This is a genomic window from Streptomyces asoensis (assembly GCF_016860545.1).
Lineage (GTDB): Bacteria > Actinomycetota > Actinomycetes > Streptomycetales > Streptomycetaceae > Streptomyces > Streptomyces asoensis.
This window is the reverse complement of sequence record NZ_BNEB01000005.1, coordinates 1,555,440-1,613,110: the sequence shown is the minus strand read 5'-3', so window position 1 is coordinate 1,613,110 and position 57,671 is coordinate 1,555,440. Positions and strand designations below refer to the sequence as shown.

Genomic DNA, 57,671 nt, shown 5'->3' with positions numbered 1-57,671 from the left:
GTCCGTCGGCGTCAGCCGGGCGGCGAGCCAGCGGTCCAGTTCGGTCTCTGAGGCGAGGGCCTCGTCGTTGGACAGGAGGGCGTGGGCCGCTTCGAGGTCGAGTGTCGCGAGCAGTGGCACGAGGATGTCCAGGAGGGCGTCCAGGGGCTGTCGCAGGGTTGCGGTGATCTCGCGCACCCGGGCCCGGTCCTCGCCCAGGACGTCGGCGATCGCGTCGGCGTCCGGGCTCTGCCCCGGGCCCCAGCCGGCCGTGTTCAGGTCGAGGAGGGCCATGCGGAGGGTGTCGGCGAGTTCGGGGTGGTGGAGGAGTTCCATGATCCCCGCGGCGGACCGCTGGAGCAGGTCCTCCTCGCCCTGGCTGGGCCCCTCAAGCAGGAGAGTCGGGGTGTCCTGGTGTGGGACGGCCAGCCACCGTCTGCCGCCGTGGCCGGGCCGCTCGGCGATCTCGTCCACGACGGAGGTCAGGACGCCGGCGTGGACGATCTGGATGCGCTTGGCGATCGTGCAACCGCGGCGCACGGACTCCGCGGTAGGGCGGCGGAAGCGGCTGGCGCGCAGGTCGATCACGGCCGCGACGAGGGTGAGGAGCCAGTCGCGCTCGGTCGTGATCAGCGGGTCGCCCGCGGTCCCGGCGTGGAACGCCTCTCCGTCCACCCGGACTTCGACTCGTGCTCGGGAGATCCTCCGGACGCGCGAGCCGAAGCACCGTTGGAGGAGCGCGGCCACCGCGCCCCCGTGCATGTTGCGCATGCGGAGCAACGGGGCACCGCGCTGTTCGAGGAGCTGGACGAGCTGGCGTGCGTCGGTGTCCTCCACGTACAGGTGATCCACGGTGTTCGGGGAGTCCGTGTCGTCGGCGAGTGTGACAGCTTCGAGCCGACCGCCCCGGCTGACGACGACCGCCGCCTCCGAGCCCTGGGGGTAGGGGTCCTGGCGCGTCTGGGCGCACTCCGCCCAGGCGTCCTCGTAGGCCCGGCGGAACGCGGCCGTCATCGTCTCGGGGACGGCGCCGTCGCGGAAGAGCTCGGTGAGCTCGCGGACCCGACGCGCGGCGGTCTCCGGGGAGTCCCACAGCTCAAGTCCCCAGCCTCTTGCGCGACGGACCGCACGGTCGTTCGCCTGGAACGCACGGCGCAGCGCCGAGGGCAGCAGGGGGACGAACGACGGGGCGGCCTCGTCCCCGTGCGTCCAGGCGGCCTCAGGCCGTACGAAGCGCCAGTCGGCGCGCTCGCGCGGGGACGCGACGGGCATCCACTCGGCCTCGGTGAGGAAGGCGGTCACCGGCGTGGGAAGGTTGAAGGAGTCCCACCGGTCGTTGTAGCGCCGCACGGTGACGTGGAGGGCATCGGCGGCCCACTCGGAGCAACCGGCGGCCACGAGCCGGGCATACACCCGCTTCGCGGCGTCGGACAGGTGGTGGTGGTCGTCCTGGCCGGGCAGCCGATACAGAGGAGTCTGGCCCACGTACTCGGTGTACGGCCGCCGATCCGTGGGGGGTTCCCTCTCCACATGGCGCAGCCAGACTTCCGCGGTGGCCTGCGGCAGGGACATCGTCGGGGGCCTGCCGTCCGTGAAGTGACGGCCGTCCGCCCGCAGGGTGGAGCGGGGCACAGGCTCGGGGCAGAGCCCCGCGCCGACCCCCAGACGCCCGAGGAAGGCACGCCACTCCGCCCGGTCCGCGCCCCGGAATGCCTGGTGCTCCGGGGGTGCGGTCAAGCGGCCCCGGAGCACCGCGAGTTCCTCCGAGACATCCTGCGCGCGGTCGATGAGCTCTCCGAGCAGCTTCGCTCGTTCTCCGCCCCACTCGGCACAGAGCAGGGCCTTCGAGGCGGGTATCCACACACCGTCGGCGCCGGGCACGAGCAGCCCCATGGCCTGGATGTCCCGCCAGGGTGCTGTGTCGCTCCTGGAGAGCCGGAAGGCCCAGGCGAGGACCTCCGCCGCGAGCTCCGGCGTGGGCTTGTCCTGAAGGGAGCGGGCGACCAGTGCCAGCAGTTCGTCGGCGCGGTACTCGTTGACCAGACCGCCGTCTTCGAGCATCCGGCGGCCCCGCTGCTTGATCGTGATGCTGCCGAGCCGGTTCTTCCACGGGATGTTCCGCGACACGAAGTAGACCCGGTGGCGCAGCGACCGTGGAAGGCGGGGGCCTTGCTCCGTGGATCCTGCCTGTTCCTCGCCGTCCGCTCTGGGCGAGAAGAAGGCCGTGGCACGCCTGACCCTGCCGTCGGCCGCGTTGCACAGCCGGAGCTTTCCGTCGTCGTCCATGAGGATGCGGCGGCCCTGGAGTGCGCGGGGCCGCTCGACGCAGCCGGCGAGCTCGTCGTAGAAGCGGGCCCACAACTCCGGCCGAAAGGGCGCGTCGGCGAGGCTGCGCGCCAGGCTCTCGGCCCACTTCGCCAGTAGTTCATCCGACGGCCGGGGTGAGCGGCCGACGAGCGTGGCGACGGCCTTCTCGAGCCGGGCCGCACGCTGCCCGGTGACGGACGGGTGTACGAGTACGGCGTCCGCGTCCCGGCTCAGCCGGTCGGTCGTGAACAGGGTCCGGTCCTTGTCGTCCCAGAGCCGGGCCTCCGTGAGGGAGGCCCACGGCCGCGCGCCCGGGGCCAGGGGGATGATCGGGGCGGTGCCGACGTCGTGTCCGAGGCGTTTGAAGGCCCGGGACAGCCGGTCGGACATAGATGCGTCCCAGCTCAGCAGGTCCGCACAGAGGGTCGGTGGGAGCTCCAGGGTCCCGGCGGAGCAGGCGAGGAGCGTCTCGGCCCCGAGGAGAGCCAGCTCGTCCAGGAGGAAGTCGTTGAGTGGGACCGTCTTCTCGAGGTCCACGCGGGCCAGCTTCGCGAAGAAGGGCGCGTTCACATGGGCCGGAAGGGGGGCAACGGCCTGCTCGCCCATCGGCAGGTGAGTGTAGAGGCGTCCTTTGGTCAACCCTTCCTCGACAGGAATCGCGAGCGTGACCCGGGCGTCTCCCTGCCAGTCGCGCCATCCCTCGCTGATGTGGTCGCCGAGCACGCTGCGTTCGACCGCGTCGCCGAAAGCCTCAGCCGCCACCTGCCGGTCGAGCAGGACGAAGGCGCCGCCGTCGCCGACGGTCACCGTACTGACCGTGAGCCGGTCGAGTTCGGCGTCCGCCCGCTCGGTCCGGGCCAGGGTGCGCCGGTCGACCATGCCGTCTTGCCGCTCCTCGACAGTGAGCGAGCCGATCCGGCGCAGGAAGAGCAGCACCGGCGGGCCGGCAGACAGCATGGTCAGCTGTTCGGCCGCCTCGGCCCGGGCCTCCTCGCTCTTCAGCGGCAGGCGCAGCACGGTCACGTATCCGTCTGCTGCGAAGGCGTTCACGGTGTCGGGAACGCTGTCCAGGGGCACGGGCAGGCAGAGGTGGAAGACGTCGGCGGCCACCTCCGCCGCGAGAGTGGCGTCGCCGTCCAGGAGGTCCTTGAGCGAGGTCTCGTCGGCGAAGGTGAAGCGGTAGCCGTCGAAGACCCGGCCGCCTTCCTCGGAGACGGAGTAGACCTGAGGCGCTCCGGTCAGCTGGAGAACGCTCTTGAAGCCGATCCCCTTGTTACCGATGCCCTCCTCCGGCCGCTTGTCCGACTGGGCGATGTCGGTGATCGCGTCGAAGTTGCTGCGGCTGACGGGCCGCCCGGTGTTCGCCACGTACACCGCGCCGTGCGGCCCCTCGTCGTGGTCGAGCCTGATCAGGACCCGGCCTCCCAAGTCACCCGTGTCATGAGCGTCGTGGGCGTTCTGCAGGAGCTCCACCAGGGCGCGGTGCTCGTAGTCGCGGATGGCCTGTTCGATGAGGTTCTTGAGGCTGCGGAACAGGTTCCAGCGGTCTTTGGCCCCCTGGTACGAAGTAATGCGGTCGAGTGTCTTCGCACGAACTTCGGCGCGGAGGTCCGGCATGGTCGTGTTTCCCTTCAGACGCGTGCGAGCGCCGTGAGCAGTACGGCGGTGGCGACGGCCGCCATCAAGACGGCGGAGCCACCTGGTGCCGGGGTGCGGAGCCAGGTGTCTGCCGGGTGTCCTCGGTACGGGGCCAGCGCGGGTCCAGGCCAGTTCGGCGGCGGGCGGCTGCTGGGGCAGGTCGACCAGTCAGGGACGGCAGGGGCGTGGCGGACGAGGGCCGAGCAGTGGATGCGCTCGCGAGGGACCGCAGGAGGGCCACGAGCAGGATGGCCGGTACGACGAGCACTCGCATCGAGCGGGGACGACGGGGCGGTTACGGGGGCGCGAGGGCTCGTGTTCCTCTCTGCAGGACTGCGCCGTAAGGCCCGGACCGCTCCGGCCAAGACGTTCCTTCGTACGCGCGCGTGCTCATGGCCCGACCGTAGCCCGCAGGTCGGACAGTGCGGCCGGGCGGGGGCCGATGCACCCAAAAGTGCGAGCAAGGTGGCTCGGGGATCTCAGATCCGTGGCCCATTGGCCACGAGGTGGCCAAGGTCACGTCCGCGGGAGTGGTGTATCGACGGCCACTCGGTGATCTCGTTTTGAGGCTATGCGGTGAGTTCGGTGGGCAGGGTGGTCTCGTCGGTTTCTGACTCGATCGGGTGGAGGAGGGCCTTGGCGAGGAGTTCGCGGCTCATGTAGCGGCGGGCCTCGGTCCATTCGTCGTTCTGCTCAGCCAGGACGGCTCCGACGAGGCGGATCAGTGCGGTGCGGTCGGGGAAGATCCCGACCACGTCGGTGCGACGGCGGATCTCCTTGTTCAGCCGTTCCTGCGGATTGTTCGACCAGATCTGCCGCCAGATCTCCCGCGGGAACGCGGTGAAGGCCAGCACGTCGTGTTGGGCGGTGTCCAAGTGGGCTGCGGCCTTGGGGAACTTGGCCTCCAGCGCGTCCAGGACGTGCCGCATCTGGGCTCGGACAGCCGTCGTGTCGGGCTGTTCGAAGACGGTCCGCAGCAGTGGCCACCCAGGGCTGGGCGGACTTCGGGACCTGGCTCAGCAAATTTCGGGCGTAGTGAGTTCGGCATCGCTGCCACGATGAACCGGGCAGGACCGCGCCGATCGCGGCGACGAGACCGGTGTGGGCGTCGGAGATGACCAGCTGGACGCCGGACAGGCCGCGGGCGGTCAGTGAGCGCAGGAAGGCGAGCCAGCCGGCGCCGTCCTCGCAGGTGGCGACGTCGATGCCGAGGATCTCGCGGTGGCCGTCAGCGTTGACGCCGACCGCGACCAGGGCGTGGACGTTGATGATGCGGCCGCCCTCACGGACCTTCTGCGTGAGCGCGTCGGCCCAGACGAACGCATACGGCCCGGCGTCCAGCGGCCGGTTGCGGAACGCGGCGACCTGCTCGTCCAGGTGCTTGGCCATCGCGCTGACCTGGGACTTCGACAGCTGAGTGACCCCGAGGGACTCGGCGAGTTTCTCGACCCGGCGCGTGGAGACACCGAGCAGGTAGGCGGTGGCGACCACCGAGATCAGGGCCTGCTCGGCCCGGCGGCGCCGTTCGAGGAGCCAGTGCGGGAAGTAGCTGCCCTGGCGCAGTTTGGGGACGGCGAGTTCGACGGTCCCTGCGCGGGTGTCCCACTCGCGTGGGCGGTAGCCGTTTCGGTGGTTGACGCGAGCGTCGCTGACCTGCCCGTATTCGGCGTTGCAGAGGGCGTCGGCCTCCGCGGACATGAGTGCGTCGGCGAACGTCTTGACCATCGCCCGCAACAGATCGGGACTCGCCGCGGCAAGGTTGTCTTCCGCGAGGGCGTGCAGGGGCAGACTGTCCTGTGCGGTCATCGTGCTGATCTCCTTCGAGCTTCGACACCTCGAAGATCAGCCGGTGGCCGTTCATCTATGCGGGCCTCATCCCAACGCCGGAGCAAACCCCCGGATCAGGTCGAACCCGTACACCACTTGCCTGGACGCAACCGCTGTTCGTCGGTGAATCCCGGAAGGTTTTCAGGTGCGTCATGCCGACCTTGGGGACGGCACTACACGCTTTGCTGCAAATCAGACCGTCTGGAAGCCGTGCCGAGGGTGGGAAGCTGGGCGGCGCAGGGATTGGGAGGGTGCGCGAGCCGGGAGGACGCACTGTCCCCACGGTCAGGCGTGCACATCGAAGAACCCGTACGTGGACCCATGAGGGTCTCGGCGGTGCCGGGCGTGCCGCGCCGCGAGGGTCACGAGCCGCCGGGTTCACCTGGCCGTGTGAGATTTCGTGAGACGTGAGAGGGTCTGGGGCGTGAGTGAGACACCCCCGAACACCCTGCAATACCGCTTTGACGGGCCAGAAGACGCTCCGGTCCTGATCTTGGGTCCCTCACTGGGTACCACATGGCACATGTGGGACCGTCAGGTCCCCGAGCTCGCCCAGCAGTGGCGGGTGTTCCGGTTCGACCTGCCCGGTCACGGCGGAGCCCCGGCGTACCCGGCGGGTTCGGTCTCCGACCTCGCCGGGCGGCTGCTCGCCACCCTCGACGCGCTGGGCGTGCAGCGCTTCGGCTACGCGGGCTGCGCGTTCGGCGGCGCCGTCGGCGTCGAACTGGCGCTGCGGCACCCCGAACGGGTCGCCTCGCTCGCCCTGATCGCGGCCTCGCCGCGGTTCGGCACCGCCGACGAGTTCCGCCAGCGCGGGGTGATCGTCCGCACGAACGGCCTCGACCCGATCGCCCGCAGCTCACCCGACCGCTGGTTCACGAGCGGCTTCGCCGCCGCACAGCCCGCGATCACCGAGTGGGCCGTGCAGATGGTGCGCACCACCGACCCCGGCTGCTACATAGCCGCCTGCGAGGCGCTCGCCGCGTTCGACGTGCGGGCCGAGATCGGTGCGATCGGCGTGCCCACGCTGGTCCTCGTCGGCTCGGACGACCAGGTCACCGGCCCCGCCGAGGCGCGCACCCTGGTGGCCGGCATCCCGGACGCCCGGCTGGCCGTCGTACCGGGCGCCTCGCACCTGGTGCCGGTGGAGCAGCCCGCCGCCGTCACCGACCTGCTGGTGCGCCACTTCTCGACCGCGTGGCAGCCCTCCTACGACTCCGGCACGGGACACACGATCGTGCCGGGCATTCCGGTCCGGGCGGTCCCGGCCGTGTCCCAGCAGCCTCCGCAGCCCGTGGCCATCGCGGAGATCGCGCCCGCGCCCGTCCCCGAACCGGTGCAGGTCATGGGCCGCCCCGATCTGTACGACGCCGGTCTGAAGGTGCGCCGGGAGGTCCTCGGGGACGCCCATGTCGACCGGGAGCTCTCGCAGGCCGACGACTTCTCCGGCGACTTCCAGGAACTCGTCACCCGCTACGCCTGGGGGGAGGTCTGGGACCGGCCCGGCCTCGACCGGCGTGCCCGTTCCTGCGTCGCGCTCACCGCGCTGGCCGCCGGCGGCCACTTCGACGAGCTCGGCTCCCACGTCCGCGCGGCGCTGCGCAACGGCCTGACCCCCGACGAGATCAGGGAGGTGCTCCTCCAGATCGCCGTCCACTGCGGGGTTCCCACGGCGAGCAGCGCCTTCAAGGTGGCGCAGCAGGTGATCCGCGAGGAAACGACCCCCACGGAGTGAGCCGCGCGGGGCGGGCCCGGTGGGCGCCCACCGGGTGAGCCCCGCGCCGGCGGCGGAGGCAGGATGGACTCCATGACGGCTCTGACACTCACCAAGAAGTCGCACGCGTGTGTACGCCTGGAGAAGGACGGGCGCACGCTCGTCCTCGACCCCGGCATGTTCAGCGAGGCGGACGCGGCCTTGGGCGCGGACGCGATCCTGGTCACGCACGAGCATCCCGACCACTTCGGCGAGAACCGGCTGCGGGCGGCCCTGGAGGCCGCCCCGGGCACGGAGATCTGGACCCTGCGCTCCGTCGCGGAGAAGCTCTCCGCCGCCTTCCCGGGCCGGGTGCACACCGTCGGCCACGGCGACGCGTTCACCGCCGCCGGCTTCGACGTCCAGGTGCACGGCGAGCTCCACGCGGTCATCCACCCCGACCTGCCGCGCGTCACCAACGTCGGCTTCCTCGTCGACGGGGGCCGGGTCTTCCACCCGGGCGACGCGCTCACCGTCCCCGGCCGGCCGGTGGAGACCCTGCTGGCCCCGGTCCAGGCCCCCTGGAACAAGATCGCCGAGGTCATCGACTACGTCCGCGAGGTCCGGCCGCAGCGCGTCTACGACATCCACGACGCCCTCCTCACCGACCTCGCCCGCCCGATCTACGACACCCACCTGGGCAATCTCGGCGGCGCCGAGCACGGCCGGCTGGCGCCGGGGGCGTCCGCGACGCTCTGAGGGACGGCGTTGTCGGACCCGCCGGGTAGGTTGTGGAGCATGCGCATCGCGACCTGGAACGTGAACTCGATCACCGCCCGCCTGCCGAGGCTCCTGGCCTGGCTGGAGAGCAGCGGCACCGACGTGCTCTGCCTCCAGGAGGCCAAGGTCGCCGAGGCGCAGTTCCCGCTGGAGCAGCTGCGCGAACTGGGTTACGAGGCGGCGGTCCACGCCACGGGCCGGTGGAACGGGGTGGCGGTCATCTCCCGCGTCGGCCTGGAGGACGTCGTCAAGGGCCTGCCCGGCGATCCCGGCTACGAGGGCGTGCAGGAACCCCGCGCCGTCTCGGCGACCTGCGGCCCGGTCCGCGTCTGGTCGGTGTACGTGCCGAACGGCCGGGAGGTCGACCACCCGCACTACGCCTACAAGCTCCAGTGGTTCGAGGCGCTCAAGGCGGCCGTCGCGGGGGACGCGGCGGGCGGCCGCCCGTTCGCGGTGATGGGCGACTACAACGTGGCGCCGACCGACGACGACGTCCACGACCCGGCCGCCTTCGTGGGCTCCACCCATGTCACTCCCGCCGAGCGCGCCGCCCTGGCGTCCCTGCGCGAGGCCGGCCTGTCGGACGTCGTCCCGCGCCCCCTGAAGTACGACCACCCCTTCACGTACTGGGACTACCGCCAGCTCTGCTTCCCCAAGAACCGCGGTATGCGCATCGACCTGGTGTACGGCAACGAGCCGTTCGCCAAGGCGGTCGAGGACGCCTACGTCGACCGCGAGGAACGCAAGGGCAAGGGCGCCTCGGACCACGCTCCGGTCGTGGTGGACCTCGACGTCCGGGCGTGACCCGGGCCCGGACGGGTGCCAGCGCGCCTGTGGTGCGCACGCCGGTGTGAATGTCACGCTGGGCTTATGAACATCCCTTTCCTGGGCAACAGGAGCAAGAAGTACCGCGCGGCGGTGCTGGCCGAGGATGACCCCGAGGGGATCGCCGAACTCCTCTCCGAATGCGAGCTGTTGCGTTCCCAGGTCGCCCGGGAGCGCATCCGACTCGACGACACGGCGGCCTCGTTGGAGGCGCTGGACCAGCTTCCTCCCCGCTGGCGCGAGGACGAGGAGACCCTGCCCTGGTTCGGTCACGACGCCGGGCTGTATCTGGGGACGGTCGTCGTGCGCACCGTTCCCGGCGCGGTGTGGGTGATCGGGGCGGACGGCGAGCCGGTCGTCCGGCTGGTGTCCGGCCGCGAGGTCGACGTGGTGACCGCCGGGCGGGACTGGGCCGCCACCGGCACGCCCGAACTCTCCCAGCTGTACGCCGAGGTGGCCGAGAACTGAGCGGGGCAGCGTAAATACGGCTAATGCCGGGCGGATGCGTGTCGTGCCCCGGCGCCGGTTCCCGGTCGGTAGTTTGCGGCGACCACGACACCACGACACCACGACACAGCTGAGAGCGAGTGGGGCTGCGCATGGCCGTCGATCCGTTGATCGAGCTGCGTGACGTCAACAAGTACTTCGGGGAGCTGCACGTCCTCCAGGACGTCGACCTCACCGTCGGCCGGGGGGAGGTGGTCGTGGTGATCGGCCCCTCGGGGTCGGGGAAGTCGACGCTGTGCCGGGTGATCAACCGGCTGGAGCCGATCCGCTCCGGGACGATCACGCTCGACGGGCAGCCCCTGCCGGAGGAGGGGAAGGCGCTGGCCGCCCTGCGTTCCGAGGTCGGCATGGTCTTCCAGTCCTTCAACCTCTTCGCCCACAGGACGGTTCTCCAGAACGTCTCGCTCGGCCAGGTGAAGGTCCGCGGACGCAAGAAGCAGGAGGCCGACCGGCGTTCGCGTGAACTGCTCGACCGGGTGGGACTCGCCGACCAGGCCGACAAGTTCCCCGCGCAGCTCTCCGGCGGACAGCAGCAGCGGGTGGCCATCGCCCGCGCCCTCGCCATGGACCCGAAGGCGCTCCTGTTCGACGAGCCGACCTCGGCCCTGGACCCCGAGATGATCAACGAGGTCCTCGAGGTGATGCAGCAGCTCGCCCAGGAGGGCATGACCATGGTCGTGGTCACCCACGAGATGGGCTTCGCGCGTTCGGCCGCCGACCGGGTGGTCTTCATGGCCGACGGCCGCATCGTCGAGGACCGCACGCCCGAGGAGTTCTTCACCGCCCCGCGCAGCGACCGCGCCAAGGACTTCCTCTCCAAGATCCTCGAGCACTGAGCGCCGGCGCCGGCCGCGGAACCCACCCGCCCCGGCGCCGGCCGGAGATCACTGTTCGCGCAGCGGGACCGACACGTACGACGGGTCGTCCGCCGGCGAGGAGAAGGTCAGCCGCGCGCCGGAGGGGTTGTGCTCGATGTAGAGCGGGTCGACCGTGTCGACGACCAGGGCGAGCCGGTGTCCCGCCGGGACGTCGTAAGCCGTGGAGAACAGGTCCAGGTCGAGACCGAACGGCGTGCCGGGGGTGCGCCCGTGGAAGGTGTACGGGGCGTGGGTGACCAGCCGGCCGAGGCCGAGCGGCCCCACGTCGTAGAGGTGGGCGACGAGGGTGCCGCTCTCCGCGGTGGGGGTCAGGGTGGTGTGCAGGCGCGTGGTGCCGCGCACCCGCTGAGCGGTGGCGTACTTCCCGGACTGCCACACGGCGGCCCAGCGGCGGGGGAGCAGCGGGACGGCCGCCACCGGGGGCAGCTGTGCCACCTGGTCGAGGATGCTGGACAGGAAGACGATCCCGCCGTCCGCGCCCGAGTCCACGCCGGTGTGGATCGTGGGGGATCCGGTGAGCGCGACCTTCGTCCGGTTCGCGGAGACCGACTTCCAGTCCGAATAGCCCTCGTAGCCGCCGGTGGTGCGGGACTTCAGCCGGACGGGCTGCTCCCGGTCGACGCCGTTGTCCTCGCCCTTGAGGTAGTGGTCGAACCAGCGCCCGGTGTCGTCCCACACGTCGTTGGGGACGCCGAACAGGCCGCCGAGCTCGGCGGTCGCGTGGTCACCGGGGCGGAACTCGAGGCGCTTGGGCCCGGTCAGCTTGTCGTAGAAGGCGGCGGACTGGTTGGGCGGGAAGATCGTGTCGCCCCAGGCGCCGGCGAGCATGACCGCCGCCCCGTTCTTGTTCAGCTGGTCCGCGTAGGTGACGGGGGAACGTTTCTTCCCCCAGGCGGTCATGTCCCCCTCCTTCGACAGGTCGGAGGCGTAGAAGGCGGAGAAGATCCGCCGGGACTCTTCGCTCCGGTGCCCCGTCACGGTGCCCACGGTGTCCAGGACGGCGGCCGCCTGTGCGTGCTGGGTGCGGCCGGAGTAGATCGAGTCGATCAGGTCCCCCCAGCCGCTGAGCGAGGCGACGGCCCGCACGCGGGGGTCGTGGGCGGCGGCCAGCAGGCTGATGCCGGCGCCGTAGGAGACGCCCGCCATGCCGATGTGCTCGGGGTCGCTGGGGGTGTGGGCCAGGGCCCAGTCGACGACCTTGGCCGCGTCGGCGACGTCGTGCGGTCCGGCCACGTCGATGTCGCCGCCGGACTGCCAGAAGCCCCGCACGTTGTAACCGACCACGACGTAACCGGAGTCGGCGAGCCGCTGCGCCTGGACGAGGTACTCGACCTGGGGGAAGCCCCAGCTCGTCGGCAGCACGATCAGCGGGTGGCGGCGCGTGCCGTCGGCCGGCGTGACGACGTTCGCCTTGAGGACCGTCCCGCCGTCCCCGGCGATGTCGACGTACCGGACGCCGCCGGCGGCGCGTGCGGTGGGGGCGAGGCCGAGCACTCCGCCGGCTATCAGGGTCGCGCAGGCGGCGCCCAGGGCGGTCGTCCGAAGGGCCATGCGGTGCGGTCGTCCCACGGGTCACTCCTCGAGCCAGCCTGCGCCATCGCAAAGTGACCCGACGGTAACCTGTCGGCCCCGCACGCGGTAACCTCCGGTAAGTTACGTGGCGGTAACAATTGGCTCGGGCGGCAGCGGAGCCTGCGCGGACCGGGTCACGTCCTCGACCAGTTCGACCACATCGGGGCCGTACGCCTGGGAGTTGACGACCTTCAGCAGCAGGACGAAGGAGCCGTTGCCGTGTTTGCGGGCCAGCCGTTCGTGGTTGCGCACGAGATAGCGCGTCGCGGCCTGGTTGTTGATCGCGCGCTGGCCGCAGAACAGGAACACCGGCCTGCCGCCCTGACGCCGGCCGGCGGTGAGCCGGGCCAGCAGGACGTACTCGGTGACGCCCGGGTCCATCCGGTAGTGCTCGTCGCCTATCCGGAACGCCAGCCGGTCCGGGCCGGGTTCCCGGTCGGTGTTGATGCGCACCCCCGGCAGCATCGCCTGGATGTGGGCCGCCATCCGCCGGTTGGACCCCGGGCCGCCGACGCAGAACTCCGTGCGCTCCCCGAAGCCCTGACGGGCCGAGTCCTGGGTGACCACCTCGGCGCCCGCCCCGCAGTCCTTGATGAGCGCCGCGAGTTCCAGGAGCGCGAACACGTCGTGACGGTGCACGGCGAGGTCCGGACTGCCGGCGTCCCGGTTGACGACGAGGAGGGACTCGGAGTTCTCCGGCAGCCCGAAGAACGCCTGCTTGCGCCGGAGTCTGCGCTTCCACAGGTAGGTGCGGGCCAGCCAGCCGAGCGCGGCACTGATGCCGGCGGCGACCACGCCCAGGACGATGTTGCGCACGTCGTCGTTCATGGGCGCGCATGCTAGCGGGCGACGAAGGCGGGGGCGTACCCGTGTTCGATGTGTGGCGGTCGTATGACAGTGCCCGGAAGGTGGCTGTCGGGGCCCCTCGATTCTGGTTACGCTGCGCGGACGTTCCCGGACTGGAGGTACGGATGGGTCGCCCTGTCGCGCGGAAACTGTCGGTCCTGGCGGTCTCGGCCGCCGTGGTCACGGTGGGGGCCGCGGCGCCGCCCTCCGCCGGGAGAGCCCCCGTCACGAAGGTGCCCGTCGCCGTCGGATACGGCGGAGCCGTCGCCAGCGTCGACGCGGACGCCTCGGCCGCCGGCATCGAGGTGCTGCGCGAGGGCGGCAACGCGGTCGACGCGGCCGTCGCCACCGCCGCCGCCCTCGGCGTCACCGAGCCCTACTCCTCCGGCATCGGCGGAGGCGGCTACTTCGTCTACTACGACGCCAAGTCCCGTACGGTGCACACCATCGACGGCCGCGAGACGGCCCCGCTCACCGCGGACTCCGGCCTCTTCCTGGAGAACGGCAAGCCGCTCGCCTTCAACGACGCCGTGAGCAGCGGCCTGGCCGTCGGCACCCCGGGGACGCCCGCCACCTGGGCCACCGCGCTGCACGAGTGGGGGAGCGAGAAGCTCGGCACGGTCCTGGCGCCCGCCCAGCGCATCGCGCGCGACGGCTTCACCGTCGACGACACCTTCCGCACCCAGACCGCCGCCAACGAGACCCGCTTCCGGGCCTTCCCCGACACGGCGAAGCTGTTCCTCCCCGGCGGACGACTCCCCGTCGTGGGTTCGACGTTCAAGAACCCCGACCTCGCCCGCACCTACCGGGAACTGGCGCGCAAGGGCGTCGGCGCGATCTACCGGGGCGACCTCGGCAAGGACATCGTCGCCACCGTCAACAAGCCGCCCGTGGACCCGGCCTCCGGTTGGAACGCCCGGCCGGGCGCGTTGTCCGCCAAGGACCTCGCGGCCTACCGCGCCAAGCTCCAGGCACCCACCCGCACCTCCTATCGCGGCCTCGGCGTCTACTCCATCGCCCCCTCGTCCTCCGGCGGCACCACGGTCGGCGAGGCGCTCAACATCCTGGAGCGGACCGACCTGTCCAAGGCGAGCGAGGTCCAGTACCTGCACCACTACCTCGAAGCGAGCCGGATCGCCTTCGCCGACCGCGGACGCTGGGTGGGCGACCCCGCCTTCGAGGACGTCCCCACCCGGCAGCTGCTGTCGCAGAAGTACGCCGACTCGCGCGCCTGCCTCATCAAGGACGACGCGGTGCTCACCAGTCCGGTGGCCCCCGGGGACCCCCGCCACCCGGCCGCCTGCGGCACGGGCGGCACCGCGGCGCCGACGACGTACGAGGGCGAGAACACCACGCACCTCACCGTCGCCGACAAGTGGGGCAACGTCGTCGCCTACACGCTCACCATCGAGCAGACCGGCGGCAGCGGCATCACCGTGCCCGGCCGCGGCTTCCTGCTCAACAACGAGCTGACGGACTTCTCGTTCGCCCCCGCCAACCCGGCCGTCCACGACCCGAACCTGCCGGGACCGGGCAAGCGGCCGCGGTCGTCCATCTCGCCGACGATCGTGCTCGACGGCCACGGCAAGCCGGTGGTGGCGCTGGGTTCACCCGGCGGCGCGACCATCATCACCACCGTGCTCCAGACCCTGACCGGGTTCCTCGACCGCGGGCTGCCGCTCGTCGACGCGATCGCCGCACCCCGCGCCAGCCAGCGCAACGCGGCGCAGAGCGAGCTGGAACCCGCGCTGTTCGACGACACGAGCCCGACCGGCCTGCGGGCGCGGCTGGAGGCCATCGGGCACTCCTTCAAGCTCAACCCGGAGATCGGCGCGGCGACGGGCGTGCAGCGGCTGCCGGACGGCAAGTGGCTGGCCGCCGCCGAGACCGTACGGCGCGGCGGCGGCTCGGCGCAGGTGGTGCGTCCGGCGCCCTGACGCCCCGGCGGCGCGGGAACGCGTTCAGAGGATGGGAGCGGGTGGTTCGCCGGTACGCGTACGGAACGCGAGCCGCCCCTCCTCGACCTCCACCGTGACCAGGTCGCCCTCCTTCACCTGCCCGTCCAGGAGCAGCCGGGACAGCCGGTTGTCCACCTCGCGCTGGATCGTGCGCCGCAGCGGACGGGCGCCGTACTCGGGCTGGTAGCCGCGCTCGGCGAGCCAGCCCGTGGCCGCGTCGGTGAACTCCACCGCGATGCCCTGCGCGTGCACCAGCCGGCGCGTCCGCTCCAGCAACAGCGCCGTGATCTCCCGCAGTTGCTGCCCCGTGAGCTGCCGGAACACCACGATCTCGTCGATCCGGTTGAGGAACTCCGGCCGGAAGTGCTCGCGCAGCGGCCGCAGGATCTGCTCGCGCCGCGCCTCCTCGTCGGCGTCCGCGCCCGCCGAGCCGAAGCCGATGCCGGCGCCGCGCCGGGTGATCGCCTCCGAACCGAGGTTGCTGGTCATCACGATGACCGTGTTGGTGAAGTCGACGGTGCGCCCCTGGGAGTCGGTGAGCCGCCCGTCGTCGAGGACCTGGAGCAGGATGTTGAAGACGTCCGGGTGCGCCTTCTCCACCTCGTCGAGCAGGAGCAGCGAGTACGGGTGCCGCCGGACGGTCTCCGTCAGCTGCCCGGCCTCCTCGTGGCCGACGTAGCCGGGCGGGGCGCCGACCAGCCGGCTGACGGTGTGCCGCTCCTGGTACTCGCTCATGTCGAGCCGCACCATGCGCTCCTCGCTGCCGAACAGCGACTCGGCCAGCGCACGGGCCAGTTCGGTCTTCCCGACGCCGGTCGGGCCGAGGAACAGGAAACTGCCGATCGGCCGGTCCGCGCTGGCGAGCCCTGCCCGGGAGCGCAGCACCGCGTCGGCGACGACCCGTACGGCCTCCTCCTGGCCGACCACCCGCTCGTGCAGGTGCTCCTCCAGGGCGAGCAGACGGTCCTTCTCCTCCTGGGTGAGGCTCGCGACCGGGATGCCGGTCTGCCGGGACACGACCTCCGCGACCGCCTCCGCGGTGACCTCCAGGTGCCGGCCCTCGTCGGAGGTGTTCTCACCGCTGGCGTCCGCGATGCGCTGCCTCAGCTCGGCGATGCGGTCCCGCAGCCGGGTGGCCTGCTCGTAACTCTCGTCCGCCACCGCCTGGTCCTTGTCGCGTGCCAGCTCCTCGGCCTCGCGCTCCATGGCCCGCACGTCCGTGCCCTTCGTGCGGGCGCCGAGCCGCACGCGCGCGCCCGCCTGGTCGATCAGGTCGATCGCCTTGTCGGGCAGCCGGCGGTCGGTCAGATAGCGGTCGGACAGCTCCACGGCCGCGACCAGCGCCTCGTCGGTGTAACGGACCTGGTGGTGGGCCTCGTAGCGGTCGCGCAGCCCGCGCAGGATCTCCAGCGCGTCCGCGACGGACGGCTCCGGGACGAGGATCGGCTGGAACCGGCGGGCCAGCGCCGCGTCCTTCTCGATCCGCCGGTACTCCTCCAGCGTCGTCGCGCCCACCACGTGCAGTTCGCCGCGGGCCAGGGCCGGCTTGAGGATGTTGCCGGCGTCCATCGAACCGCCCTCGCCCCCGCCGCCCGCGCCGACGACGGTGTGCAGCTCGTCGATGAAGACGATCAACTGGTCGGAGTGCGCGCGGATCTCGTCGATGATGGCCGTCAGCCGCTCCTCGAAGTCGCCGCGGTAGCGGGTGCCCGCGACCACGCCCGTCAGGTCCAGGGAGACCACGCGACGGGCGACGAGGACGTCCGGCACGTCCCCGTCCGCGATCCGCTGCGCGAGCCCCTCCACGACCGCCGTCTTGCCGACGCCGGCGTCACCGATCAGCACCGGGTTGTTCTTGCCGCGCCGGGACAGCACCTCGATGGTCTGCTCGATCTCGTCGTCCCGGCCGATCACCGGGTCGATCCGGCCCTGGCGGGCCGACTCCGTGAGGTCGCTGCCGTACTTGTCCAGGGTGGGCGTACCGGTGGGCCGCTGCCGCTCGCCCGCGCGGACCGCCGGCCCGGTGTCCGGTGGTTCGGGCGGCAGGCCCGAGGCCGCGAAACGGGCCGCGTTGAGGATGTGCCCGGCCGCGGAGTCCGGGTTCGCGGCGAGCGCGCTGAGCACGTGCTCGGGGCCGATGTAGCCCGCGCCGCGGGAGCGCGCCAGGTCGTGGGCGTCCAGCAGGGCGCGTTTGGCGGCCGGGGTCAGCGAGAGCGACGTGGGAGGCGGCACCTCGCCCGGCGGGTGCTGGACGGGCCCCGAGCGCTCGTCGATCTCCGTCGCGAGGGAGTCGGGGTCGGCACCGGCCCGGCTGAGCAGCTCGCGTGTCGGTTCCGCGGACAGGGCCGCGCGCAGCAGGTGCTCGGTGTCCAGGTCGCGGCTGCCGTGCTCGGCCGCGTACTGGGCCGCGCCGCGGACGAGGTCCCGCGCGGGGCGGCTGAGCAACTGGCCGATGTTGATCTGACGGGGGCCGGGGCGGGGCCCGCCGAAGAAGCGGGCCAGGAACTCGCCGAAGGGGTCGCCGTAGCCCTCCGGGCCATTGAAACCGCTGGTCATGGCGTTCCGTTCGATCGACTTGCGATGCCGGTGCCGGGTGCCCTCGGCTGGGGGCGGTCACACCACCTTCGCACGATCGCCGACCACGGGCACGCGCAGGAAACCCTCCCGCGCGGACCCCCGTGCCGCGCCCGCCCCGCCCGCGTCAGCGGCGTTCCGTGAGGATGCGCGGACCGGCCTCGGTGATGGCCACCGTGTGTTCCGCGTGGGCGGCCCGCGAGCCGTCGTTCGTGCGCAGGGTCCAGCCGTCGGGCGCCTCGTGGTAGCCGTCGCCGCCGCCGGCGATCAGCATCGGCTCGATCGCGATGACCATGCCGTGGCGCAACGGGTAGCCCCGCCCGGGGCGGCCCTCGTTGGGGACCCCGGGGTCCTCGTGCATGTGCCGGCCGATCCCGTGGCCCCCGAAGCCGTCGGGGATGCCGTACCCCGCCGACCGGCACACCGTGCCGATCGCGTGGGCGATGTCGCCGATGCGGTTGCCGACGACGGCCGCCTCGATGCCCGCCGCCAGGGCCCGCTCGGCGGTCTCGATCAGTCGCAGGTCCGCCGGGCGCGCGGTCCCCACGGTGAAGCTGATCGCGGAGTCGCCGACCCAGCCGTTCAGCGCGGCGCCGAAGTCCATGGAGACGAGGTCGCCGTCGCGCAGCCGGTAGCCGGTGGGGATGCCGTGCACGATGGCGTCGTTCACCGACGCGCAGAGCACCGCGGGGAAGGGGGTCGCGGCGAAGGACGGGCGGTAACCGAGGAAGGGGGAGGTCGCCCCCGCCTCGCGCAGCACCCCGTGTGCCAGCTCGTCCAGTTCCAGCAGGGAGACACCCACGTCCGCGGCCTCGCGCACGGCTGTGAGGGCCCGGGCCACGACCTGTCCCGCTGCGTACATGGCCTCGATCGATGTGTCCGTCTTGAGCTCCACCATGCCAATTACTATACCGGTATTAGAATGGGCTCATGGTGCGCACCCCCCTGACTCCCGAAGAGCGCGAACGCGGCGAACGGCTCGGCCGTCTGCTGCGCGAGGCCCGCGGCGACCACAGCATGACCGCGATCGCGGCGAGCGCCGGCATCTCCGCCGAGACGCTCCGCAAGATCGAGACCGGCCGCGCGCCCACCCCGGCCTTCTTCACCGTCGCCGCGCTGGCCCGGGTGCTCGGTCTGTCGATGGACGAGCTCGCGGGGCTGTGCGTGCCCGCCCCCGCGTGACACCCTGGGGCCGCCGGCGGGCGCGGTCCGGACCGCGCGAGACCCGCCGTCGCGTCGGTTTCGAAAAGCTGCCGTAGCCGCGCTGTAACACGGCTGGTGTTCTCTACGAACCGGAGTGTTCCGGTCGGGGCGGGAGTCGAGCGATGGCTGTGGATCAACTCCCGGGCAGGGTGCGGGAGTTCGTGAGCTACTTGAACGGCCTCCTGTCGCGCCTCGACCAGGGCGCCGGCTGGTGCGCGGTGTTCTGGCAACGCGACCCCGACGGGATGCGGGCCTGCCTCGAAGGACACGAGGTGCCGCCCTGGGACGTGGTGGAGGCGGTGCTCCAGGACCTCGCCGCCGAGTACGGGGCCGCCGTCGCCGCGCAACAGGAGGAGCACGTCAGGCCCCTGCACGCCGCCGCGCTCGCCGCGCACGACGCCCGGCCCGGCGGCCGTGACGCCCTCGGTGACCGGCTCGACGTGATGCTCCGCGAACAGCGCTACGCAGCCGACCGGCTGGCGGGGCTGGGCCGCAGGCTCTCCGGCGCGGTCACCGAGGAAGAGGCCGACGCCGTCCGGCTCGAGCTGGCCTGGGCCCGGGACGACCACGAGCGGGCCACCGCCCGGTGTGCCGAACTCCGGTACCGGATCGCCGAGTTCGATCGTCTCCCGGCGGCCGGGCCGCACCGCGGAGCCTCCCCGCACACCGCGCCCCGCGCCATGGACCCCGCCCCCCGCCCCGCTCCCGCCGACGGCATCCGCTCCGCACACGGCACCCACGAGCCGACGCCGGGTCCCCCGTCCGCCGACCCACACGAATCCGCACACGACACCCCGGCCGCTCACAGCACCGCGGAGCCGTCGTACGGCACCCCTGCCGCCCATGGCATCGTCGAGCCGTCGTACGGCACCCCGGCCGCCCACGGCACCGCGGAGTCGTCGTACAGCACGCCGACTGACCACGACACCCCAGAGCCCTCGTACGGCAGCCCGGCCGCCCACGGCACCGCGGAGCCGTCGTACGGCAGCCCGGCCGCCCACGGCGCCCCAGAGCCTTCGCACGGCACCCCTGCCGTCCATGGCACCGCGGAGTCGTCGTACGGCGCGCCTGCCGCCCACGGCATCGTCGAGCCGTCGTACGGCACCGTGTCCGCTCGCGGCACCGCCGAGCCGTCGTACGGCAGCCCGGCCGCTGACGGCGCCCCCGAGTCGTCGTTCGGCGCCGCCGGCGCTCGCGGCGTCGACGGGCCCGCTTCCGGGCGTTCGGGCGGGGCGTACGGCGGTGACGCGTCGGTGGGCGGAGCCCCCGCGCCCGGGCCGGCGTCCGCGGCTGCGTCCGCCGAGGACGCCCCCGCCCCCGCCGCCGTTCCCAAGCAGCGCAAGCGGCGCCGGGGCAGTGCCCGCTTCGCGGGTCTCGCCGACGACGACGCCGTCCCCGCCGACGAACCGCCCGCCGACCGGCCGGCGGCCCCCGCGCCCGCGGCGCGCCGCACCCCGCGCGGCGCCCGCTTCGCCGGAGCCGCCGTCGAGAAGGCCGCGCTGCGCTCCGAGCCGCAGCGCGAGGCGCTGGACGACGTGGCCCGCCGCGAGACCGTCGAGGCGGTGCAACGGCTGGTGCGGCTGCGCGGCGACGGCCGCAGCGGCGAGGCCCACGCCCTGCTCGTCGAGCTCGCGTCCTGGCCGGCCGCCCGCATCCCGCTGCTCGCGGCCGAACTCCAGCGCGCCGGGCTCACCGCCGACTGGACCACCCTGCTCTGGGAGGCCGCCTCCCTGCCCGCCGACCGGCTGGTCGCCGCGGCCGACGCGCTCGTCGCGGTGGGCCGCACGGCCGACGGCGAACAGATCCTGCGCCAGGGCGTCGCCCGCCCGGCCGCCGAGATCGGCCGGGCCGTCCTCGCGCTGAGCGAGGGCGGGCGACTGCGGGAGGTCCGCGCGCTGCTCGACGCCTACGTCCGGGTCCGCACCCCCGAGGAGGCCGCCCGCAGCGCCGCCCCGGCCCCGCGGACCCTCGTCCCCCTGCTGCTGGAGGCCGCCCGGAGTGTGTCGGAGGAACGCCACTGGGACCTGGTGCACGCCCTGCGGGTGGCCGGCTTCACCGCCTGACCGGGGCCTGCCCCCTTACGCCGTCCGCCCCGCGACTGCCCCACCGGAGTGTGAAACGCGATCGACTCGGCGGGTTGACGACGATGGTCTTGGCAAGCCCGTCCCGGAGGCTTACGTTCGTCCCTCTACGACCTTCGTCTACGGGCGTAGAGGCTCTGACGTCCCGTCGAAGGAGCAGCTCATGGCCAACGTCGTACGTGCCGCACTCGTCCAGGCCACCTGGACCGGCGACACCGAGTCCATGGTGGCGAAACACGAGGAGCACGCCCGCGAGGCGGCCCGCCGGGGCGCGAAGATCATCGGGTTCCAGGAGGTCTTCAACGCTCCCTACTTCTGCCAGGTCCAGGAGCCGGAGCACTACCGCTGGGCCGAGCCGGTACCCGACGGGCCGACGGTACGCCGTATGCAGGACCTCGCCCGCGAGACGGGCATGGTCGTCGTCGTGCCCGTCTTCGAGATCGAGCAGTCCGGCTTCTACTTCAACACCGCCGCGGTGATCGACGCGGACGGCTCGTACCTCGGGAAGTACCGCAAGCACCACATCCCGCAGGTGAAGGGCTTCTGGGAGAAGTACTACTTCAAGCCGGGCAACCTCGGCTGGCCCGTCTTCGACACGGCCGTCGGCAAGGTCGGCGTGTACATCTGCTACGACCGGCACTTCCCCGAGGGCTGGCGGCAGCTCGGTCTCAACGGCGCCCAGCTCGTCTACAACCCGTCCGCGACCCACCGCGGCCTCTCCGCCCACCTGTGGCGGCTGGAGCAGCCCGCGGCCGCCGTCGCCAACGAGTACTTCGTCGCCGCGATCAACCGCGTCGGCGTCGAGGAGTACGGGGACAACGACTTCTACGGCACGTCGTACTTCGTCGACCCGCGGGGCACGTTCGTCGGCGACGTCGCGAGCGACAAGGACGAGGAACTCGTCGTGCGCGACCTTGACTTCGATCTCGTCGAGGAGGTCCGGCAGCAGTGGGCCTTCTACCGCGACCGCCGTCCCGACGCCTACGAAGGGCTGGTGCAGCCGTGAGCGAACTCCACGCCCGCCACCGCAACGTCCTGCCGGACTGGCTCGCCCTGTACTACGACGACCCGCTGGAGATCACCCACGGCGAGGGCCGCCACGTCTGGGACGCCGACGGCAACAAGTACCTCGACTTCTTCGGCGGCATCCTCACCACCATGACCGCGCACGCGCTGCCCGAGGTCACCAAGGCGGTCGGCGAGCAGGCCGGGCGGATCATCCATTCGTCCACGCTCTACCTCAACCGGCCCATGGTCGAGCTGGCCGAGCGCATCGCCCAGGTCAGCGGCATCCCCGACGCCCGGGTCTTCTTCACCACCTCCGGCACCGAGGCCAACGACACGGCCCTGCTGCTCGCCACGACCCACCGGCGCAGCAACACCGTCCTCGCGATGCGCAACAGCTACCACGGCCGTTCCTTCAGCGCGGTCGGCATCACCGGCAACCGCGGCTGGTCGCCGACCTCGCTGTCCCCGCTCCAGACGCTGTACGTGCACGGCGGCGTGCGCGGCCGGGGCCCCTTCGCCGAGCTCGGTGACGCCGAGTTCGTCGAGGCCTGCGTCGCCGACCTGAAGGACCTGCTCGGGCACACCCGCGCGCCCGCGGCCCTGATCGCCGAGCCCATCCAGGGCGTCGGCGGGTTCACCTCGCCGCCGGACGGGCTCTACGCGGCCTTCCGCGAGGTACTGGCCGAACACGGCATCCTGTGGATCGCCGACGAGGTGCAGACCGGCTGGGGCCGCACCGGCGAGCACTTCTGGGGCTGGCAGGCGCACGGCCGCAGCGGCCCGCCGGACATCGTCACCTTCGCCAAGGGCATCGGCAACGGCACCTCCATCGGCGGTGTCATCGCCCGCGCGGAGATCATGAACTGCCTGGACGCCAACAGCATCTCCACCTTCGGCGGCACCCAGGTCACCATGGCGGCCGGCCTCGCCAACCTCTCCTACCTGCTGGAGCACGACCTCCAGGGCAACGCCCGGCGGGTCGGCGGCCTCCTCATCGAACGGCTGCGGGCGGTCGCCGCCCAGGACCCGGGCGTACGGGAGGTGCGCGGGCGGGGGCTGATGATCGGCGTCGAGCTGACCAGGCCCGGCACCGACCGGGCGGACCCGGACCGGGCGGCCGCCGTGCTGGAGGCGGCCCGCGCCGGCGGGCTGCTGATCGGCAAGGGCGGCGGCCACGACACCAGCGCCCTGCGGATCGCCCCGCCGCTGTCCCTGACGGTGGCGGAGGCCGAAGAGGGCGCCGCGATCCTCGAAGGCGCGCTGAGGAGCACGCAGTAACGCAGGGCTGAGCAAGGGAACACGACGCCATGACCATCACCCTGGAGCCCTGGGGGCCCGTAGAGCCCCTGGAACCCGCCCTGTCGGTCCGTCAGGTCCTGGCCCTGGAAAGGGTGCTGGCCGGTGAGCCCGAGGTGGTGGCCGGCGCGGGCCAGCTCGACCGGCCGGTCCGCTGGGTGCACGTCGCCGAGGCCGCCGACGTCGGCGTGATGCTCAGCGGCGGCGAGATGGTCCTCACCACCGGCGTGCTCCTCGCCGGGGACGAGAACGCGCAGACCGAGTACATCCACTCCCTGCACCGGGCGGAGGCCTCCGCAGTGGTGCTGGGCCTGGGACGGGCGTTCCCCGCGCCGCCGGACGTGATGCGGCGCGCCGCCGAGCGGTGCGGGCTGCCGATGGTGGTGCTCCACCGCCCCTTCCCCTTCGCCGAGTTGACGGAGGAGGTGCAGTCGCGGCTGGTCCGGCGCAAGTTCGCCGCGGTCAGCCTCTCGGAGGCCGTACGGACCGCCCTGACCGGGCTGATCACCGCGGGCGCACCGCTCCAGCCGCTGCTCGACGTGATCGCCCAGCACGCCGCCTGTCCCGTCGTCGTCACCAACCTCGCCCACCGGGTGCTGGCCACGGCCGGGGAACGGTCGGCGGTCGACGACGTGCTGCGGGACTGGGAGCGCATCTCCCGCCAGGCCGGCGGGAGCGAGGGCGACGGCTGGATCCGCGCGGAGCTGGGCGGCCGGGGCGAGCGGTGGGGGCAGATCATGCTCTGCGGCCACCGGGGCGACACCGCGGGCGGACGGCTGCTCGCCGACCGGGCCGCCGAGGCGCTCGTCCTGCACCGCATGCTCGGCGGGGCCTCCGCCCACAGCTGGGAGGAGCAGTCCGCGCAGAGCCTGCTCACCGACCTGGTCTCCGGAGTCGTCCCGGCCCGGCAGCTGCTGCCCCGGGCCCGGGCGGCCGGCCTGCCCGTCAACCGGCGCACGTTCGTCCCGCTGGTCGTCCGCGACGGCGATCCCGCCCAGCTGGAGCGGATGCTGCGGCTGCTGGGGATGCCCGGGCTCGTCGCCGAGCTCGCCGGCGGGGTCACCGCCGTCCTGCTCAGCCTGGCCCGCGACCAGGACGCCGACGCCCTCGCCGCGCACTTCGCCGCCCGGCTGCGGGCCGAGTCGGGGGAGAACCGCACGGTCGTCGCGGCCGCCGCCCCGCGCACCGTCTGGGACGACGTGTCCGCCGGGCTGCGCGAGGCCCGGCACGTCGCGGACGCCGTGGCGGACTCCTCGGCCGCGCTCGACCTCCCGGCCGTCGTCCGCCTCAAGGACGTCCATCTGCGCGGACTGGTCCGGCTGCTGCGGGACGACCCGCATGTGCAGTCCTTCGCCGAGCGCGAGCTGGACGGGCTGCTGTGCGCGGCCGGGGACGACCTGCTCGCCGTGCTGCGGACGTATCTGGCGACCGGCCGCAACAAGTCCCGCACCGCCCAGCTCCACCACGTCTCCCGGCCCGCCCTGTACCGGAGGCTGGAAGCGATAGAGGGGCGGCTCGGCGTGGACCTCGACGACTTCGAACAGGCCGCCTCGGTGCACATCGCGCTCCTCGCGCACGACGCGCAGCAGAGCTGACCGCGGACGTTCGGCAACAGCCTCGAAACACGGGACGACCAGGGAAAACGGTGGTGAAACATGGGCCCGGGAAGACGTGACACGGTGGCACGCCGGATGCCCGCAGGCGTGACAGCGTGCCACTCAGAGCGCGCTTCCCGGCTTCCTAGGCTCCTCGTACACCGAGCGACCGGAGGTCCCGATGAGCAGAGTGATCCGTGCCGCCGTCTTCCAGACGGCCTGGACCGGCGACAAGGAATCGATGATCCAGGTGCACGAGCAGGCGGTCCGCGACGCGGCCGCGCAGGGTGCTCAGGTCCTGTGCTTCCAGGAGCTCTTCTACGGACCGTACTTCTGCCAGGTCCAGGACCCGCGGTTCTACGAGTACGCCGAGCAGGTCCCGGACGGCCCCGTCGTCCGGCGTTTCCAGGAGCTGGCCCGCGAGCACGGCATCGTGCTGGTGCTGCCGGTGTACGAGGAGGAGCAGCCGGGCGTCCTCTACAACACCGCCGCGGTGATCGACGCGGACGGCTCGTACCTCGGCAAGTACCGCAAGCACCACATCCCGCAGGTGAAGGGCTTCTGGGAGAAGTTCTACTTCCGGCCCGGGAACGTGGGCTGGCCGGTCTTCGACACGGCCGTCGGCAAGGTCGGCGTGTACATCTGCTACGACCGGCACTTCCCCGAGGGCTGGCGGGCGCTGGGGCTGGAGGGCGCGGAGATCGTCTTCAACCCCTCGGCGACCTCGCGCGGCCTGTCCGCGTACCTGTGGCAGCTGGAGCAGCCGGCGGCGGCCGTGGCCAACGAGTACTTCGTCGGCGCGATCAACCGCGTCGGCGTCGAGGAGCTCGGCGACAACGACTTCTACGGGACCTCGTACTTCGTGGACCCGGAGGCCCAGTTCGTCGGCGAGGTGGCGAGCGACAAGGAGACCGAACTCGTCGTCCGCGACCTCGACATGGCCAAGTTGCGCGAGGTGCGCGACCGCTGGCAGTTCTACCGGGACCGCCGTCCCGACGCCTACCCCCCGCTGACCGCGCCGTAGGGCGAGAGGTCCCGTGCCCCGCGCCGGACGCGAGTCCGCCCGGGGCACGGGGCGGCGCCCCGCCGCGGCTTCGCCGCGCGGCGCGACCGGCCACAGACGACCCGCACCCATCGACCACGACCCAGCGGAGCGTTACAGCATGAGCAGCCGAACCGTCATCCAGGGTGGTCTCGTCGTCACCGCGTCCGACGAGATCCACGCCGACGTCCTGATCGAGGACGGCCGCATCGCCGCCCTCGCCGCCTCCGGCACCCCGGCCGCCGGGGCCTGGACCGCCGAGAGGGTCATCGACGCGACCGGGAAGTACGTCATCCCGGGCGGGGTCGACGTCCACACCCACATGGAGCTGCCCTTCGGCGGCACCTTCGCCTCCGACACCTTCGAGACCGGCACCCGGGCGGCCGCCTGGGGCGGCACGACGACGATCGTCGACTTCGCCGTGCAGAGCGTCGGGCACTCCCTGCGCGAAGGCCTCGACGCCTGGCACGCCAAGGCCGAGGGCAACTGCGCGATCGACTACGGCTTCCACATGATCGTCTCCGACGTCAACCAGGACACGCTCAAGGAGATGGACCTGCTGGTGGAGGAAGGGGTCACCTCCTTCAAGCAGTTCATGGCGTACCCCGGCGTCTTCTACAGCGACGACGGCCAGATCCTGCGCGCCATGCAGCGCTCCGCCGACAACGGCGGGCTGATCATGATGCACGCCGAGAACGGCATCGCCATCGACGTCCTGGTCGAACAGGCGCTGGCCCGCGGCGAGACCGACCCCAGGTACCACGGCGAGGTCCGCAAGGCCCTGCTGGAGGCCGAGGCCACGCACCGCGCCATCAGGCTCGCGCAGGTCGCCGGCGCGCCGCTGTACGTGGTGCACGTGTCGGCGATGGAAGCGGTCGCGGAACTGGCCCGGGCCCGCGACGAGGGGCTGAACGTCTTCGGCGAGACATGTCCGCAGTACCTGTTCCTGTCGACGGACAACCTCGCCGAACCGGACTTCGAGGGCTCGAAGTACGTGTGCAGCACCCCGTTGCGGCCCGAGGCGCACCAGGCCAAGCTCTGGCAGGGCCTGCGCACCAACGACCTCCAGGTGGTCTCCACCGACCACTGCCCCTTCTGCTTCGTGGGCCAGAAGGAGCTCGGCCGGGGCGACTTCTCGAAGATCCCCAACGGTCTGCCGGGGGTCGAGAACCGGATGGACCTGCTGCACCAGGCCGTCGTCGACGGGCACATCAGCCGCCGCCGCTGGATCGAGATCGCCTGCGCCACCCCGGCCCGCATGTTCGGCATGTACCCCAAGAAGGGCACCATCGCCCCGGGCGCCGACGCCGACGTCGTCATCTACGACCCGCACGCCGAGCAGATCGTGTCGGCCGAGACCCACCACATGAACGTCGACTACTCGGCGTACGAGGGCAAGCGGCTCACCGGCCGTGTCGAGACGGTCCTGTCGCGGGGCGAACTCGTCATCACCGAGCGGGAGTACACCGGACACGCCGGTCACGGCGTCTACACCCCGCGCTCCACCTGTCAGTACCTCAACTAGGAGCAGCGCACATGGACTTCGGACTCGTCCTCCAGACCGACCCGCCGGCCTCGAAGGTCGTCGAGCTGATGAAGCGCGCCGAGGACAACGGTTTCACCTACGGCTGGACCTTCGACTCCGCCGTGCTCTGGCAGGAACCGTTCGTGATCTACAGCCAGATCCTGGCCCACACCAGCAGACTGACGGTGGGCCCGATGGTGACGAACCCGGGCACCCGTACCTGGGAGGTCACCGCCTCCACCTTCGCCACCCTCAACGACATGTTCGGCAACCGCACGGTGTGCGGCATCGGCCGCGGCGACTCCGCGATGCGCGTCGCGGGCCGCCACCCGAACACCCTCGCCCGGATCAGCGAGGCCATGAAGGTCATCAGGGCGCTCGGCTCGGGCCAGGAGGCCGACCTCGGCGGCACCGTCGTCCGGTTCCCCTGGATCAAGGACGACGCGCGACTGCCCGTCTGGATGGCCGCCTACGGGCCCAAGGCGCTGAAGATGACCGGCGAGGAGGCCGACGGCTTCATCCTCCAGCTCGCCGACCTCTACCTCACCGAGTACATGGTGAAGGCCGTCAAGCAAGCCGCGGCCGACGCCGGCCGCGACCCCGCCGAGGTGAAGATCTGCGTGGCCGCGCCGGCGTACGTAACCGAGGACGACTCGCCCGAGGCGCTCGCCCACGCGCGGGAGCAGTGCCGCTGGTTCGGCGGGATGGTCGGCAACCACGTGGCCGACCTCGTCTCCAAGTACGGCGAGCACTCCGCCGCCGTACCGGACGAACTCACCGACTACATCAAGTCCCGCGAGGGGTACGACTACTCGCACCACGGGCGGGCCGACAACCCCGACACCGCGTTCGTGCCCGACGAGATCGTCGACCGGTTCTGTCTGATCGGGCCGGCCGAGAAGCACATCGAGAAGCTGACCGCGCTGCGTGAGCTCGGCGTCGACCAGTTCGCCGTCTACGACATGCACGACGCGAGGGAGGCGACCATCGACGCCTACGGCACGACGGTGATCCCGGCCGTCAACGGCTGATCCGCGCACCGGGACCGCCGCGCGCGCCAGAAGCCCCAGCGACCGCTCGACTCCCCATCCCCCCACTCCAGTTCTCCCCTCCTCCGGCATCCGGGAGGAGGGGGCCGGAGACCCCGCACGGCCTTTCCGGATCCGCCCCTCGTTTGATTGGCCTGCCCATGACCGACACCGCTCCCACGGCCATACCGCCGACCGCCCAAGTCACCCTCGCCGACGGCCGGGTGGAGATCGCCCCTGGTTCGCCGCAGCCCAGCGGCCCCTACGCCAACGCGGACCTGCTCCCGGTTCCGGTGGAGAAACGCACCTGGACGACGTACAACTTCTCCGCGCTGTGGGTCGGCATGGCCCACAACACGGCGTCGTGGACGCTGGCCTCCGGTCTGATCGCCGTCGGCATGGACTGGAAGCAGGCGGTGCTCACCATCGCCCTGGCCAACATCATCGTGCTGGTGCCGATGCTGCTCACCGGGCACGCGGGCCCGAAGTACGGCATCCCCTTCCCGGTCTTCGCCCGCGCCTCCTTCGGCGTCCGCGGCGCCAACCTTCCCGCCGTGGTGCGGGCGTTGGTGGCCTGCGGCTGGTTCGGCATCCAGACCTGGATCGGCGGCGAGGCGATCTACTTCCTCGCCGGAAAGCTGATCGGCAACGGCTGGAGCGACGCCGGGAAGGTCGGCGGGTACGCCTGGACGATGTGGCTGTCGTTCGCGATCTTCTGGGCGCTCCAGGTCGCGATCATCTACCGGGGCATGGAGACGATCCGCCGCTTCGAGAACTGGGCGGCGCCCTTCGTGCTCGTCGGCGCCCTGGTGATGCTGGTCTGGATGAGCAACAAGGCGGGCGGCTTCGGTCCGTTGCTCGACCAGCCCTCCAAGCTCGGCTGGGGCGGCGACTTCTGGAAGCTGTTCTGGCCGTCCCTGATGGGCATGATCGGCTTCTGGTCGACGCTGTCCCTGAACATCCCCGACTTCACGCGCTACGGCAGGTCGCAGAAGGCGCAGACCTGGGGCCAGGCGCTCGGCCTCCCCACCACGATGACCCTGTTCGCACTGCTGTCGGTGATGGTCACCTCCGGTTCGCAGGCCGTGTACGGCGAGACGATCTGGGACCCGGTACAGCTCGCCGCCAAGACCGACAACGTCTTCGGGCTGCTGTTCGCGCTGGTGACCGTACTGGTGGCGACCCTGTCCGTGAACGTGGCCGCCAACCTGGTCTCCCCGGCCTTCGACTTCTCCAACATCGCGCCCCGCCGGATCAGTTTCCGCACCGGCGCCCTCGCCACCTGCGTCCTCGGGGTGCTGATCTTCCCCTGGAAGCTGTACTCCGACCCCCAGGGCTACATCTTCACCTGGCTCGGCCTGGTCGGCGGTCTGCTCGGCACGGTCGCCGGCATCCTCATCGCCGACTACTGGATCCTGCGCCGCGGCAGGCTCGACCTGACCGATCTGTACCGTACGGGGGGCCGCTACTGGTACGACGGCGGCTGGAACTGGCGGGCCGTGGTGGCCTTCCTGACCGGCGGGGTGCTCGCCGTCGGCGGCGCCAGCTTCCGGCCGCTGATCGACGGCCGTCCCGTCCCGGCACTGGAGACCCTCGCCGACTACGGCTGGGCGGTCGGGCTCGGCACCGCGATGGTGCTCTACCTGGCCCTGATGATGCTGTTCCCGCCGAGACAGGAGCGGGACACCGTCTGACCCACGTGGTGGCGGGAAGGCCCGGCCGGCTCTTCCCGCCACCACGTCCGGCGTCCCGGGGGTCAGCCCTTCTTGGCGGCGACCAGGGCGGCGACCACTTCCTTCGCCGCCTTGATCGCCCCCTTGTTGATCTCGTCGGTGCCCGGCGCCTTCTTCGTCTCGAAGTCGCTGCCGTTGTAGTTGACGACGACCAGCGCGTTGGACACCCGGGCGATGACGACGCCCTCGCGGGTCTGCTGCTTGTCCTGCGTGGTGAGGTTCACCACCGAGTAGGCCGCCTCGCCCAGTCCGGGAACCGCTCCGCCGCCGCTCTTCTCGGCGATGCGCTCCTTGTAGGAGCTCTGCGCGGCGTCGTCGGACTCCTTGAGCTCGAAGGAGACGTCGAGCCACCGGTAGTCGTACCCCTTGAGCGCGTTCCAGGAGCAGGTGCGGCGCAGGGAGGTGTCCGTCGAGGGGATCTCCTTGCCCGCCGTCTTGGTGCCGGGGACGAGGGCGGCGACCGTCTTCGCGGTCATGCTCGTGCAGGGGGCGGGCGCGGCGGAGTACGTCTTGGACACGGCGGTGGTGGAGGGGTCCGACGTCTTCTCCTCGGACCGCGTCTGTCTGGTGTCCTTGGCCGCGGTGCCGTCCTGCGTCTCGGTGAGCGGACCGGAGGACATCGCCCAGCCCGCACAGGCGAGCACGACCACGGGGGTCAGACGCGCGGTGAGGGCGAGCGGCAGTGGGAGTGAGCGCACGGCGCACTTTCGTGGGGGACGGTGCGGACGGAGTCCGCGGTGCGGACAGTGGACGCCAGTGTCACACGAGTCCCTGTGGGGAGGAAGCGAAAACTCGCTGTGTGCACGGGCGGTGACGAAGGGCCGTACCGGTTCCGTGGCAATGCGGGTCCATCGCCGTGTATCCGGAGAATCCGGACTTCGGGCGTCCCCGTACGATCGGCGGACCGGCTGTCGCGACGCAGTGAGGAGCACCTCCCATGTTCACCACCCGCCCGACCCTCCAGGGGACCTTCGGCATGGTGTCCTCCACGCACTGGCTGGCCTCGCAGTCGGCGATGGCCGTGCTGGAGAGCGGCGGCAACGCCTACGACGCGGCCGTGGCCGGCGCCTTCGTCCTGCACGTCGTGGAACCGCATCTCAACGGGCCCGCGGGCGAGGTCCCCATCCTGCTCGCCCCGGCCGGCGGCGAGGTGACGGTGCTGTGCGGACAGGGAGTCGCCCCCGCGGGCGCCACGGTCGCCCACTACCGGGGACTCGGCCTGGACCTCGTCCCCGGCACCGGACCGCTGGCCGCGGCCGTGCCCGGCGCCTTCGACGCCTGGATGCTCCTCCTGCGCGACCACGGCACCAAGTCCCTGGAGGACGTGCTCGGTTACGCCATCGGGTACGCCGAACACGGGCACGCGCCCGTGGAGAACGTCGGAGCGACCGTCCGGGCGGTGCGGGAGCTGTTCGAGCGGGAGTGGACCTCGTCGGCGGAGGTGTACCTGCCGGACGGGGAGCCGCCGCGCCCCGGTGTCCTGCTGCGCAACCCCGCCCTCGCCGCCACCTGGAAGCGGCTGCTGGCCGAGACCGCCGGCGCGGGCGACCGGGAGGCGCGGATCGAGGCGGCGCGGGAGGTGTGGCGCAGCGGGTTCGTCGCCGAGGCGCTCGTCCGGCAGGCCGCCCGGCCCACCCTGGACACCAGCGGGGAGCGTCACACCGGCACCCTGACGGCCGCCGACCTCGCCTCCTGGTCCGCCTCCTACGAGGCCCCGGCGGCCTACGACTGGAACGGCTGGACCGTGTGCAAGGCGGGCCCCTGGAGCCAGGGCCCCGTCCTCCTCCAGCAACTCGCCCTGCTCCCGCCCGAACTGCCCGCCCACGGCTCCGCCGACTACGTCCATCTCCTGGTCGAGGGCTGCAAGCTCGCCATGGCCGACCGCGAGGCCTGGTACGGCGACGCGGCCCCCGTGCCGCTCGCCGCACTGCTCGACGACGGCTACAACGCGCAGCGGCGGCGGCTGATCGGCGACAAGGCGTCGTACGAACTGCGGCCCGGCGGTCCCGGCGGGCGTACCCCGCGGCTGAGCGCGCACGCGTACGTGGTCGCCACCGACGACCCCGCCTTCGACCCCATGGGCGCCGGCGAGCCGACGGTCGCCAAGGGTCCGGCGTCGCCCGTGCCCGGCGAACCCGAGGTCGGACCGGGGGGAGCCACCCGCGGCGACACCTGCCACCTCGACGTCGTCGACCGCTGGGGCAACATGGTCGCGGCCACCCCCAGCGGCGGCTGGCTCCAGTCCAACCCGGTCGTGCCGGAACTGGGCTTCCCGCTCGGCACCCGGCTCCAGATGACCTGGCTGGAGGAGGGCCTGCCGAACTCGCTCACGCCCGGCCGCCGTCCCCGCACCACCCTCACCCCCTCGATCGCGCTGCGCGACGGGGTGCCGGTGCTGGCGTTCGGCACGCCCGGCGGCGACCAGCAGGACCAGTGGCAGCTGCACTTCTTCCTGGCCGTCGCCCTGCGCGCGGGGGTGCGCGGCGGACTCGACCTCCAGGGCGCCATAGACGCCCCGAACTGGCACAACGACGGCTTCCCGGGCTCCTTCTACCCGCGCGGCATGCGGCCGGGCAGCGTCACCGTGGAGTCCCGGATGCCGGCGGAGGTGGTGGAGGGGCTGCGGCGGCGCGGACACGACGTCACCGTCGGCGACCCCTGGTCCGAGGGCCGGCTGTGCGCCGTCGCCCGTGACCCGCGCACCGGCGTCCTGTCGGCGGCCGCCAACCCGCGCGGGATGCAGGGGTACGCGGTGGGCCGCTGACCCGGGCGCGGACACGGGCCGCTCCGGCGGCTACACGACCCGTTCCGACGGCGGGGACACGACCCGTTCCGGCGGCGGGGACACGACCCGTTCCGGCGGCGGGGACACGACCCGTTCCGGTTCTTCATCCCGTTTCCACCCGGGATACACCGGGCGGGTGGGGATTGTCAGTGGGGCGTGCTCTCATGGAGGCATGATCGAAGACACGGAAACCATCGACGAGTTTCTCGCGCGCCACTCGGCCGACGTGGAGGAAGCGGTCCGCAAGGCCGCCGCGGCCGAGATCATGCCCCGCTTCCGGCAGCTCGCCGCGCACGAGGTCGACCAGAAGAGCGGACCGCACGACCTGGTGACGGACGCCGACCGCAACGCCGAGCTGTATCTCACGCAGGTGCTGCCCGAGCTGCTGCCCGGCTCGGTCGTCGTCGGCGAGGAGGCGGTGCACGCCGACCCCCGCACGTACGAGGCGATACAGGGCGACGCGCCCGTCTGGATCGTCGACCCGGTCGACGGGACCCGGCAGTTCGTGCGCGGGGAGGAGGGCTTCTGCACCCTGATCGCCCTCGTCCGCCACGGCGTCCTGCTCGCCTCCTGGACGTACGCTCCGGCCCGCGACCAGCTGGCCACGGCCGTCCGCGGCGGCGGTGCCTTCCTGGACGGCGAGCGGCTGTTCGCCGGGCCGCCCGAGCCGGGCCGGCCCCTGAGGGTCGCCACCTCCCACCCCGACTACACGACGGACGACCAGAAGCGCGCCCTGCTGGCGCTGTGGACGGACGGCGTCGCGCCGCGCCCGTGCGGCTCGGCCGGGCTCGAGTACCTCGCCCTGGCGCGGGGCGAGCTGGACGCCACGGCGTTCTCCTGGGAGGCGGCCTGGGACCACGCGGCCGGGCTGCTGCTCGTCGAGGAGGCGGGCGGCGCCCACCTCACGCTCACCGGCGAGCCTTTCCGCGTCACGGGAGGCAACACCCTGCCGTTCACGGCGGCCCGGGACGCGGCCACGGCCCGCAGGGTGGCCGCACTGCTCGCCGGTACGGCGTCCCCGGTGCGGTGAGCCGAGCCGTAGGGGTTCCGGTTGTGACCCCGGCACCCCCGCCGGCCTCGGGGCGGACCCGTTCGCGGACGCCTCCGCGCGGCCCCCGGCCGGGACGTCCGCAGACGTTTCCGGGCCCCCGCGCCGCCGGCGTTGCCGCCGGTCCGGCATATCCTGCTCGCGGGGGCCACCGGTCGACGGAGGTCACCGGCTGACGAAGGGGTCGAAGTGCCGTCGATGCTCGATGCGGTCGTGGTGGGAGCGGGGCCCAACGGGCTGACCGCGGCGGTGGAGCTGGCCAGACGCGGCTTCTCCGTGGCGCTGTTCGAGGCGCGGGGCACCGTGGGCGGGGGAGCCCGCACCGAGGAACTGACCCTGCCCGGCTTCCGGCACGACCCGTGCTCCGCCGCGCACCCCCTCGGGATCAACTCACCCGCGTTCCGCGCGATGCCCCTGGAGCGCTACGGCCTGGAGTGGCTGCACGCCGAGCTGCCCATGGCGCACCCCTTCCCCGACGGCAGCGCCGCGGTGCTGTCGCGGTCGGTCGCCGAGACGGCCGCCTCCTTCGGGCCGCGCGACGCCGGCGCGTACCGCCGTCTGGTCGAGCCCTTCCTGCCCCGCTGGGACACCCTCGTCCGCGACTTCATGTCGCTGCCGCTGACCGCGCTGCCGCGCGACCCGGTCACGCTGGCCCGGTTCGGGCTCGCCGGACTGCCGCCGTCCACCTGGCTCACCCGCCGCTTCCGCGACGAGCGCGCGAAGACCCTGTTCGCGGGCCTCGTCGGGCATGTCATGGCCCCGCTGAGCGGCCTGGCCACCGGCGCCGTCGGGCTGGTCTTCGCCCTGGCCGCGCACGCCCGCGGCTGGCCGGTGGCGCGCGGCGGCTCCCAGTCCCTCTCGGACGCCCTCGCCGCCTACCTGGTGGACCTCGGCGGCGCCGTCCACACCGACTACGAGGTCAAGCGCCTCGACGACCTGCCCCCGGCCCGCGCCTACGTCTTCGACACCTCGCCCACCGCGCTCGGCCGCATCGCGGGCTTCGGCAACTACTACGAGGGCTACCGGTACGGCCCGGGTGTCTTCAAGATCGACTACGCGCTCGACGGCCCGGTGCCCTGGACCGCGAAGGAGGCCCGGGCGGCCGGCACCGTGCAGATCGGCGCGGACAGCGCGGAGATCGGCGCGGCCCTCAGAGCGGTCTCCCGGGAGAACCGGGCGCCCGACCGGCCCTTCATGATCACCGTGCAGCCCGGTGTGGTGGACCCCACCCGGGCCCCGGCCGGCCGGCAGGTCTTCTGGGCGTACGGCCATGTGCCCAACGGCTGGACCGGCGACCTCACCGAGGCCATGGAACGCCAACTGGAGCGTTTCGCCCCGGGGTTCCGCGACCGGGTCCTCGCCCGGGTGACCGCGGGCCCCGCCGAACTCGCCGCCCACAACGCCAACTACGTGGGCGGGGACATCGCCACGGGCGCGGTCTCCGGGCTCCAGACCCTGCTGCGGCCCAAGCTGACGGCGTTCCCGTACGCCACACCGCACCCGGCGGTCTTCCTGTGTTCCTCGGCCACCCCGCCCGGCCCCGGCGTGCACGGCATGTCCGGCCACAACGCGGCGAAGGCCGTGTGGCGCAGCCTGCGGCGGCAAAGGTGAGCGGCGGACCCGTTCCGTCGGTATACACACCGGCATGACCACGATCACCCTCGTCCTGGGCGACATCACCGAACAGTCCGTGGACGCCATCGTCAACGCCGCCAACTCCTCGCTGCTCGGGGGCGGTGGCGTCGACGGTGCCATTCATCGCAGAGGCGGCCCGGAGATCCTCGCCGACTGCCGCCGGCTTCGCGCCTCGCACTACGGCAAGGGCCTGCCCACCGGCCGGGCCGTCGCCACGACCGCGGGCGCGCTGGACGCGCGCTGGGTGATCCACACCGTCGGCCCCGTGTACAGCGCCACGGAGGACCGGTCGGAGCTGCTTGCCTCGTGCTACCGGGAGTCGCTGCGGGTCGCGGACGACAAGGGCGCCCGCACGGTCGCCTTCCCGGCGGTCTCGGCCGGCATCTACGGCTGGCCGATGGACGACGCCGCCCGGATCGCCGTGGAGACGGTCCGGGCGGCGCGCACGGACGTCGAGGAGGTCAGGTTCGTCCTCTTCGACGAGCGGGCCCACCGGGCGTTCGCCCGGCAGGCCGGCTGACCGCGCCGGATCAGCCCTCGATGCGGTGGGTGGTCCAGAACGACGTCAGGTCCGTGGTCGTGGCCGCCTGGGCGGCCGCCTTGAACTCGGCCGTGGTGGAGACGCCGTACCAGTGCGACGTGGCGTAGTCCTTCAGCAGCTTGGCCATCACCGTGTCGCCGAGCAGCCGCCGCAGGTCGTGCAGCGCGCACTTGCCGTAGCCGTAGACGACGGTCGAGTACCGGGAGGAGTGGGCGTCCCAGTAGGCCATCGAGTTGGTGATCTTCTCCGCGGACGAGGCCCACGAGACGCTGCTCCAGCAGCCGGTACCGGTCTTGCCCTGCGCCAGGTCGGTCGCGTAGTCCGTGAACGACTCGTCCAGCCAGGGGCTGTTGTACTCGTCGTCGCCGACGATCCCGTACCACCACTGGTGGCCGATCTCATGGGTCAGCGCCGTGGTGCTGACCAGGTCGAGGACGAAGCCCGGGTACTCCATGCCGCCGAACCAGAAGCTGTTGTCGATGACCGCGTCCAGTTCGCCGTACGGATAGGCGCCGAAGCGGGCCGCGTGCGCGTCCACGGCGGTCCTGGCGGTGGTGAGCATCGACTGGGCGTTGGCCGAGCTGATGCCGGAGACGGAGTAGACGTTGATCGGGGTCCCGGCGGTCGAGGTGCCGGAGATCTTGGCGAACGGCCCGGCCGCCCACGCGAAGTCGCGCACCTTGGCGGCGGTCGCCGTGGTGACCGTGCGACCGCTGGAACCCGCGGTGTCGACCGAGGTGCCGGTGGCCGGCACCAGCAGCGTCGTCGGGTGGTCGAGCGTCACCTTGAAGTCGGCGGCCAGGGAGTAGAAGGACTCACCGTTGTTCGTGTACGGGTCCAGGTGCCAGCCCGCCCCGTCCCGAACCGCCAGCACGGGCAGCGCGTTGCCGATGAAGCTGAACGCCCCGTCGTGGCCGAACCGGTCGGCGCCGCTGGGCACGGTGATGCCCAGGTCGAAGCCGATCGTGGCGCTCTGCCCCTGGGTCAGGGGGGAGGCGAGGGTGATCTGGAGGGCCGTGCAGCCCACCGAGAGGGCGCCCGCGGTCCCGCCGGTGACGGCGGAGACCGTGATCGGCATCGCGGCGCAGGTGCCGTGGTAGTTGTCCCACAGCCGCAGGTACACCTCGGTGAGCGCGGTCGCCGAGGCGTTGGTGAAGGTCGCGCTCTCGTGGCCCGTCCAGACCGTGCCGTCCGTGTTGGAGGTGAGGCCGACGGTGTACGAGGGGGCGGCCGGGGTGCGGACGGAGTCGGCGGGCGGCGCGGTGTCGCCGGAGGTGTCGAGCGCGATGTCGTCGAGGACGAAGCTCGACTGGAGACTGGAGTCCTCGGTGCCGGTGAAGGCGAGGCCGACGGTCTGGCCCGCGAAGGCGGACACGTCGATCGACTTGCGGACGTAGCCCGTGTTCTTGTCGAGGTTGGAGTACGTGGCCAGCGTCGTGGTGCCGATCTTGGCGGTGAGCTTGTCGTACGCGGTGGACGAGGTCGTCTCGGCCGTGTCGATGTGCAGCCAGAAGGTGAGGGTGGCGGTGGCGCACCCGGAGGGGATCGTCAGGCTCTGGGAGAGCGTGTCGGTGTGGGTGCCGCCCACCCCGTCCAGCCAGGCGAAGGTGGTGCCGCCGTGGGCGCTCTGCCCGCTGCGGCTGGTGATCACGCTCGTCGAGGACTGGGTCCAGGGCGAGGTGCCGCTCTCGAAGCCGCCGTTGGTGACCACCTGGGCCGGGGTGCAGGCTTCGGCGGCCGTGACCGGGGCGGTCCGGCCGGGTGCGGCTGTCGCGGGCGTGGCGGGGAGCGCGACGGCGGCCAGCGCGGCGAGCGAGAGGGCGCTCGCGGCGAAGGCCTTGCGGGGAGTGGGTCTCACACGTGGCTCCTTTGCGGCGGCCGGGTTTCCGGCCTGCTCGGTTGCTGTCCCCGGCGGCGTGGGTGTGCCGTGGGGGCGGTGCGCGACGGCTGCCGGAAGCCTGACAGATTTGACGCGGCCATGCCATCCAGGGCAGGCAAAGCCCCGCCCGGAACCGGACGCGACACCCCCGCTCACACCCGCCCCCGGCCCGCTGTGCGCCGGGCTTAACTCCCGGCGGCCGGTCCGGGAGACACCTGTGTAATGCACGGTTCGTACCGTCACAGAGGCTTGCAGAGGCTCTCACCAGGCCGATCGTCAGACGGAAAGGGGCGCCCGTGGCCGCGTTGGACCCGCGGACCGACAGCGCGACCACGACCAGGGTGCGCACGGTCTGCTCGTACTGCGGTGTGGGCTGCGGCATGGTCCTGGACATCGGCGCCGGTCCCGACGGACGCCGTACGGTGCTGAAGGCCTCGGGCGACAAGCAGCACCCGGCGAACTTCGGCCGGCTGTGCACCAAGGGCGCGACGACCGCCGATCTGCTCGCCGCCCCCGGCCGGCTGACCGGCGCCCTCGTCCGCCGGGACCGGGGCGAGGAACCGGAGCCCGCCCCCGTGGACGCGGCGATCGCCGAGACCGCCCGGCGGCTGCGCGCGGTCGTGGACGAACACGGCCCCGACGCGGTCGCCCTCTATGTGTCCGGTCAGATGAGCCTCGAAGCCCAGTACCTCGCCAACAAGCTGGCCAAGGGCTATCTGCGCACCAACCAGATCGAGTCCAACTCCCGGCTGTGCATGGCGAGCGCCGGTACCGGCTACAAGCTCTCCCTGGGCGCCGACGGCCCGCCCGGCTCGTACGAGGACCTCGACCGGGCGGACGTCTTCCTCGTCATCGGCTCCAACATGGCCGACTGCCACCCGATCCTCTTCCTGCGGATGATGGACCGGGTGAAGGCGGGCGCCAAGCTGATCGTCGTCGACCCGCGCCGCACCGCCACCGCCGCCAAGGCGGACCTGTTCCTCCAGGTCAGGCCGGGCACCGACCTCGCGCTCCTGAACGGTCTGCTCCGCCTCCTGCACGACGGCGGCCACACCGACGCCGACTTCGTCGCCACGTACACCGAGGGCTGGGAGGCCATGCCGGAGTTCCTCGCCGACTACGACCCCGCGACCGTCGCCGCGATCACCGGCATACCGGAGAGCGACCTGCGCGAGGCCGCCCGGCTGATCGGCGAGGCGGGGGAGTGGACCAGTTGCTGGACCATGGGCCTCAACCAGTCCACGCACGGCACCTGGAACACCAACGCCCTGGTCAACCTGCACCTGGCGACCGGCGCGATCTGCCGTCCGGGCAGCGGCCCCTTCTCCCTCACCGGCCAGCCCAACGCCATGGGCGGCCGGGAGATGGGCTACATGGGCCCCGGGCTCCCCGGCCAGCGCTCCGTCCTCGTCGACGGCGACCGCGCCTTCGCCGAGGAGCTGTGGGGGCTCGCCCCCGGCACGATCAGGGCGGACGGCGTCGGCAAGGGCACCGTCGAGATGTTCCGGAAGATGGCCGACGGCGACATCAAGGCCTGCTGGATCATCTGCACCAACCCGGTCGCCTCCGTCGCCAACCGCAGGACCGTCATCGAGGGCCTGGAGGCCGCCGAGTTCGTCGTCGCCCAGGACGTCTTCGCCGACACCGAGACGAACGCCTACGCCGACGTCGTCCTGCCGGCCGCGCTGTGGACCGAGACCGAGGGCGTCCTCGTCAACAGCGAGCGCAACCTCACCCTCGCCCGGCCCGCCGTCGACCCGCCGGGCGAGGCGATGGCCGACTGGCGGATCATCGCGGCCGTCGCTCGCGCCATGGGCTACGAGAGCGGGTTCAGTTACGACAGCGCCGAGCAGATCTTCGAGGAGATCAAACGCGCCCACAACCCGCAGACCGGCTACGACCTGCGCGCGGTGACCTACGACCGGCTGCGGACCACCCCCGTGCAGTGGCCGGCGGGCACCCCCGGCGGCCCCGACCGCAATCCGATCCGGTACCTGGACGACGACGGCACGCTCACCTTCCCCACCGCCTCCGGACGTGCCGTCTTCCACCCGCGTCCGCACGTCCCGCCCGCCGAGATGCCGGACGACGACTACCCGTTCTTCCTGAACACCGGCCGTCTCCAGCACCAGTGGCACACCCTGACCAAGACCGCCAAGGTGGCCCGGCTCAACAAGCTGGACCCCGGTCCGTTCGTCGAGGTGCACCCCGAGGACGCGGCCGGGCTCGGGATCGCCGACGGCGACTCCGTCGAGGTCGCCTCGCGGCGCGGACGGGCCGTCCTGCCGGCCGTCGTCACCGACCGGGTGCTGCCCGGCTCGTGCTTCGCGCCGTTCCACTGGAACGACCTGTTCGGCGAGTACCTCAGCGTCAACGCGGTCACCAGCGACGCCGTCGACCCGCTGTCCTTCCAGCCCGAACTGAAGGTGTGCGCGGTGTCCCTGACGAAGGTGTCGACCCCGGTCACCGTGCAGCCGCCCGCCGCCTCGGCGCCGGCGCCGGGGAACGCGCCGGTCGCGACGGCGCCGCAGGACGCGCCCGGGACGGTCCTCGCGCCGACCGCGGTCCAGCCGTCCGCCGCCGCGGCCTTCGGCCTGCCGCCCGCCCCGCCGCCCGTGCTCACCGAGCGCGAACGGCAGTACCTGGTCGGGTTCCTCGCCGCGGTCCCGGCCGGCGCCCCGGGCGTACCGGTGCTCCCGGCCGACGCGCCCTTCAGTCCCGAGCACGCGCTGTGGGTCAACGGCACCCTCGCCGGTCTGTACTCCCGCACCGCCGCCGAACCCCCGAGCACCCCGGCGCGCCGGGTGGTGATCCTGTGGGCCTCCCAGACCGGCAACGCCGAGGACTTCGCCGCGGCCACCGCCGAACGGCTCGCCCGGGGCGGGCACCCGGCCTCCCTGATCGCCATGGACGAGGCGGACCCCGCCGCACTGCCCTCCGACGCCGACCTGCTGCTGATCACCAGCACCTTCGGCGACGGCGACGCCCCCGACAACGGCGCCGGATTCTGGGAAGGGCTCGCGGAGCTGGACACCGGCCGCCTGGAGGGCCACCGGTACGCCGTCCTCGCCTTCGGGGACTCCTCCTACGCCGACTTCTGCGGGCACGGCCGGCGCCTGGACCACCGGATGGACGAGCTCGGCGCGGTCCGGCTGGCCCCGCGCACCGACTGCGAGCCGGACTACGAGACACAGGCGCAGGCCTGGCTGGACCTGGTGACCACCGCCCTGACGGAGGCTGCACGGACCACCGACGCGCGGCCCGCGCCCCCGGCCGGCGTCACGGTCCCCGGCGGCGTCACGGCTCCCGGTGGTGTCGCCGCCACCGGACAGGCGCGGTTCACCGCCGAGGAGGCCGCTCCCGCCGTCGCCCCCGCTCCCGCTCCCGCCCCCGCCGCGCCGGCCTCCGGCGGCCGGGCGCCCGGCACCGAGGACGCGTCCCGGGCCCGAACGCGGCGCCCCGCCCCCGTCACCGCCCGTCTGACCGGCAACCGGCTGCTGAGCCTGCCGGGTTCGGGCAAGGAGGTCCGCCGCTTCACCTTCGACACCCGCGACAGCGCGGCCCCGCTCGTCTACGAGGCCGGTGACGCCCTGGCCGTGCGGCCCGTCAACTCGCCGGAACTGGTGGCCGAGTGGCTGGCGGCGACCGGCCTGGACGCACACGCGCGGGTACGGGTGAACGGGGTCGGCGAGGTCGCCCTCGAGGAGGCCTTCCTGCGCCACCTCGACATCACCCGGATCACCCCCGCCCTGCTGCGCTTCACCGCCGACCGCACCCGCGACCCGCGTGAACTGCGCAAACTGCTGCGCCCCGACAACAAGGACGAGCTCGCCAAGTGGTCCTGGGGCCGTCAGGCGGTCGACGTGGCCGCCGAGTTCGGGGTGCGCGCCGACCCGCAGGAGTGGGCCGAGCTGCTGGGACGTCTGCAACCGCGCCTGTACTCCATCTCGTCCAGCCCGCTGACCGACCCCCACCTGGTCTCGCTCACCGTCTCCGTGGTGCGCTACGAGAACCTGGCCGGCCGCCCCCGGCAGGGCGTCTGCTCGCCCTTTCTCGCCGACGCGGCGCCCGGCACCGAGGTCGCGGTCCAGGTGCAGCGGGCCCCGCACTTCCGGCCCCCGGCCGACCCGGCGACGCCCATGGTGATGGTCGGCCCCGGCACCGGGGTGGCGCCCTTCGTCGGCTTCCTCCAGGAGCGCCGGGCGCGCGGGCACCGGGCGCCCAACTGGCTGTTCTTCGGCGAGCAGCACCGGGCGACGGACTTCTACTACGAGCAGGAGCTGGCCGCCCTTCAGGAGGACGGCACCCTCGCCCGGCTGGACACCGCCTTCTCCCGCGACCAGCGCGCCAAGGTCTACGTCCAGGACCGGATCCGCGAGCACGGCTCGCAGCTGTGGTCCTGGCTGCGCGAGGGCGCCCACTTCTACGTCTGCGGGGACGCCTCCCGGATGGCCAAGGACGTCGACCTGGCCCTGCGCCAGGTGGCCGTCCTGCACGGCGGTCTGAGCGAGACCGAGGCGGCCGCCCACGTGAAGCAGCTCGCCTCCGACAAGCGGTACGTGCGGGACGTGTACTGACGGGAATCACCAAAAGGGCCCGTGGGGAGGACGGGTGCCAAGTGGCGTTGCGCCGAAGAGAGTTGATATTCGGACATCGCGGCGCGTCTATGTTCGTTTTCCCAACAGGAGTGGACAAGATCTGACGCACCCTCCGTCCGTGCGAAGCCGCACGGTTGGTCCCGAGGAAGGTCGTGGTCATGTCGCACCCGCACGTGTCGTCCATGGACCGGCCGGACCGCCCCCAGCGGGCGGAACCGGACCACCCCCTGCGGACGGCCGTCAGCCGCCGCCGTCTGCTCGAAGGGTCGGCCGCCGTCCTCGGCGCGCTCGCCCTGTCGTCGCCGACCGCCGCCCACCGGGCCGCCGCGGCCGACGGCGCCCCCGAATGGAACGGCTCCATCGGCGTCTTCCGGCTCGGCACCGAGGCCCCGCACACCACCCTCATGCCGTACGCGGACCTCGCCCAGGCCCTCGCCGCCGACCGGACCCGCTCGCCCTACCGGCTGAGCCTGGACGGCACCTGGAAGTTCGCCCACGCCGACCGCCCCGACGACCGGGACCCCGACTTCCACCGGACCGACCTCGACGACAGCGACTGGGACACCATCCCCGTCCCCGCCGCCTGGCAGCTGCACGGCCACGACCGCCCCCTCTACGTCAACATCACCTACCCCTGGTGGGGCCCCAACGGGCTGGGGGAGGAGGCGCAGCCGCCCGCCGCCCCCACCCGCCACAACCCGGTGGGCCAGTACCGCCGCACCTTCACGGTCCCGCGCGGCTGGGCGGGACGGCGGACGTTCCTCCACTTCGAGGGGGTCAAGTCCGCCCACTACGTGTGGATCAACGGGGAGTTGGCCGGCTACCACGAGAGTTCCTACGACCCCGCCGAGTACGACATCACCCGGTACCTCAGGAAGGGCGCCAACCAGATCGCGGTGGAGGTCTACCGCTACTCGGACGGCGACTGGCTGGAGGACCAGGACATGATCCGGCTGAGCGGCATCTTCCGCTCGGTCTACCTGTACTCCACCCCGGCCGTGCACCTGCGCGACTTCCGGCTGGACACCCCGCTGGGCGACGACCACCGGACGGCCGCGCTGTCGGTCACCGCGAACGTGCGGGACTACGGCGGACAGGGCGCCGGCCGGTACTCCGTCGAGACCCAGCTGTACGACGCGGGCGGGCACCCGGTGTGGTCCCGGCCGTTGCAGCAGGGCGTCACGCTCGGCCCGGGGGAGGAGAAGTCCGTACAGGCCGCGAAGGACGTGCCCGCGCCACGGCTCTGGTCCGCCGAACAGCCCTACCTGTACACCGCCGTGCTGCGGCTGCGCGACCCCGCCGGACGGGTGACCGAGACCCTGTCCCACCGCGTCGGCCTGCGCGAGTTCGCGCTCCGCGACGGTCTGATGCGCATCAACGGCAAGCCGGTCTCCTTCCGGGGCACCAACCGCCACGAGATGCACCCGGTCCGCGGCTCGGCCCTCACCCGCGCCGACCTCGTCGAGGACATCGGGATCATCAAGCGGCTGAACATCAACTCGGTGCGCACCTCGCACTACCCCAACAACCCGCTCTGGCTCGAACTCGCCGACGAGTACGGCCTGTACCTCGTGGACGAGACCAACCTCGAGACGCACGGCATCCGCGGCGAGTACCCGGGCGACCACCCCGAGTGGACGGCGGCCTGTGTGGCACGCGCCCAGAACATGGTGCACCGCGACAAGAACCACGCCTGCGCCGTCATCTGGTCCCTGGGCAACGAGGCGGGCGGCGGCAGCACCTTCAACGCCATGCACGACTGGATCCGCTCCTACGACACCACCCGTGTCATCCAGTACGAGGGCGACGACAGCCCGGGGATCAGCGACATCCGCTCCGAGATGTACGACAGCCCGGCCCGCGTGGAGCAACGGGCGAAGGACACCGCCGACACCCGGCCGTACGTGATGATCGAGTACTCCCACGCGATGGGCAACTCCAGCGGCAACTTCAGGAAGTACTGGGACCTGATCCGGCGGCACGACGTGCTCCAGGGCGGCTGGATCTGGGACTTCGTGGACCAGGCGCTGGACTGGCCCACCCCCGTGCGCCGGCTGTTCACCGAGTCAGGGCCCGCCGCGATCGAGGGCGAACTCATCGCCTCGAGTGGCAGCTTCACCCGGGACGAGGGAGTCTCGGGCGGAACCGTCTTCGCCCGGGACGCGGCGCTGGACCTCACCGGCTCGCTCACCCTGGAGGCCTGGATCACCCCGCACGTGACCGGCTACCACCAGCCGCTCGTGGCCAAGGGCGACACCCAGTACGCCCTGAAGCAGACCAACCGGACCCTGGAGTTCTTCATCTACGGCAGCGGCCAGTGGATCAGCGCGAGCTGGGCGCTGCCGGACGGCTGGACCGGCACCGAGCACCACGTCGCGGGGGTCTTCGACGCGGCGGCCGGCACGCTGACCCTCTACGCCGACGGCGTCGTCCGGGCCACCCGGACCACCACGGTGCGCCCCGCGAACAACACCGCGCCGCTGTCCCTGGCCACCGACGTCGACAACCCGACCCGGGAGTTCAGCGGCACCGTCCGGCGGGCCCGGGTGTACGCCCGCGCGCTGAGCGCCGCGGAACTGGCCGCACCGGGACGCGGCCCGGGCGACGACGGCGTACGGTTCTGGTTCGACGCCGCCACCGTCGGCCACACCACGAAACGGCCGCGCGAGAGGACGTTCCGTGCCTACGGGGGCGACTGGGGCGACAACCCCAACGACGGGGCCTTCTCCGGCGACGGCATCGTCACCGCCGACCGCGGACTCACCGGCAAGTCGGCCGAGGTCAAGCGGATCTACCAGGCCGTCGGCGCGGCGCCCGCCGAAGGAAGCACGCTCGCACCCGGGGCGGCGCTCACCCTCACCAACGAGTACCTGTTCACCGACCTCCGCGCGTTCGACGGGCACTGGGAACTCGTCCGCGACGGGGAGGTGGTCCGGCGCGGAGAACTCAGCCGTGCCCAGCTCGACGTGGCCCCGCTGTCGAGCAAGGACATCACCGTGCCCTTCGAGCTGCCGGGACGGCCGGCACCGGGTGCGGAGTACTTCCTGCACCTGTCCTTCACCACCCGGGAGAGGACGAAGTGGGCGAAGGCCGGCTTCGAGGTGGCCAGGCACCAGCTCGCGGTGGACGCCGGCAGCCCGGCCGTCACCCCGGTGCCGCTGGACCGCGTCCCGGCGCTCGGGTACGAGGACGGCGACGCCTCGGTCACCGTCACCGGGAAGGGCTTCTCGGTCACCGTCGACAAGAGGACCGGCACCATCAGCTCCTACGAGGCCGGCGGCGCCCGGCTGATCTCCTCCGGCCCGGTCCCCAACTTCTGGCGCGCGCCCACCGACAACGACCGGGGCAACGGCCAGCACACCCGCAACCAGACCTGGCGCGACGCCGGCACCCGGCGCGAGGTGACCGGCGTCGGCGTGCGGGCGCTGCGCGACCGGGCCGTGGAGATCCGGGTCGCCGGCACCCTGCCCACGACGACACCGTCGGCGTACACCACCACCTACACCGTGTTCGGCAACGGTGAGATCAAGGTCGACAACACCCTGCACCCGGGCGCCGCCTCCCTGCCGTACCTCCCGGAGGTCGGCACGCTGCTGTTCCTGCCCGCCCGCCTGGAGCGCCTGCACTACTACGGCCGGGGTCCCGAGGAGAACCACTGGGACCGCAACGACGCCACCGACGTGGGCCGGTACTCCGGCACCGTCACCGGGCAGGGGACCTCCTACCTGCGCCCCCAGGAGAACGGCAACAGGACCGACGTGCGCTGGGTGGCGCTCACCGGCGCCGACGGCACGGGGCTGCTGGTCAGCGGCGAGCCGCTGATCGAGTTCAACGCCTCGCACTTCACGCCCGAGGACCTGTCCGTCGGAGCCCGTCACGACTACCAGCTCACGCCCCGCAAGGAGGTCGTCCTGCGTGTGAACCACCGGCAGATGGGCGTCGGCGGCGACAACAGCTGGGGTGCGCACACCCACGACGAGTACAAGCTGTTCGCCGACCGGGACTACGCCTACACCTACCGGCTGCGGCCGTTGACCGACGTCGGCCGGGCGACGGCCGCGTCACGCCGACCGACCTCCACCGAGGGGTGACGCCCACGGCCGGATGACACCCGGCGCCGGCCGCCCCCCCGGCGGCCGGCGACACGGGCACGGGACACGGGCACGACAGGGGTACGGGCCCGCCCCTCGACGACCGGCCCCGTACCCCGCCGCGGCCGGTCCTCAGCGCGCGCCCGGGGCGCCCTCCCCGGCCGTGGTCCGCGCAGCCGCTTCCTCGCGCAGCCACCGGCCGTCCTCGAACTCCGGTGGCACGTCGTCCTCCCAGGGGTCGATCCCGCGCGCTTCGAGCGCCTCGAACCACCGGTCCCGCCGTGACGGCGGCAGCGCGGCGCCGCACCACGGACAGAAGCGGATCTCCCGGGACGCGGACCCCCCGTCGTGGACGACCAGTCCGTACTCGAGGAACTTCGGCTCGAAGCGGATCAGGGTGTCGGGACAGGCGAAGGCGTCGGGGTGCGCCTCGCAGCGCAGGTCGGCCTCGCGGGCCATGTCGGCACAGCAGTGTTCGATCACTCACGCATTCTCCCCGCCGGCGCGCGAGAATCGACAGGGCCAGCACGCATCATCCGCAACGCACTCGACGGAAAAGGAAACGAACCCATGACCGAGCAGGACGAACGCTTCGACGTCGTGGTCCTCGGCGCCGGCCCGGGAGGCTACGTCGCCGCGGTCCGGGCCGCCCAGTTGGGCAAGCGCGTCGCCGTCGTGGAGGAGAAGTACTGGGGCGGCGTCTGTCTCAACGTGGGCTGCATCCCCACCAAGGCGCTCCTGCGCAACGCCGAACTCGCCCACATCTTCACCCACGAGGCGAAGACCTTCGGCATCAAGGTGGACGGACAGGTCTCCTTCGACTACGGGGAGGCGTACCGCCGCAGCCGCAAGGTCGCCGACGGCCGGGTCAAGGGCGTCCACTACCTGATGAAGAAGAACAAGATCACCGAGATCGACGGCCGCGGCACCTTCCTCGACGACCACACCCTCCAGGTGGCGGGCTACGACGGCGAGACCCGCACCATCGGCTTCGACCACTGCGTCATCGCCACCGGCGCCACCCCCAAGCTGCTCCCCGGCACCAAGCGCAGCGCCCGCGTGGTGACGTACGAGGAGCAGATCCTCGCCGACGACCTCCCGCAGTCGATCGTCATCGCGGGCGCCGGAGCCATCGGCATCGAGTTCGCCTACGTCCTGCACAACTACGGGGTGAAGGTCACGATCGTCGAGTTCCTGGACCGTGTCGCGCCCCTGGAGGACGCGGAGGTGTCCGCCGAACTCGCCAAGCAGTACCGCAAGCTGGGCATCGACGTGCTCACCTCCACCCGGGTGGACTCCATCGACGAGTCCGGACCGCGGGTCCGCGTCACCGTCACCGGCAAGGACGGCGCGCAGCAGGTCCTGGAGTCCGACAAGGTGCTCCAGGCGATCGGCTTCGCGCCGAACGTGACCGGCTACGGCCTGGAGAACACGGGAGTGAAGGTCACCGAGCGCGGCGCGATCGACGTGGACGGCCGCTGCCGTACCTCCGTCCCGCACATCTACGCCATCGGGGACGTCACCGCGAAGCTCATGCTCGCCCACGCCGCCGAGGCCATGGGCGTCATCGCCGCCGAGACCCTCGCCGACGCGGAGACCATGGAGCTGGACTACGCCATGATCCCGCGCGCCACCTACTGCCAGCCCCAGATCGCCAGCTTCGGCTACACCGAGGCCCAGGCACGGGAGAAGGGGTACGACGTCAAGGTCGCGAAGTTCCCGTTCACCGCGAACGGCAAGTCGCACGGCCTGGGCGACACCACCGGTTTCGTGAAGCTGATCAGCGACGCCCGGTACGGCGAGCTCATCGGCGGCCATCTGATCGGCCCCGACGTCACCGAACTCCTCCCCGAGCTGACCCTCGCCCAGCAGTGGGACCTCACCGTCCACGAGGTCGCCCGCAACGTGCACGCCCACCCGACGCTGGGCGAGGCCGTCAAGGAGGCCGTGCACGGCCTGGCCGGCCACATGATCAACATGTAGCTCCCGCACCCCGGCGGGTCCGTTCACCCGGACGGACCCGCCTCGCTCGCCGCCGCGCCCCGCCCGGGATCTGCTGGAGGTCCTCCGGACCGACCTGGGAACGGAACCGGACCGACGGCGAGGGAGCCCGCCATGACGGAGAGCGGTGTACCCGACGACGCGGACCTCGCGGCGCTCAGGGGCCGCATCGCGGCGCTGGAGGCCGAGCGGGCCGCCCGCCCCACCCACCACCGGGTCCGCTCCGTCGTCGCGGTCGTCCTCATCGTCCTCGGCTGTGTGCTGGCCCCGCTGGGCGTGGTCGCGGCCTGGACGTCCAGCATCGTGGGCGACACCGACCGCTACGTCGCCACCGTGCGCCCGCTGGCCGCCGACAAGGACATCCAGAACGCGGCCGCCAACCGCGTGACGAACGCCCTGATGGAGCGCCTCGACCTCACGGCGCTCCTCCAGGACGCGGCCCCCGCCCAGCGGCCCCTGCTGGAGAAGGCCCTCGGCAAGCTCGGCCCCTCGCTGGAGAACGCCGTCCGCAGCTTCGTGCACGACAAGGCGCAGGCGGTCGTCGCCTCGGACGCCTTCCAGACCATCTGGACCGACGCCAACCGCAGGATCCACAGCGCCGTCGACAAGGCCCTCACGGGCAGCGGCGGCGGCGCGGTGAAGATCGAGAACGACACGGTGACCCTGGACCTCGCCCCGGTCGTCGACCAGGTCAAACAACGCCTCGTCGACTCCGGGATGACGGTCGCGGGGAAGATCCCGGAGATCCACACCGACTTCACCGTCGTCGAGTCCCAGGACATCGGCAAGGTCAAGACGTACTTCCGGGTGCTGCAACTGGTCGGCTTCTGGCTGCCCGTCATCTCCGTCCTGCTGGTGGCGGCGGGTGTGCTGGTCTCGGCCCACCGGCGTCGGGTCCTGATCGTCGCCGCCCTCTGCTTCGCCTTCGCCACCCTCCTGCTGGGCGTGGCGCTGACCGTCTTCCGGGTCGTCTACCTGGACGCCCTTCCGGCCGGCGTGTCCCAGCCGGCCGCGGGGTCGCTGTACGACACGCTCACCCGGTTCCTGCGCACCTCCGTGCGGTCGGTGGTGGCCCTGTGCGTGGTGATCGCCCTCGCGGCCTGGCTGACCGGGCCCGGCCGCCACGCGGCGCTGGTGCGGCGGCTGTGGCACTCGGGCATCGGCGCCGTCCGCGCGACCGCCGACCACGCCGGGATGCGCACCGGCCCCGTCGGCCCGTTCATCGACCGCTACCGCACCTGGATCACCTGGATCCTGGCCGCGGGAGCCGTCCTGGCCTTCGTGCTGTGGCCGTACCCGACCGGCTGGGTCGTGGTCGGTCTCGCCCTCGCCCTGCTCTTCGCGCTCGCGATCGTCGACTTCCTCGCGACCCGCACCGGGCGGAAGGACAGCCCCGCATGACCGCGCACTCCCCGACCGGAGAACCGCACGGCGAGATAGGCACCGCCTGGTCGGTGCCGCCCGGCGGACCGCGCCGGCCCGTCACCGGCGGCAGCGGGCCGAACGGCGTCCTCTTCGCGGGCGTCCTGCTGCTGTGCAGCGGCGTGCTCGCCGTCCTCCAGGGCGTCGCGGCCCTCGCCGGGGACGACGTCTACGCCCGCGTCGGCAGGTACGTCTACGAACTCGACCTCACCGGTTGGGGCTGGATCCACCTCGTCCTCGGCGTCCTCGCGGCGGCGACCGGCGCGGCCCTCCTCAGGGGCGTGACGTGGGCGCGCTTCACGGGGATCTTCCTCGCCGCGCTCAGCCTGGTCGCCCAGTTCCTCTTCCTGCCCTACGAACCGCTCTGGTCGGTCGTCGTCATGGCGGTCGACGTGTTCGTGATCTGGTCGCTGGCGACCTGGCAGGAAAGACCGGGCCGCAGCGCCGCGGGAAGCTGACCCCGGGCCGCGTGCCCCGCGGCACGGCGATGTCGGATTCCCGCCAGCCACGAGCCCGCCGCGGGGCGATGCTGGACGTATGCAGAACGGGATGTACACCGATCGCGAGCGCTGTGTGCGCGCCGTGCAGTCGAAGGACGCGCGGTTCGACGGCTGGTTCTTCACCGCGGTCCTGACCACCGGCATCTACTGCCGGCCGAGCTGCCCGGTGGTGCCGCCCAAGCCGCGCAACATGGTCTTCCACCCGAGTTCGGCCGCCTGTCAGCAGGCGGGCTTTCGCGCCTGCAAGCGCTGCCGGCCCGACTCCACCCCGGGCTCGCCCGAGTGGAACCAGCGCGCCGACCTGGTCGCCCGCGCCATGCGGCTGATCGCCGACGGCGTCGTCGACCGCGAGGGAGTGCCCGGCCTCGCGGCCCGGCTCGGCTACAGCACCCGGCAGATCGAGCGCCAGCTGCTCGCCGAACTCGGCGCGGGCCCTCTGGCGCTGGCCCGCGCCCAGCGCGCCCAGACCGCGCGCCTGCTCATCGAGACGACCGGACTCCCCATGGCGCAGGCGGCGTTCGCGTCCGGCTTCGCCTCCATCCGCACCTTCAACGACACCGTGCGCGAGGTCTTCGCGCTCTCCCCGAGCGAACTGCGCGCCCGGGTGCCGCACCGGGCCGCCCGCGCCCCGGCGGCGACGCCCGGCACGCTGACCCTGCGCCTGCCCTTCCGTGCCCCGCTCCATCCCGACAACCTCTTCGGGCACCTGGCCGCGACCGGGGTCCCGGGGGTCGAGGAGTGGCGCGACGGCGCGTTCCGGCGCACGCTCAGGCTGCCGTTCGGGCACGGCATCGTCGCGCTCACCCCGCACCCCGACCACATCGGCTGCCGCCTCACCCTGAGCGACCTGCGGGACCTCACCGTCGCGATCAGCCGCTGCCGGCGCATGCTCGACCTGGACGCCGACCCGGTCGCCGTCGACGACCGGCTGCGCACGGACCCGCTGCTCGCCCCCCTGGTCGACAAGGCGCCGGGGCGCCGCGTCCCCCGCACGGTCGACGAGGCGGAGTTCGCCGTGCGCGCCGTGCTGGGGCAGCAGGTGTCCACGGCGGCCGCCCGCACCCACGCGGCGCGTCTGGTGACCGCGCACGGCACGCCGGTCGACGACCCGGAGGGCGGCCTCACCCACCTGTTCCCGACCGCCGGGGCGCTCGCCGCGGTCGATCCCGCGACGCTGGCGATGCCCCGCACCAGGCGGACCACGTTCACCACCCTCGTGGGGCAGCTCGCCGACGGCCGGCTGCGCCTGGGAGTGGAGAGCGACTGGCCGCAGACCCGCGCCCGGCTGCTCGCGCTGCCCGGCTTGGGACCGTGGACGGTCGACGTCATCGCGATGCGTGCCCTGGGCGACCCGGACGCCTTCCTGCCCACCGACCTCGGGGTCCGGCGTGCCGCCCAGGGGCTCGGCCTGCCCTCCACCCCGGCGGCGCTCACCGCCCGCGCCGCGGGCTGGCGCCCCTGGCGGGCGTACGCCGTCCAGTACCTGTGGGCGACCGACAGCCACCCGATCAACTTCCTGCCCGTGTGAGGAACTTCCGTGAAACAGCACACCGTCACCGACAGTCCGTACGGCCCCCTCACCCTCGTCGCCGACGACGGGGTCCTGTGCGGCCTCTACATGGCCGGGCAGCGCCACCGCCCGCCGCAGGAGAGCTTCGGCCCCCGCGACGACTCCCTCTTCGGGGAGGCCGAGGAGCAGCTGGGGGCGTACTTCGCGGGTGAACTGACCCGGTTCCGCCTCGAACTGCGCCTGGACGGCACCCCGTTCCAGCGTTCCGTGTGGGCGGGACTGCGGCGCATCCCGTACGGCGAGACCCGCACCTACGGGGAGCTGGCCGCGGAGCTGGGCGCCCCGACCGCCTCCCGCGCGGTGGGCCTCGCCAACGGCCGCAACCCCATCGGCATCATCGTCCCGTGCCACCGGGTGATCGGGGCCGGCGGCGGGCTCACGGGGTACGGCGGCGGCCTGGACCGCAAGCGGCGCCTGCTGGACCTGGAGAACGGGACCCCGGTGTCCGCGCTCTTCTAGCCCGGGACGTCACCGCAGGTCGGCGGCTTTTATGACCTGTACATGACCTACTCCTGGGAGGAACTTTGCCGGCCGGGGGCCGCCGTTCGTCCGGGCTTCACCCAGGACCGGTCCAGGAGCCCTAGGGTGGCGGCGCCGCTTCCCCGCACGTCCGTCACTACTGTCCGGAGGACAGTCATGGCCGCCGTCAAGGCTTCCCAGCGCACCAGGCGCCCCCTCGCCGCCCTCACCGGAGCCGTCGCCCTCACCGCCGCCTCGATCGGCGTGTGGACCGCGACGGCCCCCACCGCCCAGGCCGCCGCTCTCCCCACCCCCGACCACGTGGTCGTCGTGGTGATGGAGAACCACGCCTACGCGCAGGTCGTCGGCAGCTCCAGCGCCCCCTACCTCAACAACACCCTCAAGGCCGGCGGTGCCGACCTCACCCAGTCATACGGCCTCACGCACCCCAGCGAGCCGAACTACTACATGCTGTTCTCGGGCTCCAACCAAGGCCGCACCGACGACAGTTGCGTCCCGGTCGGCTCCCTCTCCGCGCCCAACCTCGCTTCGGAGCTGATCGCCGCGGGCAAGACCTGGGCCAGCTACAACGAGTCGCTGCCGAGCCAGGGTTCGACGACGTGCAGCAGCGGCAAGTACGCCCAGAAGCACAACCCGTGGTTCGGTTTCTCCAACGTGCCGACGAGCAGCGCCAGGACCATGACGCAGTTCCCGGCCGACTACACCACCCTGCCCCAGGTCTCCTTCGTCGTCCCGAACCTGTGCAGCGACATGCACGACTGCTCGGTCTCCACCGGCGACACCTGGATCAAGAACAACCTGGGCGCCTACGCCACCTGGGCCAAGACCCACAACAGCATCCTCGCCGTCACCTTCGACGAGGACAACAAGCTGTCCGGCAACCGCATCCCCACCGTGTTCTACGGACAGCACGTCACCCCGGGCAGCTCCAGCTCCACCACCTACAACCACTACAACGTCCTGCGCACCCTGGAGGACCTGGCCGGTCTGAGCACGCACGCGGGCAACGCCGCCTCGGCGTCCGACATCACCGGCATCTGGAACTGACGCCCGTGTACCTCGCGGACTCCCGTGGCACCGGTGTCACCGCCGCCCCGGACCCCGGTCCGGGGCGGCGGCCCGCAGCCGTGCCCGCCACCGTGCTGGCCCTGGGCGCGGTCAGCCTCGTCACGGACGTCTCCTCGGAGATGGTCACCGCCGTGCTGCCGCTCTACGTCGTCGCCGGGCTCGGCCTGTCACCGCTGGGCTTCGGGCTCCTCGACGGCATCAACAACGGGGTCGGGGCCCTCGTCCGGCTCGCCGGGGGCCACCTCGCCGACGGGGGAGGCCGCCGGCACAAGACGGTGGCCGGCCTCGGCTACGCCCTGTCCGCCCTGTGCAAACCGCTGCTGCTCCTCGCCCACACCCTCCCCGTGATCAGCGCCGTGCTCGCGGCCGACCGCACCGGCAAGGGACTGCGCACCGCCCCCCGGGACGCGATGATCTCCCTGGCCACCGAACCCCGGCACCGGGGACGGGCGTTCGGGGTGCACCGCGCGATGGACACCACCGGCGCGCTGCTCGGCCCGCTCGTCGCCTTCGCCGTCCTGCGCGCCACCGTCGACGGGTACGACGCGGTCTTCGCCGTCAGCGGCTGCGTCGCCCTGCTCGGCGTCCTGGTCCTCGTGCTCTTCGTGCCCGGCCACATCGCCCCGGCGCCCGCCCCCGCCACCACCGCCCCGGGCCGACCCGTGCCGTCGCCCGAACCGGCCCGGCCCACGCTCAGGGACGCCGTCGGGCTGCTGCGCCGCCCCGAGCTGCGGGCGCTCACCCTGTGCGCGACCCTGCTCGGCCTGACCACCGTCAGCGACTCCTTCCTCTATCTGCTGCTCCAGCGCGAAGGCGACCTGCCCGCCCACCTCTTCCCGCTGCTGCCGCTGGGCACCGCCGCCGTCTTCCTGCTGCTCGCCCTCCCGCTCGGCGCACTCGCCGACCGGGCCGGCCGCCGCCGGCTCTTCCTCGCCGGCCACGGCGTCCTCCTCCTCGGCTACGGCCTGGTGCTCTCCCCGTGGCACGGCGCCCCGGCCGTCGTCGCCGTCCTCGTCCTGCACGGCACCTTCTACGCGGCCACCGACGGAGTCCTGGCGGCCGCCACCGCCGCCGCGGTACCGGCCCGGCACCAGGGAGCGGGTCAGGCACTGGTCGGCACCGGCCAGGCGCTGGCCCGGTTCGCCTGCTCCCTGGCCTTCGGCGCGGCCTGGGGCCTGTGGGGCGGGCGGACGGCCCTCGCCGTCACCGCGGGCGCGCTGGCCGTCAGCGCCGTCGTGGCCGCGTTCGTCCTGCGTCCCGTCCCCGAGGTGTCCCCATGAGCAGAACCGTCCGTCTGGTGATCCTCACGCTCGCCGTCCTGCTGCTCGGGAGCGTCGGCACCGGGGCGGTGCTGTACGCCGCCCACCGGTCAGGCCTGCGCGACCAGCAGCAGGCGGACGGCCCGGCCGTGCACGCCGGAACCGTCTCGCTCCGGCCGACGACCGGCCGCCGCCTGGTGGTGCGCAACCTGGCCTGGGGCCCGCACCGCGACGAGATCGCCACCGTGCCCGCCGACGATCCGCAGGGACCGCGCACGGCGTCGGGCGTCAAGTGCCTGCGCTTCCACGCGGCGGCCGGCACCGGCATCTGCCTCCAGGCCGTGCACGGCGCGCTCCAGGACACCTACCGGGCGGTGGTCCTCGACGCGCACCTGCGCGAGCTGCGCCGCTTCCCGGCCGCGGGCATCCCCACCCGCGCCCGGGTCTCGCCCTCCGGACACCTGGTGGCCTGGACGGTCTTCGTCAGCGGGGACTCCTACGCGGGCACCGACTTCTCCACCCGCACCGCCGTCGTCGACACCCGCACCTGGGCGATCGACGACAACCTGGAGAACTTCCGCGTCATCGAGGACGGTCGCCCCTACCGCGCCGCGGACATCAACGTCTGGGGCGTCACCTTCGCCGACGACGACCGCTTCTACGCCACGCTGGCCACCGGCGGCCGGACCCACCTCGTCCGGGGCGACCTCGCCGCCCGCACCCTCACCACCCTGCACGACAACGTCGAATGCCCCTCCCTCTCGCCCGACGGCACCCGCGTCGCCTACAAGAAACGCGTCGCAGGGGCCTCCTCCGACGCCCCCTGGCGGCTGTACGTCCTCGACCTGCGCACCATGAAGGAGTCCCCGACCGCCGAGCGGCGCAGCGTCGACGACCAGGCCCTGTGGGCCGACGCAAGCACCCTCGTCTACGCCCTGCCCGGCGACTACGGCTCGGACCTGTGGACCGTCCGCGCCGACGGCCGCGGCACGGCCCGCCCCCTCATGACCTCCGCCGTCGCCCCCGCCTACCTGGGGTGACGGCGGGGGAGGGGGCGGCACGCTCAGAGCGCCGACCCGGCGAGCTCCCGCAGCACCCTCGGCAGCGCCGTCCCGATCGGCTCCCGCACGACCTCGTCGGCGATCTCGTCGTACGGGGTCGGCTCGGCGTTGACGACGACGAGCCGGGCCCCGTGCTCGGAGGCGACACCGGCCAGCCCGGCGGCGGGCTGCACCCGGAGACTGGTGCCGACGGCGACGAACACCTGGCAGGCCTTGGCGATGGCGAGCGCCTGGCCCAGCACCACCGGGTCGAGTCGCTCGCCGAACATCACCGTGGCCGGCTTCAGGACGCCCCCGCACTCCCGGCACGGCGGATCCTCCTCACCGGCGTCCAGCCGCGCGAGGGCGTCCTCCATGGGGCCGCGCACGGCGCACCGGGTGCACACGACACTGCGTGCCGTGCCGTGCAGTTCCAGGACCTTGCGGGCGGGCATCCCGGCGAGCTGGTGCAGCCCGTCGACGTTCTGGGTGAGGACCCGGACCGGCACCCCGGACCGCTCCAGCTCGGCCACCGCCCGGTGTGCCGCGTTCGGCTCGGCCCCCAGGGCGCCGGTCGCGCGCCGCATCCGCCAGGCCCGCTTCCGGATCTCCGGATCGCCCATGTAAGGGCCGTAGGTGACGAGCTTCTCGGCCTCGGGGTCCTCGCGCCACAGCCCGTTCGGACCGCGGTAGTCGGGGATCCCGGAGTCGGTGGAGACGCCGGCTCCGCTGAGAACGGCGACGAGAGGCTTGCCCATGGGCCCGAGCGTAGGACGCCCTCCCGCCGGGACGCGAACGGTTTGCGCGCGGACCTCAGTGCCTCAGGCGGGTGTTGAGGCGGGCGGCCTGACGCGTCAGATGGTCGCGCTCGGCGACGTTTCTCGCCCGGTGCGCGGCCTCGGCGTACAGCCGCGCCGCCGTCACCAGGTCCCCGTCCCGCTCGTGCAGGTGGGCCGCCACCGCGCTGTAGCGGGGCAGCGAATCGTCCAGGGCGGCGAGCGCCGCGAGGCCCGCGCGCGGCCCGTCGGCCTCACCGACGGCCACCGCCCGGTTGAGCCGGGCGACGGGACTGCCGGTGAGGCCGACCAGCTCGTCGTACCACTCGACGATCTGCACCCAGTCGGTCTCCCCGGCGGTGGGCGCGTCGGCGTGCAGCGCCGCGATGGCGGCCTGGGCCTGGAACTCGCCCAGCCGGTCCCGGGCCAGCGCCGCCTGGAGGATCCCCACCCCTTCGGCGATCGACGCGGTGTCCCACCGCCCCCGGTCCTGTTCCGCGAGCGGCACCAGGCTGCCGTCGGGTGCGGTGCGCCCGGCCCGTCGCGCGTGGTGGAGCAGCATGAGGGCGAGCAGTCCCGCCACCTCCGGGTGGTCGATCACGGCCGCGAGCTGCCGGGTGAGCCGGACGGCTTCGGCGGCGAGGTCGACGTCGCCGGAATAGCCCTCGTTGAACACGAGGTAGAGGACGCGCAGCACGGTGGCCACGTCCCCGGGCCGGTCGAAGCGCACGCCGCGGACGGTGCGCTTCGCCCGGCTGATGCGCTGCGCCATGGTCGCCTCGGGCACCAGGTACGCCTCGGCGATCTGGCGGGTGGTGAGCCCGCCGACGGCGCGCAGGGTGAGCGCGACCGCCGACGACGGGCTGAGCGACGGGTGCGCGCACAGGAAGTAGAGCCGGAGCGTGTCGTCGGCCCCGGACGCCGGACCGGGCGCCGGTTCCTCGTCGACGAGGTCCTCGCGCCGGCGGCGGGCGGTGTCCGCCCGGGCCGAGTCGAGGAACCGGCGCCAGGCCACCGTGACCAGCCAGCCCTTGGGATCGCGCGGCGGCTCGGCCGGCCAGACGCGCACCGCCTCGACCAGCG

The 57,671-nt window shown here is 72.5% G+C and carries 39 protein-coding genes and 1 pseudogene (2 of these 40 cut by a window edge); 29 read left to right on the top strand and 11 right to left on the bottom strand.

Features of this window, described 5'->3' with window-relative positions; all coding sequences use genetic code 11:
- Both Saso_RS38985 and Saso_RS30035 read right to left on the bottom strand, forming a co-directional pair.
- On the bottom strand, positions 1–3,903 hold the 5' portion of the coding sequence (locus Saso_RS38985) for a sacsin N-terminal ATP-binding-like domain-containing protein (protein WP_189925686.1). The gene continues 1,392 nt to the left of window position 1, outside the view; the window shows 3,903 of its 5,295 coding nt (coding positions 1–3,903); it begins with the start codon at positions 3,901–3,903; its stop codon lies off the left edge, out of view.
- A 590-nt stretch (positions 3,904–4,493) separates the two neighbouring features.
- A pseudogene (locus Saso_RS30035) lies at positions 4,494–5,730 on the bottom strand (IS256 family transposase).
- 445 nt (positions 5,731–6,175) lie between these two features.
- Between Saso_RS30035 and pcaDC the strand changes: the two are divergent.
- The 5 genes from pcaDC to Saso_RS30010 all read left to right on the top strand — a co-directional run bounded on the left by pcaDC (position 6,176) and on the right by Saso_RS30010 (position 10,392).
- Entirely contained in the window at positions 6,176–7,486 is a 1,311-nt protein-coding gene (pcaDC, locus tag Saso_RS30030; RefSeq protein ID WP_189925688.1) for a bifunctional 3-oxoadipate enol-lactonase/4-carboxymuconolactone decarboxylase PcaDC, read from the top strand.
- Positions 7,487–7,567: 81 nt separating this feature from the next.
- Positions 7,568–8,203 (top strand): MBL fold metallo-hydrolase, encoded by a 636-nt coding sequence (locus Saso_RS30025; protein WP_189926008.1) that lies wholly within the window; start codon positions 7,568–7,570, stop codon positions 8,201–8,203.
- 39 nt (positions 8,204–8,242) lie between these two features.
- Complete coding sequence (locus tag Saso_RS30020; RefSeq protein WP_189925689.1) at positions 8,243–9,028, top strand: exodeoxyribonuclease III; 786 nt, start codon at positions 8,243–8,245, stop codon at positions 9,026–9,028.
- Positions 9,029–9,094: 66 nt separating this feature from the next.
- The gene (locus Saso_RS30015; RefSeq protein WP_189925691.1) at positions 9,095–9,517 is read left to right on the top strand and encodes a DUF6278 family protein; all 423 of its coding nucleotides are present in this window, start codon (positions 9,095–9,097) and stop codon (positions 9,515–9,517) included.
- A 131-nt stretch (positions 9,518–9,648) separates the two neighbouring features.
- Positions 9,649–10,392: an amino acid ABC transporter ATP-binding protein gene (locus Saso_RS30010; protein ID WP_189925693.1), complete on the top strand. Its 744-nt coding sequence runs from the start codon at positions 9,649–9,651 to the stop codon at positions 10,390–10,392.
- 48 nt (positions 10,393–10,440) lie between these two features.
- Here Saso_RS30010 and Saso_RS30005 read toward each other — a convergent pair whose 3' ends face one another.
- Together Saso_RS30005 and Saso_RS30000 are read right to left on the bottom strand one after the other, a co-directional pair.
- Entirely contained in the window at positions 10,441–11,985 is a 1,545-nt protein-coding gene (locus Saso_RS30005) for an alpha/beta fold hydrolase (protein WP_189926010.1), read from the bottom strand.
- Positions 11,986–12,087: 102 nt separating this feature from the next.
- A complete protein-coding gene (locus tag Saso_RS30000) occupies positions 12,088–12,834 on the bottom strand; it encodes a hypothetical protein (RefSeq protein ID WP_189925695.1) in 747 nt (248 codons plus the stop codon).
- A gap of 143 nt (positions 12,835–12,977) precedes the next feature.
- Between Saso_RS30000 and ggt the strand changes: the two genes are divergently transcribed.
- Positions 12,978–14,789 (top strand): gamma-glutamyltransferase, encoded by a 1,812-nt coding sequence (gene ggt, locus Saso_RS29995; protein ID WP_189925697.1) that lies wholly within the window; start codon positions 12,978–12,980, stop codon positions 14,787–14,789.
- A 24-nt stretch (positions 14,790–14,813) separates the two neighbouring features.
- On the opposite strand, the gene Saso_RS29990 is transcribed toward ggt, so the two are convergent.
- Both Saso_RS29990 and map read right to left on the bottom strand, forming a co-directional pair.
- Complete coding sequence (locus Saso_RS29990) at positions 14,814–17,366, bottom strand: ATP-dependent Clp protease ATP-binding subunit (RefSeq protein WP_189925698.1); 2,553 nt, start codon at positions 17,364–17,366, stop codon at positions 14,814–14,816.
- Positions 17,367–17,511: 145 nt separating this feature from the next.
- Entirely contained in the window at positions 17,512–18,282 is a 771-nt protein-coding gene (map, locus tag Saso_RS29985; RefSeq protein ID WP_189925700.1) for a type I methionyl aminopeptidase, read from the bottom strand.
- A 32-nt stretch (positions 18,283–18,314) separates the two neighbouring features.
- Between map and Saso_RS29980 the strand changes: the two genes are divergently transcribed.
- The 9 genes from Saso_RS29980 (at position 18,315) to Saso_RS29940 (ending at position 29,856) form a co-directional block, all read left to right on the top strand.
- Positions 18,315–18,566 carry a helix-turn-helix domain-containing protein gene (locus Saso_RS29980; protein WP_189925702.1) on the top strand — a complete coding sequence of 84 codons (252 nt, stop codon included), beginning with the start codon at positions 18,315–18,317 and terminating at the stop codon, positions 18,564–18,566.
- Between the two features lie 182 nt (positions 18,567–18,748).
- On the top strand, positions 18,749–20,650 hold the full coding sequence (locus Saso_RS29975) for a hypothetical protein (protein WP_307822270.1): 1,902 nt from the start codon (positions 18,749–18,751) through the stop codon (positions 20,648–20,650).
- A 181-nt stretch (positions 20,651–20,831) separates the two neighbouring features.
- Positions 20,832–21,674, top strand: coding sequence for a nitrilase-related carbon-nitrogen hydrolase (locus tag Saso_RS29970; protein WP_189925706.1), 843 nt, complete (start codon positions 20,832–20,834; stop codon positions 21,672–21,674).
- The gene (locus tag Saso_RS29965; protein ID WP_189925708.1) at positions 21,671–22,954 is read left to right on the top strand and encodes an aspartate aminotransferase family protein; all 1,284 of its coding nucleotides are present in this window, start codon (positions 21,671–21,673) and stop codon (positions 22,952–22,954) included. Before Saso_RS29970 ends, Saso_RS29965 begins: the two co-directional genes overlap by 4 nt.
- A 29-nt stretch (positions 22,955–22,983) precedes the next feature.
- The gene (locus tag Saso_RS29960) at positions 22,984–24,567 is read left to right on the top strand and encodes a PucR family transcriptional regulator (RefSeq protein WP_189925710.1); all 1,584 of its coding nucleotides are present in this window, start codon (positions 22,984–22,986) and stop codon (positions 24,565–24,567) included.
- Between the two features lie 181 nt (positions 24,568–24,748).
- Positions 24,749–25,591, top strand: coding sequence for a nitrilase-related carbon-nitrogen hydrolase (locus Saso_RS29955; protein ID WP_189925712.1), 843 nt, complete (start codon positions 24,749–24,751; stop codon positions 25,589–25,591).
- A gap of 139 nt (positions 25,592–25,730) precedes the next feature.
- Entirely contained in the window at positions 25,731–27,134 is a 1,404-nt protein-coding gene (gene hydA, locus Saso_RS29950) for a dihydropyrimidinase (RefSeq protein ID WP_189925714.1), read from the top strand.
- Between the two features lie 11 nt (positions 27,135–27,145).
- A complete protein-coding gene (locus Saso_RS29945; RefSeq protein WP_189925716.1) occupies positions 27,146–28,165 on the top strand; it encodes a TIGR03842 family LLM class F420-dependent oxidoreductase in 1,020 nt (339 codons plus the stop codon).
- A gap of 158 nt (positions 28,166–28,323) precedes the next feature.
- Positions 28,324–29,856, top strand: a complete 1,533-nt coding sequence (locus tag Saso_RS29940; protein ID WP_189925718.1) for an NCS1 family nucleobase:cation symporter-1 — start codon at positions 28,324–28,326, stop codon at positions 29,854–29,856.
- A 62-nt stretch (positions 29,857–29,918) separates the two neighbouring features.
- Here the strand turns inward: Saso_RS29940 and Saso_RS29935 are convergent, their stop codons facing one another.
- On the bottom strand, positions 29,919–30,593 hold the full coding sequence (locus Saso_RS29935; RefSeq protein WP_189925720.1) for a hypothetical protein: 675 nt from the start codon (positions 30,591–30,593) through the stop codon (positions 29,919–29,921).
- 239 nt (positions 30,594–30,832) lie between these two features.
- Here Saso_RS29935 and Saso_RS29930 point away from each other — a divergent pair, with 239 nt between their 5' ends.
- From Saso_RS29930 to Saso_RS29915, 4 genes are all read left to right on the top strand, one after another.
- Positions 30,833–32,659, top strand: coding sequence for a gamma-glutamyltransferase family protein (locus Saso_RS29930; protein WP_189925721.1), 1,827 nt, complete (start codon positions 30,833–30,835; stop codon positions 32,657–32,659).
- Positions 32,660–32,852: 193 nt separating this feature from the next.
- A complete protein-coding gene (locus Saso_RS29925; RefSeq protein WP_189925723.1) occupies positions 32,853–33,710 on the top strand; it encodes an inositol monophosphatase family protein in 858 nt (285 codons plus the stop codon).
- A 216-nt stretch (positions 33,711–33,926) separates the two neighbouring features.
- A complete protein-coding gene (locus tag Saso_RS29920) occupies positions 33,927–35,339 on the top strand; it encodes a phytoene desaturase family protein (protein WP_189925725.1) in 1,413 nt (470 codons plus the stop codon).
- 34 nt (positions 35,340–35,373) lie between these two features.
- A complete protein-coding gene (locus Saso_RS29915) occupies positions 35,374–35,883 on the top strand; it encodes an O-acetyl-ADP-ribose deacetylase (protein ID WP_189925727.1) in 510 nt (169 codons plus the stop codon).
- A gap of 10 nt (positions 35,884–35,893) precedes the next feature.
- Here the strand turns inward: Saso_RS29915 and Saso_RS29910 are convergent, their stop codons facing one another.
- Complete coding sequence (locus Saso_RS29910) at positions 35,894–37,762, bottom strand: M1 family aminopeptidase (RefSeq protein ID WP_189925729.1); 1,869 nt, start codon at positions 37,760–37,762, stop codon at positions 35,894–35,896.
- Positions 37,763–38,163: 401 nt separating this feature from the next.
- Between Saso_RS29910 and Saso_RS29905 the strand changes: the two genes are divergently transcribed.
- On the top strand, positions 38,164–42,360 hold the full coding sequence (locus Saso_RS29905) for a molybdopterin-dependent oxidoreductase (protein WP_372442541.1): 4,197 nt from the start codon (positions 38,164–38,166) through the stop codon (positions 42,358–42,360).
- A 179-nt stretch (positions 42,361–42,539) separates the two neighbouring features.
- Positions 42,540–46,472 carry a glycoside hydrolase family 2 TIM barrel-domain containing protein gene (locus Saso_RS29900; RefSeq protein WP_372442510.1) on the top strand — a complete coding sequence of 1,311 codons (3,933 nt, stop codon included), beginning with the start codon at positions 42,540–42,542 and terminating at the stop codon, positions 46,470–46,472.
- A gap of 132 nt (positions 46,473–46,604) precedes the next feature.
- Here the strand turns inward: Saso_RS29900 and Saso_RS29895 are convergent, their stop codons facing one another.
- Complete coding sequence (locus Saso_RS29895) at positions 46,605–46,955, bottom strand: DUF6980 family protein (protein ID WP_189925733.1); 351 nt, start codon at positions 46,953–46,955, stop codon at positions 46,605–46,607.
- Between the two features lie 87 nt (positions 46,956–47,042).
- Here Saso_RS29895 and lpdA point away from each other — a divergent pair, with 87 nt between their 5' ends.
- From lpdA to Saso_RS29855, 8 genes are all read left to right on the top strand, one after another.
- A complete protein-coding gene (lpdA, locus tag Saso_RS29890; RefSeq protein ID WP_189925734.1) occupies positions 47,043–48,455 on the top strand; it encodes a dihydrolipoyl dehydrogenase in 1,413 nt (470 codons plus the stop codon).
- A gap of 132 nt (positions 48,456–48,587) precedes the next feature.
- A complete protein-coding gene (locus tag Saso_RS29885) occupies positions 48,588–49,874 on the top strand; it encodes a hypothetical protein (RefSeq protein WP_189925736.1) in 1,287 nt (428 codons plus the stop codon).
- Positions 49,871–50,353 carry a DUF7144 family membrane protein gene (locus tag Saso_RS29880; protein ID WP_189925738.1) on the top strand — a complete coding sequence of 161 codons (483 nt, stop codon included), beginning with the start codon at positions 49,871–49,873 and terminating at the stop codon, positions 50,351–50,353. Before Saso_RS29885 ends, Saso_RS29880 begins: the two co-directional genes overlap by 4 nt.
- A 79-nt stretch (positions 50,354–50,432) precedes the next feature.
- Entirely contained in the window at positions 50,433–51,923 is a 1,491-nt protein-coding gene (locus Saso_RS29875; RefSeq protein WP_307822269.1) for an AlkA N-terminal domain-containing protein, read from the top strand.
- A 9-nt stretch (positions 51,924–51,932) separates the two neighbouring features.
- Positions 51,933–52,424: a methylated-DNA--[protein]-cysteine S-methyltransferase gene (locus tag Saso_RS29870; protein ID WP_189925740.1), complete on the top strand. Its 492-nt coding sequence runs from the start codon at positions 51,933–51,935 to the stop codon at positions 52,422–52,424.
- A 177-nt stretch (positions 52,425–52,601) separates the two neighbouring features.
- Positions 52,602–53,492, top strand: coding sequence for an alkaline phosphatase family protein (locus Saso_RS29865; RefSeq protein WP_189925742.1), 891 nt, complete (start codon positions 52,602–52,604; stop codon positions 53,490–53,492).
- Positions 53,493–53,497: 5 nt separating this feature from the next.
- Entirely contained in the window at positions 53,498–54,793 is a 1,296-nt protein-coding gene (locus tag Saso_RS29860; protein WP_189925744.1) for an MFS transporter, read from the top strand.
- Entirely contained in the window at positions 54,790–55,812 is a 1,023-nt protein-coding gene (locus Saso_RS29855; RefSeq protein WP_189925746.1) for a TolB family protein, read from the top strand. The genes Saso_RS29860 and Saso_RS29855 overlap by 4 nt, the downstream gene beginning before the upstream one ends.
- A 23-nt stretch (positions 55,813–55,835) precedes the next feature.
- On the opposite strand, the gene Saso_RS29850 is transcribed toward Saso_RS29855, so the two are convergent.
- Positions 55,836–56,570 carry an SIR2 family NAD-dependent protein deacylase gene (locus Saso_RS29850; RefSeq protein ID WP_189925748.1) on the bottom strand — a complete coding sequence of 245 codons (735 nt, stop codon included), beginning with the start codon at positions 56,568–56,570 and terminating at the stop codon, positions 55,836–55,838.
- Positions 56,571–56,625: 55 nt separating this feature from the next.
- A protein-coding gene (locus tag Saso_RS29845; RefSeq protein WP_189926015.1) for an RNA polymerase sigma factor crosses the window boundary here: on the bottom strand, positions 56,626–57,671 show its 3' portion. The gene runs 100 nt beyond the window's last position; only the last 1,046 of its 1,146 coding nucleotides appear in the window; its start codon lies off the right edge, out of view; the stop codon is at positions 56,626–56,628.

Bases quoted from the DNA above. Each gene is read 5' to 3' on its own strand.
- Saso_RS29880 (WP_189925738.1), top strand. From the start codon at position 49,871: ATGACCGCGCACTCCCCGACCGGAGAACCGCACGGCGAGATAGGCACC.
- Saso_RS29930 (WP_189925721.1), top strand. From the start codon at position 30,833: ATGTTCACCACCCGCCCGACCCTCCAGGGGACCTTCGGCATGGTGTCC.
- map (WP_189925700.1), bottom strand. From the start codon at position 18,282: ATGGTGGAGCTCAAGACGGACACATCGATCGAGGCCATGTACGCAGCG.
- Saso_RS30000 (WP_189925695.1), bottom strand. From the start codon at position 12,834: ATGAACGACGACGTGCGCAACATCGTCCTGGGCGTGGTCGCCGCCGGC.
- Saso_RS29955 (WP_189925712.1), top strand. From the start codon at position 24,749: ATGAGCAGAGTGATCCGTGCCGCCGTCTTCCAGACGGCCTGGACCGGC.
- ggt (WP_189925697.1), top strand. From the start codon at position 12,978: ATGGGTCGCCCTGTCGCGCGGAAACTGTCGGTCCTGGCGGTCTCGGCC.
- Saso_RS30015 (WP_189925691.1), top strand. From the start codon at position 9,095: ATGAACATCCCTTTCCTGGGCAACAGGAGCAAGAAGTACCGCGCGGCG.
- Saso_RS29940 (WP_189925718.1), top strand. From the start codon at position 28,324: ATGACCGACACCGCTCCCACGGCCATACCGCCGACCGCCCAAGTCACC.
- lpdA (WP_189925734.1), top strand. From the start codon at position 47,043: ATGACCGAGCAGGACGAACGCTTCGACGTCGTGGTCCTCGGCGCCGGC.
- Saso_RS29850 (WP_189925748.1), bottom strand. From the start codon at position 56,570: ATGGGCAAGCCTCTCGTCGCCGTTCTCAGCGGAGCCGGCGTCTCCACC.
- Saso_RS29915 (WP_189925727.1), top strand. From the start codon at position 35,374: ATGACCACGATCACCCTCGTCCTGGGCGACATCACCGAACAGTCCGTG.
- Saso_RS29875 (WP_307822269.1), top strand. From the start codon at position 50,433: ATGCAGAACGGGATGTACACCGATCGCGAGCGCTGTGTGCGCGCCGTG.
- Saso_RS29920 (WP_189925725.1), top strand. From the start codon at position 33,927: ATGCTCGATGCGGTCGTGGTGGGAGCGGGGCCCAACGGGCTGACCGCG.
- Saso_RS30020 (WP_189925689.1), top strand. From the start codon at position 8,243: ATGCGCATCGCGACCTGGAACGTGAACTCGATCACCGCCCGCCTGCCG.
- Saso_RS29925 (WP_189925723.1), top strand. From the start codon at position 32,853: ATGATCGAAGACACGGAAACCATCGACGAGTTTCTCGCGCGCCACTCG.
- Saso_RS29945 (WP_189925716.1), top strand. From the start codon at position 27,146: ATGGACTTCGGACTCGTCCTCCAGACCGACCCGCCGGCCTCGAAGGTC.
- Saso_RS29865 (WP_189925742.1), top strand. From the start codon at position 52,602: ATGGCCGCCGTCAAGGCTTCCCAGCGCACCAGGCGCCCCCTCGCCGCC.
- Saso_RS30010 (WP_189925693.1), top strand. From the start codon at position 9,649: ATGGCCGTCGATCCGTTGATCGAGCTGCGTGACGTCAACAAGTACTTC.
- Saso_RS29980 (WP_189925702.1), top strand. From the start codon at position 18,315: ATGGTGCGCACCCCCCTGACTCCCGAAGAGCGCGAACGCGGCGAACGG.
- Saso_RS29905 (WP_372442541.1), top strand. From the start codon at position 38,164: ATGGTCCTGGACATCGGCGCCGGTCCCGACGGACGCCGTACGGTGCTG.
- Saso_RS29855 (WP_189925746.1), top strand. From the start codon at position 54,790: ATGAGCAGAACCGTCCGTCTGGTGATCCTCACGCTCGCCGTCCTGCTG.
- Saso_RS29885 (WP_189925736.1), top strand. From the start codon at position 48,588: ATGACGGAGAGCGGTGTACCCGACGACGCGGACCTCGCGGCGCTCAGG.
- Saso_RS29970 (WP_189925706.1), top strand. From the start codon at position 20,832: ATGGCCAACGTCGTACGTGCCGCACTCGTCCAGGCCACCTGGACCGGC.
- hydA (WP_189925714.1), top strand. From the start codon at position 25,731: ATGAGCAGCCGAACCGTCATCCAGGGTGGTCTCGTCGTCACCGCGTCC.
- Saso_RS29960 (WP_189925710.1), top strand. From the start codon at position 22,984: ATGACCATCACCCTGGAGCCCTGGGGGCCCGTAGAGCCCCTGGAACCC.
- Saso_RS29990 (WP_189925698.1), bottom strand. From the start codon at position 17,366: ATGACCAGCGGTTTCAATGGCCCGGAGGGCTACGGCGACCCCTTCGGC.
- Saso_RS30005 (WP_189926010.1), bottom strand. From the start codon at position 11,985: ATGGCCCTTCGGACGACCGCCCTGGGCGCCGCCTGCGCGACCCTGATA.
- Saso_RS29900 (WP_372442510.1), top strand. From the start codon at position 42,540: ATGTCGCACCCGCACGTGTCGTCCATGGACCGGCCGGACCGCCCCCAG.